We start from the raw sequence: 56637 nt of genomic DNA, 5'->3' as shown, positions 1-56637 counted from the left end.
GTCCAGAAGTTCCTTCTCAATAGCCATGCGATGATTCTCTCCTTTCCATCATCATGGCCTCGCGCACAGAATTCCCGACAGTCCCTACCCGCGCAAGTTCCAGCTCATCACACGTTGAAACGAAGGCCGGCGTTCTTTCGCGCCCCCCTCTGCCCTGCCGGGCATCTCCCCCTCAAGGGGGGAGATTGGCTCATCACGCCTTCCCCGCCGCATACTCCAGCGCCACCACGCCGTTGCTGAATTGCCTGGCAAACACCAGCTCGAGCGGCAATTGCGCGCCGGGCGGGAACAGCAGCTTGCCCTGGCCGACAGCACCGGGGTAGCTGAGCAGCCGGATGCGGTCGACAAGGCCGTGGCGCAGCAGTTCCTGCGCGACGCTGAGGCTGCCATGCACATAGATGTTGCCGCCGCTGCCTTGCTTCAGCCCTCTGACCGCGTCCGGCAACGCGCCAGTCAGCAGCTCGGCCGGCTGCCAGTCCAGCGCCGTCAAACTGGTCGACGCGACATATTTCGGCAGCGCATTGAACCGGTCGGCGAAATCTCCGGTCTCCTTGGGCCACGAGCCGGCAAAGATCTGATAAGTCGTGCGCCCCAAAAGCATGGCGCCGCTGTCGGCAAGCTCGTCGTCCTTGAATTTTTGCATTTCATCGTTCCAGGCCACGCTCGGCAGCTTTTCAACCTCGGCAATGCCATCGACGCTGATGAATTCGGTGATGATGAGTTTTCTCATGGCGGGTTCCCTTCTGTTGGGGCGGCCGTGCGGGCCTTATGCGAACTGCGCCGTCAACTAGCGCCGCGCGTTGTCAGGGGGAGGGGCTTTCCCCATTCGCTTCCAAAGACCGACACCGTGGGAAAAGCGTCTCCGACCTGCCCGTCGTTCGGTCATGCCACAAGGTCCGCGTCGGGCCCCTATCGGGTCTGGTTAGTAGTTACGGGCTGCCTACAAGTTGGCAATACCGGCTTTCAGCAGTCCTTCGCGGACGTGCTGCACGTCAGACTCCTGGGCAAAGTGCAGGGTGGCGATAAATGGATCGAGGTCGAATTGGGGATCGAGCGTTCTGATCTTGCCCAGATGCGCCGCAGCCGCGATTTCGTCACCGAGCCAGCCGTAGCAGGCAGCGGCGAAAGCGTGCTGAACCGAGTCCATGGTTGACAGATGCATGAAAGCTTCGATCGCCTCGCCATACTGGCGCGCGGCGAAATGCGCCTTTCCCAGATGGCTCCAGAATCTCTCCGGGTGGTGCGGGTTCAACTGCATTGCCTTGCGGATCCATTCGATTCCCTCTTCCGGCCTCCCCAGCCATGTCAATAACTCGCCTTGCTGCACCACCACGAGGTCGTAATTGGGATTGAGGGCCAGCGCCCGCTCTTGATGGTAGCGCGCTGTGGTCAGCTCATTGTTGTTCACGTTCACTGCCGCGAGGATGCGGTGGACATCGGCATCGTTGTTGTCCAGCGCCAGCGCCCTGTCCAGCGCTGCCATAACGTTGTTCCAGACGGCATCCCTGTCTTCGCACCAGTTATGGACCCAGGCCTGGCCAAGAATGCAGGCCCGCCAGGCATGGGCATGGGCATAATCGGGGTCGAGGGTGACGGCCCTTTCTATCAAGGTTTGCGCGCGTTCATTATCCGCAATCGTGCTTCGGTGATGCAGCACCTTGGCAGCAAGCACACATTCATACGCGGCCATGTTTGCAGGTTTCGCGCGCGCGAGCTGGTCCCGCTGAGCCGCCTCGACACGACCGGGCAGCGTGGCTGCGATCGCCGCGGTCACCTCATCCTGAATCGCGAATATGTCGACCAGCTTCCGGTCATATTTGTCTGCCCAAATATGTGCGTCATTCGCCGTGTCGATGAGCTGAACCGTCACGCGCACCCTGTCGCCGATCTTGCGGACGCTTCCCTCCACCAAATATTGGACGTCGAGTTTTTCGGCCACCTCGCGCACATTCACGGCGCGGTTCTTGTAGACGAAGGCGGAATTGCGTGAGATGACGAACAACTCATGGTGGCGGGACAGTTCGGTGATGATGTCCTCGGTCAGTCCGTCCGCGAAAAATTCCTGCTCGGGGTCGCCGCTCATGTTGGTGAATGGCAGCACCACTATCGAAGGTTTCGAGATGGATCGCTTCGCCTCGACTTCCGGCAGGACAGAACTATCAAACCCAACGCGATAAAGGCGAACCGGGCGGCTGATGTTCTTTAACGTCTTCTCGCCCAGGTCCTCCATGGCAATTTCGAGACGGTCGGCAATTTGGGTCGCCACCGCTGCGGTCACGCAGATACCGCCGACGTCGGCGAGTTGCTCGATGCGCGAGGCAATATTGACGCCGTCGCCGAAAATGTCCTCATCGTCGAAAATGATGTCGCCGAGATTTATGCCGATCCTGAATTCGATACGCCGTTCTTGCGGCACATCCGAATTGCGCCGTTTCATGCGCTGTTGGATTTCCACGGCGCATTTCACGGCATCGGTCACGCTCTGGAACTCAACGAGCATGCCGTCTCCGGTGGTCTTGATGATCCGGCCCTTGTTCTTCGCGATGGCGGGATCGACCAGTTCTATGCGATGGGTCCGAAGGCGTGCGAGCGTGCCGGATTCGTCGGCCTCCATTAGCCGGCTGTAGCCCGCCATATCGGCAGCCAGAATTGCGGCTAGTCTCTGTTCCATCGCTTGAACCAAAAACCAAGCCTATCCTTCCTGGGCTGCCAAATCCAGCAATTTGGGCTTGTGGCTGAATCAAGACGTCTTCTACACAGCAGCAAGAAAGGGCGGATCAGAACCCCCCGCCTTCCGCCAGGGGGCTGCGAACTCGATCGCGTCAATCGCGGGAGGGATCCGCGCGGCGTCAAGCTCGTCGAGGCGATATATTTCAGCAGCGCGTTGAACCGGTCGGCGAAGTGTCCGGTTTCCTTGGGCCACGAGCCGGCAAATTCTCATCGGTCGTGCGCCCTAAAAGCATGGCGCCGCTGTCGGCAAGCTCGTCGTCCTTGAATTTTTTGCATCTCATCGTTCCAGGCCACGCCCGGCAGCTTCTCGACCTCGGCGGTGCCATCGACGCTGATGAATTCGGTGACGATGAGTTTTCTCATGGCGGCTCCTTTCTGTTGGACCGCGCGGCGAACTGCGAGCCGCTCCGTGAAAGCTAGCGCGGCGCTTTGTTGTTTTTTTGGTCAATGTCAGACATGTCGACCTTCGCCCACTCCGATGCCCGGCGCCAATTGCAGTCGATCATCGCCGATGCCGGTCCGACACCCGCTCGGCGTTCGAAAATACTCGATGCTCGATTTTATGGAAGTCGGGGCGAGTGAGCCGGCGGAGATCAAGGACGAGATAACGCGGGAAGTGGGGAGCGTAGCGGAGGCGAGGCAAGGTGCGAAGGAGTAGAGGGCGGGTGAGGGACGTTGTCACAGAGATTGCTTAGTTTTGGGATGACGCAGTGAGTTTCTCAATCGCTGTGTCCAAATCCGAACACCCTGATTTTTTGAGAACCGATCGAAGATAGTCGTCTGACAGGCGCGTCTTAATTCCGGCAGAAAGGGCGTCGCGCAGGTAAGTGATGCCGTCTCGACCTGCTACGAGTCCGCCATTCGATACGGCCTGTGCGCTTTCAATCGCGAGATCGGCCAAATGCTCTGCGGTCAAGGTTTCGATATTGGCCGCGATGGACGTGTAAAGTACCTGGCCGATCCCGTGGAATAGATCGAGCTCTTTCACGAGGACGGAATTGTTCGTCGGATTGGCTGGCGGCCTATAAGTACCGGTCGCATTGCGTGTTTCCCGCCGCCAGAGCATGTCGCGCGCCTCTGAAACCGTAACCTTATCCGCCAAAACGAATATTATCGCTTTAACAAACTCTCCATTGTCGACAGGGACTAGGGTTGGGGCATTCTTTCGTGAGCTACTCGACCGCGCAAACTCGACGGGGAATGGTGTCGCGACGTCCGTGGATAGTTTTTTAGTTGTAGCCGCGCTGATCTCCGCTCCTGGATCGTTGATAAGTGATCCATATGCCAGAATACCAAGCGAGCCCTTAGCTTCGACATCAGGTGACATCCGAGCAACCTCAAGTGCGGCGCGCAGCGCTGTATGCGCTTTTCCACAGACACCCCATAAGTCGGCGTCAATATCTAAAAGAGTATCGAGATGGCCAGCCAATACACGCGCTTCCTGTTCGACCATGTCCGAAAAAGAAAGCTCGGTCATCCAGTCACCCACGAAATTGCGCCAAGCTGCTATGTCAGCGAACGCTGCTGCCGCAAACATACCGATGCGAAAATATCCAGCCGGCGTTATCGCTGCCTTGGATCGCCTGCGGACTACCCGCGCGAGAGTGCGCAGTTCGTTAGCCAGTTCGGTACTGCGAGTGACGCCTGCAACCACAGCCAAACCGGCTAGTAGAGCGAACGCCTGATCATCATCGTCGCTTGCTCTGACAAGATATTTGGCTTGTCGAATGGCTTCAGCAGCCAAGGAAGCCATCCCAGGAGCGACTTTGAACACCAGTGACGTGTTTACGAGCGCAGTAAAGGCGTGCGGATCGTCCGACGCACTCTTTAACTGGCTTCTTACCGTTTCCACCAAATCAGTCGGGGGCTCAGTCTGCGCTTCAGTCGCTCCTTCGAGAGGCCCGGGCAAGAAAGCAAACGGGAACCTTACATCGGCTTTCAGGCCGCTCTCGTTCTCCTCAATCAAGAGTTCGCGGAGTTTGGAGCTTTTGATTTTGTTCGCATTCGCGGCGGCCGCACCGACCAACCGTCCGGAAAACTCTGCCTTCAGTTGCTCGGGCTCTAGAAAATCAGGAAGCCATCGAGGCTCCGTCCGTAAATCCACCAAGGTTTGAATGTAGAAGTACTGACCTCGACCGCTACCTTTCCATTCTCGAGTGGCATTCGTTTCAAGACCCGAGGCGATGAACGCGCGCTCGATGAGTGATGCTTGCGCAATTACACCCATCCTTCTCCAGAATGGCGGAGCATCCCGCGATGTTCCGGCGTGAGCGAGGCCTCCATCTATAAAGGAGACGAGCGTTGCGAGCTGCTTCAGCCTTCCGTTAGGAGATCGCGGATCATCAGCCTTTATCTGCTCGGCGATGGATATCAGGGGCCTTTCCAACTCGGGCAGATGTTCCAGCATCCGCACACCCCATTCAAACCCGCCGACCTGAGAGAAACGATCACCGCTTTCAGCGAGCCACTTAAACAGAGCCCGCACATCTTCATTGGATGGCTGTAGCGAGTGTAAGACGTCAGCCATTTTCGGATGAGACGAAAGAAGAAGGGCGTTTTTCAGGCCCTCTAGGCCTTTCTGCTTGTACTGTTGCGCAGCATGGGCTGATGCGCCTCCCTGAAGGTAGTCTATAGTTGCCGCTTCAGTTGTTCGCTTGCCAACAAGGCGCTCATAATATCGAAACTCCGTTGGCGCTAGCGTCGAGGTCGGCGTTTCGCCTCTTGAAACACCAGCTTGAATATTCTCGAAGACAATTTCTGGAAGCAGCATCAACTCTTTTTCGAACAACGACACGTCTTCATCGTTCAGGCGAGATGACGAGATCTTAGCCCGCCAGTTTTGGATATGTTCGTCGCCATCTATGTGCCCCAATGTTCCGTCCAGACCCGAAAGTCGGTCCGAATCTACAGGCGAGAGATACCAATAATCAGGGAGAAGGCTTTTCTTGCCACCTTGCTGGTACAGAAAAACTCGCTTTTGATCTCCAATGATTGTCATGCCGATTTGCCATTTTGAACCGTCTTCCGCATCTATCGTCTGCTCTTCACTCGAATCTAACGCCCCAGAAATGGTATCGTGGAGACGCTTTCGGTCGAAGGTTATGCTTGGGTTGCCGAGAGAGACAGTCGTTCGCCTGACGTGAGACAAAGCTTCTCCGAATTCCGGGGTACCGAACACGGCGTCTGCGATTGATGTCGGGAACGTCCTATACGCCTCCAGGATGATAGATATTTGCATGTCGATGTCAGGATTCATGTTCATCCCCCTCCATCGCCGCTAATTTTTTCTTGAGGTCATCGACCACGCTCTTCGCGTGGGCCACGAGCCATTGAAATGTGGCTTGATCCTTTGATTGGACGTCGGCAAGGATCTGATCGTCTAGCCACGCGCAGTAGCGGCGGCGTCGATCAGTCGGAAGGCGATTTGGAACGACACCGATCAATGCCAACAGTTGGAGACGGTATCGTTTTTTGTTCAAATCCGCGTTTTGCGGATCGGGGAGCCGGTGCATCCACGGGCGTATGTCGTAGAGTTCCACGAGCCAATTGCTTCTTGCGATGATGGTCTCTTCTGCTATGTCCTCGAGCCAGACATTTCTCATGCATTGGGCGATCGCTTCGAACGTGCCGCTTAGCCACTGCTGCTCTTTGGGGGCCTGCAAGACGTCGCTCATCTGTAAGCGTCGGATGCTCTCTGACATGGCGCGAAGTTCGGCATTCTCGATGACACGACCTGCGCGAAATTCTGATGCCTTCAATGCATCAAGGAGTTCATCACCGGCGATGGGTATCAAGCACAAGGAGGCCTGGCGAAGGCGAGTGCGAAGCTCTGTTCGCTCATCGTTAGTGATCACCTTGCTGTCGCAAAGAAAATCGATCAGGTCGACCGTGGTAGCGATAGGCACGCGCTTTCCGTCGTGATCGAGATTTGCGTGTTGATTTACGAACCGATCGTCGATGAGAACGGCGTCAACTTCGGAGGTCAGGCGCAAGACATTGGCAGTAGGGTGGTTCTTCAGATCGTCGCTCGCGTCAACGCTCTCAGCCAATTGGACTTTGCCAGTTTTGATCGCGGCCGCCATTTGCTGTCGCAGCCGATCGAGCACGTCTAGCACATCTGCAGCAAGCGATTGATGGGAGAGGAGCGCAGATATTTCATCCGCCTCGCTGGCATCCACGAATGCCACAAACCCAGCATTCTTGAGATGACCCAGCATTCCAACTTGGTCAAGGTACGTCACAGCTAGCTCATCCAGATACAGAACTGCCTTGTCTTTGATTTCGATCGTAGTCGGCCAGGTTCCTTCGTGAAGTGACAGATGCTGCAGCGCGCGGCGCTCGTCGGCAGCCGTTATCCGGCCTCTTTGCCGCAGAGCCGATACGACCGATGCGCAGTTGCAAAGTATGGAGGAGTAGGCAGGCAGATCAGTGATTTCTTTCATCAATGAGCCAACCTTGTGAACGGGATATGGACGAATCACTAAATGCTGACGCTCGCTTCCTTCCTGTTGAGCCGATGCTGCAGTAAGCAACGCTGCCAAATGTTCCCCGACCTCCTGTGCGGCTGAGAAATTGACTTTAAGAGCCGAAGCAAAGCGCTTGAGCTGACCGTTCTCGATCAGCTCTCGAATTTTCTTCGCACGCGTGACACGGCTTGGCTGATGAAATTCAACGTGCTGCACTTCGTTGAATAACCACGCCATAGTGCTGTGCGGGATCACCACGTGCTCAAATTGGTCCAGGGCTTTGGGCAAGAGGTCAACAAAGCTCAAAGTGAGCAGCGCGTTAGGTTCGATACCAATTCTCTTTGCCTCCCACTTCGCCTTTCCGCGTTTGCCACTGAACGCAAAAAGCACCGAGCGCCGGCGCAAATCGGGCTCTTGTCTATTGGCCAGCATAGGCACGAGCGTAAGGTCGACGGTCGTTCTATTCATAGCCTCTGCCACGACGAACGTCGGAACATCCCCCGCCGTATACAATCCCCAGGTCTTGCTTTGCTTGATCTCCCATTGAGGTTGCTGGTCGAGTATATCTCCCAGACTTACCCTTCGGATCGGCCCGTCATCGCCGGACTTTTCTATCGCCGTTTGCAACCATTCGCCGACAACTGCATCGTCTTCCCAATCGCCCTTTACCGCTGCGTTATAACAGCCGATTAGAATTGCTGGATCGGATGCCGCCTTGTGAGCGGCGGCTTTCACAAGGTCTCGTGAGCGCGGCGACTTGAGTTGCGAAGCCAGTTGCCCGGCTCGTAGCAGTTCACCAGGCGATCGTTGTTCGCGCTTGTTCCACTCATCTTCAATGAAAGGCAGAAGAGTTTCCCATTCGCCCGATATGATTGCAGTCTGAATAAGCAGCAATCGGTCATTGGGGTCATCTCGTAGAGAGCGAAGAGTAGCCAGGTTAGTCTGGGCCGCTGGCAGGTTGCCAAGCCGAAAATGCGCCCACGCCAGAGCATAGAGGGCGTTTATGGAATTACCAAAAATACCTTGGTTGCTCTCAACAAAAGCTACGAGTTCTTTGTCGGCATAGGTTTCAGCGAGTGAGCGCAGGTAAACCTGGGCCGCTTCAGCTGCTTTTGTTTTTTCAAACAGTTGCTGCGCATAGGGCTTGAGGCGAGTCCAATTGCCGCTTTGTTCCAAGGCCCCCACCAAGCTAGTAAGGTTCTCTAGGGTTGGGTTCGATTGGAGCAGCTCTTCTCGGCTTGTTATGCGATCCGCGCCTTTTCCTTCATCGATGATGCTTTGCAATTCCTCCCGCAGCTGAGCGGATATCCCATCGGCAACCAGCGTCTCCAAAATGCGTTCGGCGCGGCCAACCTGGTCCGAGTGGGCCAGAGCCTTTATGTGAAGTTGGTCAAGCGCTGCCGGTACTATGACTTTAATCAAGTCGTCGCGATTTGCATCAATATGGGCTGCAATCTGCTCTGGATCTTCCGTCAGTTGAGCGAGGGCTAGGCCTGCCAGTATGGCATCAGAAGAGTCTTGGCCTGATAGCGCTTTCTCTCTTTCGATCTGGCGTTGAACCGCTGCTCGATTGAGCTCAATTCCCAACCGTCCTGCGATCGCGACATAGTGGAGCGAGTCCGCAGGGGACGCGAGCTTTGCTTTCACTCGCTCCCGGGCTTGATCTCGATGGTCGGGATCGTTGAGTTCTAGCCACAAGGCAGTGTCGCCGGCATCCAGCTGAATAGCAGGGCACTCGAAGAGTTCAGCCTCGGTCGCCATCCGCTCTAAGAGATTCTGCGCCGCTCGGCGGCGTTCGAGGGACGCTGGCTCGCCAGCCATGAAATAGCTATTTGAAAAGAGGGGGGAGTAGTGGAGGAATGGTGCTTTCGACTCTTCGGGCAGGGTATGAATAACATTTGTCATCGCTGCTGGGCGGAGCAAGGCGGGCGATGCTTCGAAGTCATGGGCATCTAGCGAGTCGCTTAATTGCAGAGCAGGTTGCCAACGCCCGGTTTCAAGCAGTCGAAGCAGAACTAGTAGTTTCCCGTCGGCGTCCAACTCATTTGTGGAAAGGCCAGAGGCGTCAAACCGGGAAAGCGCGGTTTCAGCATCCTGGTCCCGTGTAGCGATAACAAAGGATGCGGAGCGGCTCATCGGTGAATTCAGATCTTTGATATGAGCCAAAGCCTCACTTCGGTTACCCTTAGCGAGTAATAAAAAAGCTTCTGCAATGACTACCTCAGGCCGATTTCCTAGGCGCCGCGATTTGTTCAAGAGTTCTTCGGTCTCTTCGACCGAACCAAGGGTTGAAAGAATGCGGGCGCACCAGGCGAGTGCAGCGCATTTGGCGTCAGGCGATGCCTGGCTCAACTCGCCGCTTAAGAGATCTTCTGTAAGGCGGCGAGTTTCTGCCTCGAGTTTAAATTCGGCAAGGTGCCGACCGCGCCGAAGTCGCCAGAGACGATCCTTCAGCGGCTCGTCGAGAAGCGAGAGGCCACCAGCGACCCGAGACGGCACAATCGAAGCGGAAACCGTCGATTCAAGGCTGGCCAGACGGTCGGCGAGGAGGGTGTCAGCGTGGGGGCCGGTCGGGCCGGTGCGAATGAAGTGTGCGAGTTCCTTGTACAAGTCATCTTCACGGCTGCGTAGTTTGATGATGGAAACGTGATCCTCGTCCAGCGGAACGATGCTCGTGGAAGGACCGAGACCGGGATCGGCGCTGTCAGGCTTAACAATTACGCGCAGCCAGCCAAATGGCTGACGCTCCTGAAAGACAAGATTGGCAAGATTGTTCTTGCTGCTGTATGCGCGATACCACTCGTTCAAGCCTCGCAGCTCCGGATTGTTGCGGCTAAGCCCGGCCAACGTTTCGCGAGGGCGTGAGAGGAGCCTTAAGGCATTTGCCAGCGTAGCTTGATCTGATCCTTGATGAGGCGTCGCTATGAACACCACCTGCCGAACGCGTCTGACAAACGAAGCGACATTTGCCTTGAAAGGCATCTCGGCTTCTGCCTTTCGTAGCAGCGCCTTGATGACCAGGCCCCCTAGGCTGTGGCCCACCAGCACTATGTTGCCACTCTGGAGCTTGCGTTCGTTGGCGAGGCGAGGCAGCAGATTGGAAGCTCGATCCATGAGTGCCATGGCGTCTCCGCGTTGCCACCTGCTTGCTGCCGCAGGATAACCAATGCTCCAGACACCTACATCTCCAGTGTCAGCCTCAAGCCACGTTGGCACGTGGGTGGTGACGCGATCGATAGACGTATTTGGGTATCTGATATCTGACAGCGTCTTCCCCCACCGATCAAGCCCTTCGGCAGACTTTGCCAAGTGTGGGCCTACCATCACGGTAACTGTTAATGCACTAGGTACTATGAGAGAACTCGATTGTTGTGAGCCTAGGAGTTTTTCGACATCTAAATTCGGCTTCTGGTCCCAAAGGGATCGCAGGGGGCAACCTCTGAGATGAAAGCTTGGTGCTCTCGAATAACACCTCCATCCCCTCTTGCCATCCCCACCTGGCGCAGAGCCTGTTGCGGCGGCTCCTTTACCGTCGGGCCTGCTGACCAACCACTTATCGCCGCGCCTTCGGCGCGCATTTGTGACGGTCACCGCCCTCATGAAGCAACTCTGATCCCAAATATCATCGTGCGATGCCAAGCCGTTGCGGGAGGGGATCGGCAACGTCAGCAAAGTGGAACAATCCGGCAGCCGGCGGGTTTGTAGGATGAAGGGCGATCTGTTTCGGAGGAAGATTGCGATGAAACGCGTCCTTGCCCACCATGCGGTACGACTGATGCTCGGCGGCGCCTGTCTGCTGACGGTCGTCGAGATTCCCAACCCGATTGCGCCATTGTCGCTCGTGTCCGAGGCAAGGGCTGCCACCACCGTTTCGATCAGCACATTCTACGAAGACCTGTCTTCCTATGGTGATTGGGTCTCGTATCACGGAGCGACCGTTTTCGTGCCGGTTGATGTGCCTGACGATTGACGTCCCTATACCGTTGGACACTGGGCCTATACCGAGCAGTATGGCTGGCTGTGGGTATCCGACGAGCCATTCGGCTGGGCGACGTACCATTACGGCCGGTGGGGCTATGCCGACGATATCGGCTGGTACTGGGTTCCGGGCACCCGTTGGGCGCCGGCATGGGTCAGTTGGCGTCGTGACAGGGAGCACATGATTTGGGCTCCGCTGCCGCCGCGCCGCGATCCGGATCTGATTTCAATCGAGGTGACCTTCGACACGACGCCGGATTATTACTGGGTTGTGGTCCCCACCCGCGAATTCCTTGCTGCGGACATTTCCACCGTCGTTATCCGTGATGAGCCCGAGTTTGTGCGCATCGTCGAGGCGGCCGAGCCGGCCGGCGACGTGACGATCCAGAACAATGTGGTGATCAACAAAGTCATCGATGTCGATGTGATCGAGAAGGAGACGAACCAGGAGGTGACTGCCGTCAAGGTCAGCAAGACCGACGCGCCCGAACAGGCCGGCAAATTGGAAAACGATACGGTCACGGTCTTTGAAGGTGAGGTGAAAGCCGATGCCGATGCCAAACCGGCTAAGCTCAAAGACATCGAGGAGGTGAAGCAGGTTCAGGCTGGCCGCAAATCGAAGCCGACCGAAGGCGCAGCAACGACCGAACAGGCCGAACCGGAAAAGACCGCCAAGCCTGAGAAGCCGACGACCGAGGAGCAGCCCGCCGCCGGGCAGCAGCAGGCCGAACCCGAGCAGGCAGCCAAGCCTGAGAAGTCGAAGGCCAAGGAGCAACCCGCCACGGAACAGCAGCAGGCTGAGCCCGAACAGACGGCCAAGCCTGAGAAGCAGAAGACCAAGAAGCAGCCCGCCGCGGAACAGCAGCAGGCCGAGCCGGAACAGACGGCCAAGCCTGAGAAGCAGAAGACCAAGAAGCAGCCCGCCGCGGAACAGCAGCAGGCCGAGCCGGAGCAGGCGGCCAAGCCTGAGAAGCCGAAGACCAAGAAGCAGCCCGCCGCCGAGCAGCAGGCCGAGCCCGAGCAGGCGGCCAAGCCTGAGAAACCGAAGACCAGGAAGCAGCCAGCCGCCGAGCAGCAGCAGGCCGAGCCCGAGCAGGCGGCCAAGCCTGAAAAGCAGAAGGCCAAGGAGCAGCCCGCCGAGCAGCAGCAAGCCGAGCCGGAACAGGCGGCCAAGCCACAGAAGCAGAAAAACAAGGCGTGCGATCCGCAGACTGAGAGCTGCTAGCCGTACGGGTAGACTGCGGCACCGCGATTATTCGATCGCGGTGCTCGCTGAGCGACCATTCTCCCCTTGCCATCCCGACATCCTTCGTCCTAATCTCCCCCTGAGAAAACCTTTTCCCAATCCGCCTCGCGCCCGCTGACCTCATCAACCAGCAAGCCGCCGGACCATAAGAGAAAAGCTTTTCTCAACCGGGAGGATCGATTCCAAATCATGGCGTCCGACGTCCAGCCAACGCCCGCCAAGCAGCCCGTCACGCTTCGTGAGGTGGCGGCCATTGCCGGCGTCAGCGTTGCCACGGCGTCAAAAGCGCTGAACGGGCAGGGGCGGATGACGGCCGAGACGCGGAGCCGGATTCGTGAGACGGCGCAGCGGCTTGGCTTTCGCCCGAACAGCCTGGCGCAGAGCCTGCTCAGGCGGCGCTCTTTTACCGTCGGGCTGTTGACCAACGACACCTATGGCCGCTTTTCGCTGCCGCTGATGGCCGGCGTTTCCGATGCGCTGGTCGATGCCGGCGTCTCGGTGTTCCTGTGCAATGTCGAGGACGACCCACGCCTTGCCCAGCTGCATGTCGATGCCATGCTCGACAAGCGCGTCGACGGCATCATCGCCACCGGCAAGCGCATCGATCGCCATCTTCCGGTCGACCTCGCCAATCTCGGCATTCCGGCGATCTACGCCTTCACCGAGCCCGATCCCAACGCCATCGCGTTTGTGTCGGACGATGCCGGCGGGGCGCGGCTGGCGGTCGAGCATTTTTGCCGGCTCGGACGACGGCGCATCGCCCATGTCAGCGGTCCCGCGAGCTTTGCCGTGGTGCATGCCCGGGCCGAAGCCTATCGCGAGGTGCTGGCCGAGAACGGCCTGCCGGTCTTGGAGCCGCTGCTCGGCCCATGGTCGGAAGCCTGGGGCCACGAGGCGGTCAGAAGACTGTTCGACGGCGAGGGTTTCGACGGTACGCGCGAAAAGCCCGATGCGGTGTTCTGCGGCAACGACCAGATCGCGCGCGGCGTCATCGACGCTTTGCGCGAGCGCGGTATCGGCGTGCCGGACGAGGTCGGCGTCATCGGTTTCGACAATTGGCAGATCGTCGCCGAGGCAACCCGCCCGCCGCTGACCTCGGTCGACATGAATCTCGCAGCACTTGGCCGCGAGGCCGGCCTTGCCTTGCTTTCGCTCGTCGGCGGCGAACCCGCTCTGCCGGGCATTAGAAAACTGCCGTGCCGGTTGGTGGTGCGTCAGTCATGCGGCCGTCCGCCGGACGGCTGAACGAAACGGGCCGTGTCGATAGTCACCCGCTTGGGGGCGCGGCTAAATTAAGACGCTAAATTAAACCATGTGGAGGAGAAGCATGAGAACCACCATTACCGGGCTCGCCATCGCCGCGAGCATTTTCGGCACGCTTGCGACGGTCGGCTCGGCCGCCGCCGATACCGCCAACATCTGGGTTCGCGCCGACGGCTCGAACTTCATGCCGCGCATCGTCGATGCCTTCAACAAGGGGCATCAGAACCAGATCAAGCTGGACATCATCCCCAACGCCGAAATCATCCCGAAATACGGCGCTGCCGCCGCCGGCGGCACGGCGCCTGATGCGCTGTCGCTCGACCTGATCTACACGCCGTCCTTCGCCGCCGCCGGCCAACTGGAGGACATCACCGACTGGGCGAAATCGCTGCCCTATTTCGCCAGCCTGTCGCCGGCGCATGTCAAGACGGGCACCTATAAGGGCCGCATCTACGGGCTGCCGTTCTCGGCCGATTCCTCGGTGCTGATCTGGAACAAGAAGCTGTTCAAGCAGGCCGGCCTCGATCCGGAAAAGGGCCCGACCAACTGGGCCGAGATCGAAGCCGACGCCGAAAAGGTCAACGCGCTCGGCGGCGACATCAAGGGCTTCTACTTCTCCGGCAATTGCGGCGGCTGCAACATCTTCACCTTCACGCCGCTGATCTGGGCCTCGGGCGGCGACATCCTGACGGAGGACGGCTCCAAGGCGACGCTGGACACGCCGCAGATGCGCGGCGCCATCGACCTCTACCGTTCGATGGTCAAGAAGGACCTGGTGCCTTCAGGCGCGCAGACCGACACCGGCTCCAACTTCTTTGCCGCCTTCGCCACCGGCAATATCGGCATCTCGCCGTCCGGCGCCTTCGCCATCGGCGCGCTCAACACGCAATATCCCGACATCGACTACGGCATCACCTTCCTGCCCGGCAAGGATGGCGCCTGGTCGTCGTTTGCCGGCGGCGATAATTTCGTCGTCACCAAGGGCACCACCAAGGTCGCGGTGGTGAAGGAGTTCCTCGATTTCGCCTATTCGCTCGAAGGCCAGACCATCCTGGCGAAATACGGCAGCCTGCCGGTGCGCGGCGACATCGCCAATGAGGCGCTGAAAGACCTCGACCCGCGCTACAAGGTCGCCGCCGAAGCCATGGCCAAGGGCCGCACGCCCTATTCGGTGGTGTTCAACGATCTGATCAACTCGGCCAACGGTCCGTGGAACCAGATGATGAACGAGGTCTTCTTCGGTGAAGACGTCGACGGCGCCATCGCCAACGCGCAGGAGACCATGCAGTCGATCATCGATTCGGCGCCGCAGAAGTAAAGCGCCGGCGCTCCGGCCGCCCGCCTATCTCCCTGGGCGGGTGGCCGGACATTGCATCGGAAGACCGTCCGTAACTCACCTTGGAAGGACCGATTGTTAATGTCGGCACCGCCCCTCATCCGCCTGCCGGCACCTTCTCCCCGTATAGTGACGGGGAGAAGGGGCTGGCCGCGACCCTGGCACCCTTTCTGCAACGCTGGATGTTGGCGAAATCCTTTGCGAAGGCACCCTTCTCCCCGTCACTATACGGGGAGAAGTGCCCGGCAGGGCGATGAGGGGCAGCGCAAACCAGACGCGATTGACTTGGGGCGGGAGACCGAAGATTTGCAACCATTCAACCGCAAGAACCGCGCATGACCACCATCGCAGCAACCACCGCCGCACCCGCACGCGCATACAAACTGGTCGGCGCCGGCCGCCGGCAGTTGATCGGCCTGCTCTATGTCGCGCCGGCCGTTGCCCTGGTCGTGGTCTTCTTCATCGTGCCGCTTTGCATGACCGCCTGGATGTCGCTGCACAACTGGCCATTGATGGGCGCGCACAGCTTTGTCGGGCTCGACAATTACTGGGCGATCCTGCGCGACACCCGCTTCTGGAACGCGCTGAAGTTCACCGGTTATTACACAGTGGTGGTGACGATCGCGATTTTCGCCGTCGCCTTTCCGCTGGCGCTGTTCATCGAAAGGCCGCGGCAGCTGACCGGCCTTTACCGCACGTCCTTCTTCATGCCGGCGGTCATCGGTTTTGCCTCGGCCAGCCTTTTGTGGTCATGGCTGCTCAACGTCGATTCCGGCCTGTTCAGCCCAGCCGCCTTCGAGCTTGGCCTGACCGAGAAGAAATTCAACCTGCTGGCGACTTTCCAGCCGGCCTTCTGGTCGATCATCGCCATGGTGGTCTGGAAGGTGGCGGGGTTCACCATGATCATCCTGATGACCGGCCTGCAATCGATCCCGCCGGACCTGCAGGAAGCGGCGATGATCGACGGGGCAGGGCCATTCGCGCGGTTCCGCGCCATCACCTTGCCGCTGATGCGCCGCACGCTGGCGCTGGCGCTGATCCTGTCGGTGGCCGGCTCGATCCTCGCCTTCGACCAGTTCTACATCATCCTGCGCGGTGGGCCACGCAACCAGACGCTGACCGCCGTCTATTGGATCTTCAACCAGTCCTTCGTGTCGTTCAAGCTTGGCTATGGCGCCGCCCTATCGATGGTGCTGCTGGTCATCCTGGTCGCGCTCAGCCTCATCCAGCTGCGGCTGCTGCGCCAGCCCGAGGGGGTCGACTGATGGCGCAGGCAAGGAGCCGCAAACGCCGCATCGGCATGCAGATCGCCGAGCACGCGACCGGCATCATCGCATCCATTCTGTTCCTGGCGCCGATCGCCTGGACGGTGCTTTCGGCCTTCAAGCCGGCGCACGAGGCGCGCCAGCCGCCGCTGCCGCCCTGGCCGACGACGGGCTTTTCGCTAGAGAATTACGCCACGCTCAACACCTTCGGCGATGGCCTCTGGCTGCCGGCGCAAAACAGCATCTATGTCTCGGTCATGACGGTGGTGCTGTCGGTGATCGTCAGCGTGCTCGCCGGCTACGGTTTCTCGCGCTTCCGCTTTCCGCTGAAGAACCTGCTCTTCGTCGTCATCCTGTCGACGATCATGATCCCGTTCCAGTCGATCCTGACGCCGATCTTCCTGGTGCTGACAAAAATCGGCCTGCACAACACGCTGACCGGGCTGGTCTGCGTCTACGTCACGCTGCAGCTGCCGTTCTCAATCTTCATGATGCGCAACGCCTTCGACGCGGTGCCGCGCGAGATCGAGGAGGCCGCGCGCATGGACGGCGCCAACAATGTCACCATGCTGCTTAGGGTCATGCTGCCGCTGGTCTGGCCGGGCATCGTCACCATCGCGCTGTTTGCCTTCCTTGGCGCCTGGAACGAGTTTCTGGCGGCCCTCGTGCTGATGACCGACCAGTCCAAATTCACGCTGCCGATCATGATGACCGCACTGCAGTCCGGCCGCTTCGGCGCCATCGACTGGGGCGCCGTGCAGGCCGGCGTCACCGTGATGATGGTGCCGTGCCTGGTGCTCTTCCTGCTGCTGCAGCGCTTCTACATCCGCGGCCTGATGGCAGGGGCCGTCAAGTGACCAATCGAACCGAACCGGAGTAAATTGATGACCGCATCGCCATCCGCCAGTCAGGGCGCCAAGCCAAAACTCGCCTTCCGTCCGCTGCCGGTGCCGCAGGTCGACGTGCGCGGCTTCTGGGGCGACCGCGTCGATGCCGTCGCCAGCAAAACCGCCGGCATCCTCTACGACCGCTGCGTCGAGGCGCGCATGCTCGAGCAGATCGACCCGGACCGGCCGTCGCCCGGCGTCGTCATTCCGTTCCACTCACCCTCGCCGGACGAGGCGGCCACCGCCGGCAACGAGTTCACCGGATCGACGGTGACCACCCAGATGTTCTGGGACAGCGACTGGGGCAAGACCATCGAGACCGCCGCCTATTCGCTCTACCGCCGCCGCAACGACGAGCTGGAGAAGAAGATCGACGCCGTCATCGACATGTACGGCAGGCTGCAGCAGTCCGACGGCTATCTGTCGAGCTGGTACCAGCGCATCCAGCCCGGCCTGCGCTGGACCAATCTGCGCGATTGCCACGAGCTCTATTGCGCTGGCCATTTGATCGAAGGCGCGGTCGCCTATTACCAGGCCACAGGCAAACGCAAGCTGCTCGATATCATGTGCCGCTACGCCGACCATATCGCAGAAACATTCGGTCCCGAGCCCGGCAAGAAGAAGGGCTATTGCGGCCACGAGGAGATCGAGCTGGCGCTGGTCAAGCTGGCGCGGGTGACGGGCGAGCGCAAATACATGGAGCTTGCCAAATACTTCATCGATCAGCGCGGCCAGCAGCCGCATTATTTCGACGAGGAGGCGCGCGCCCGCGGCGCCGACCCGAAGGCCTATCACTTCAAGACCTACGAATACAACCAGTCGCACAAGCCCGTTCGCGAGCAGGACAAGGTCGTCGGCCATGCGGTGCGGGCGATGTACCTCTATTCGGGCATGGCCGACATCGCCACCGAATATGGCGACGACACGCTGCGGGTGGCGCTCGACCGGCTGTGGGACGATCTCATGACCAAGAACCTTTACGTGACTGGCGGTCTCGGGCCATCGTCGCACAACGAGGGTTTTACCGCCGATTACGACCTGCCCAACGACACCGCCTATGCCGAGACCTGTGCTTCGGTCGGCCTGGTGTTCTGGGCAAGCCGCATGCTCGGCATGGGCCCAAATGCGCGCTACGCCGACATCATGGAGCGGGCGCTCTACAACGGCTCGATCTCGGGCCTGTCGCTCGACGGCTCGCTGTTCTTCTACGAAAATCCGCTCGAAAGCCGCGGCGCCCACCACCGCTGGAAATGGCACCGCTGCCCGTGCTGCCCGCCCAATGTCGGGCGCATGGTCGCCTCGATCGGCAGCTATTTCTATGGCCTGTCGGACACAGCACTTGCCGTCCACCTCTATGGAAACGGCACGGCTCGTTTCGATATCGCCGGGGCGCAGATAGAGCTCACCCAGACCAGCAATTATCCCTGGGACGGCGCGGTCTCGATCTCCGTCGAACCGGAAGCGCCGACCGAGTTCACCTTGCACCTGCGGCTGCCGGCCTGGTGCCGCAAGGCAACGCTCAAGGTCAACGGCGCCGATATCGATCTGGATGCTGTCACCAGTGACGGCTATGCCGCGATCCGCCGCGAATGGCGCAAGGGCGACCGCGTCGAGCTCGATCTCGAAATGGCCGTCGACCGCCTCTACGCCAACCCGCAGGTGCGGCAGGATATCGGCCGCGTCGCACTGGCGCGCGGACCGCTGATCTATTGCATCGAAGAGACCGACAATTCCAGCCAGCTGCACCGCATCGCTCTACCGCGAACGGCCGACATCGAGACACACAAGCAGCCGAACCTTCTGGGCGGCGTCGTGACACTTTCGGCTATTGCCAAGAAGGAGGCTTTCGAAAACTGGGAAGAGGGGCTCTACCGCACCGAACCGCCGGCGGTCGAGGAAGCGAAAGTCACCGCCGTGCCGTACTTCGCCTGGGACAACCGCGATCCCGGCGAGATGCTGGTCTGGCTCAGGGACGAATAAAGCCCGACGGCGGCGCCCGGCCGATCTCCTCGGCCACAAGTTCCTGCAGCTGCCAGAGATTGCGGTCGCGGATGCCGCAGGCGTCGAGATGGCGAATGGTCTCGAACAGATATTCGGCGCCCGAACCCCAATGGCCGACGGCCATGGCCAGGGTCGCCGCTATCGCTCGCTTTTCGAGCTTGCCGGCATAGCGCGGATTGGCGGGATCGACAACGAAACCAAGCGCTTGGCCCATGCCGTCGCCCGTCCTGACCTGCAGCCAGCGCGGCACGTTGACGGCCGGCAGGATGGTCATCTCGCGGCGCAGCAGCGCTTCGAGATTAGCCGCCACTGGCTCGGCGATCTCGAACACCATCCCCTGGCATTGGCCGCCGCGGTCGAGCGCCATCATCAGGCCGGGCTGCTCCACCGTGCCCCTGAAGCGCTGCACCGTAAAACAGAACGAACGGTGCCAGCCCGTCGCTACGGCCCGTTCGCCACCCCTGACCTCGCCGGCCGGCTTCCATAGCAGCGAACCATAGGCGAACAGCTTCACCGGCCCGGCCGGCGCGCCGGCCAGCACCTCGTCGCGAATGCGCGCGTAATCGGCATCGGTCATGTAGACCATGCCCGGCGTCGGCCCGGCGTCCTCGACCGCCCGCAAGGTGCGGGCGACCAGCGCCTCGGTCAGCGCCATCGGTGACTTGCGCGGCGCCGACTGACGCCGCGATGCGGCGGAAATGACCTTGCTCATCCTCACACTCTCAGCTTTGCCGCCATGTTGCCGAAGGCTGGAGGATTCTCAAGGGCCGAGTACGCGGGCGCGGCATCAGGGTTCAAACTGTCGTGTACAACAGCTTGACGGAATCGCACAAAATACGCGGCGGACTTTTGCGCGTCGAATTCCAGCCACGGCACCGCATCGCTCTGCCGCGAACGGCTGAGATCGAGGCACACAAGCAGCGAACCGTCTGGGCGGCGGCGTCACGCTTTCGGCGATTGCCAAAAGGAGACTTTCGAAAACTGGAAAGGGGCTCTACCGCACCGAACCGCCGGCGGTCGAGGAAGTGAAAGTCGGCGCCGTGCCGCATTTCGCCTGGCACAACCGCGACCCCGGCGAGATGCTGGTCTGGCTCAGAAGCGCCGGATAGCGGTATCGCCAATTTGAGCCGCGTGAACGCCTTGAATTCGCCGGGGCGCGCGTCATCTAGCTTTGAGTGGCGCCTGCCATTTGAACGGGTGGAGGCAGATTTTGGCGCTCGAAGCTGTCGCGCGTCCGAACGCCGGTGGCCGCTTTGTTGCGGTAGCCGTCGTCGCGGTGCCGTTGGCTTTCGTCGTCAGTGGGCTGGCCATTCGCTATGCCGCATTTGCTTCGGTTTCGGCAGAACCCGGCTTCGCGGCCTATGCCCAGGCGCTCTGCCGCTGGGATTGCGCGTGGTATGTCGGCATTTCCGAACACGGCTATGAGCGCTTTCCCATTCCAGGCCAGAGCAATGTCGGACGCTGGGGCTTTTTCCCGCTCTATCCGATGCTGGTGGCGGCAATCCGGTCTGTTTTCCGCTTTCCGACGATACTCGTCGCGTCGATCACATCGATTGCGTGCAGCTATGCCGCCTGTCTGGTGGCGTGGCCACTGCTCGAGAAGAACATGCGCGCTTATGTTCTGTATTGCGCCTTCCTGCTCAGCGGCCCGTTCTCCTATCACTTCACGACTTTCCTGACCGAACCTCTTTTCGTACTCCTGACTTCGTGCGTTTTTCTGGCGCTCAAACGCTCCAGCTATCTGGCTGCGGGACTGTCATCGGCTCTCCTGTCGGCAACCAGGCTCGTCGGGGTGCTCGTTGTATTCGCGACCGTCATTCAGATGTTCACGGATTACCGCGCAAAGGGCGGATCGACGCTGTCGTTCCCGCGTTGGCTGCTTGGCCGACCGGATCTGCTCGTCGCCATCTTCATCTCGCCAGCCGGCCTATTCGCCTACATCCTGTTTCTCTATCTGACCATCGGCGACGGCTTTGCCTTCCTGCACGTGCAGCGCGCGTTTGGACGGGTGCCGGGCAATCCGCTCGCCTTTATATGGGACGGGTTTTCGGCCGTTCCGACAACTGGATGGCTGCCCACGGCGCCGCAATGGAGCGCGCTCGCCGCACTCATCGGACTGGCGCTATCGGCGGTTCTGGCGGTTCGCAGGCAATATGGCGCCGCGTTGTTCTGCGCCTGCTGCATCATCCTGCCGCTGATCACGAACCTGGCCTCGATGGTCAGATACGTCGTTGGGCTTGCACCTCTGACAATATTGCTGGCCATGCTGTCGTCGGCGTCGAAGCTGACTTTTCTTGCGGCTCTGGCTCTCTTCCTGGGCGCCTGTTATTTCATGACCGTGGCATGGATCGGAGGCTATCTTGCCCTGGTCTGACATTTCGGGCCGGTATCTGCGCGGGGCCAGGCTTGCCAGCTACGCGCTGGCGGCGGTTCTGGCGGGAACGGAAATCGTCATTCTTGCGCTTGCTCTCAATCCGAATGTCAACGCCAATTATCGCGCCTATTACATTGACCGGACGACGACCTGCCTCAATCGCGATGCGGTCGGCAGCTATACCCTAGGCGAGACGGTGTCGTTCCGGTCCGACGGAGCCAAAAAGGCAGCCGGCATGAGGGTCTGCGGCTGGTCGGGACCCGTTGCCGACGGCACCCATTCCCTAGGCGAGACCTCGCGGCTTCGGCTGAAGATACCGCCGCTCCACGACAGTGTGACGGCCACGCTGCAAATGGCCGCCGCCATTCGCCCGCCGCAGGTCACGCAGCGGATTATTATTTCGGTGAATGGCGTTCGGGTGCATGCGGTGACGCTGTCCGGCAAAGAGCCGCGAACGGTCTCGTTCGTCATTCCAACGGCGGCCCTCGCCGAGGCCAGGATACTCGATGTCGCCTTCGACTACCTCGACGGCATTCCGCCAAGTTCGGCCGCCAGCAACATCTACAAGCGCGCCATCAAATTGTTGTCGTTCCGGCTCGATCCTGTTGAGCCGGGTTAGGGCGGGCGATCACGTTGCTGGCCGGGTCTTCGCTGCGCAAAAACCCACCGGTCGAGCATGAGAAGATTGACCGCTGGAACAAGCAAGCATGTAACCAGAATGGCGATGATCGGCGGCAGGCCGAGTTTGGCCGTCAAAACCGCCGGCGCCGCGCAGGCAACGGCGAAGCCTGTCGCCGTCAGCAAGAAAAAACGCGGAGCTTCCGATCGATGCGATCCGCTCGACGCGAAAGTCACGAACTTATGCGCGAGATAAGAAAACAGGGCGGCTGCGGTGTAAGCCGCGAGCGAGGCACCGACCGGCGAGAGGCCGAACCGTTGCCATTTTACCAAAGCGGTGGCCATCACTGCATAAAGGATCGTTGCGGCGATGCCGACCGACCCGAAGCGCGCCAGCACCCTCAGCCCGGCGTCGCCGGTTGAACGGCGCTCAGACACGCGCACTACACGCATACTGCGCTCCAAGCGGCAAAGGCGCGAATACCCGCTCGACCCTTCTGGCCAAGGGCCTTGCCGATGGCAGCAGCAGGAAATGCTCGGAGCGGATGTCCCGGAAGCCTGTTTCCTGAAAAACGGACCTCGCTTTGGCGGCGTTGAGCAGAACCGCGTCGTGATCGAACGGACACCGGAACACAGCAAGGCGCGTCAGTGGATTGTAGGGATTGTGCTCGATAATGCAGGCGACGCCGCCCGGCCGTACGACGCGCCGCATTTCCAGGAAGAAATCGAGCCAGGAGGAGGGCGGAACGTGATGGACGACGCAACTAGCGAAAGCCAGATCGAACGTGCCGTCCTCGTAAGGCAGCCCCTGAGTGCTGCAGGTCCTGTAGGCCACACGCGGATTGTGTTGGCTGGCGTGCAAAATCGATTCTTGCGAGACATCGCAACCATCGACGCTGTCGAAAGCACCGTCGAGGTAGGGGTGGAGCGAACCGACGCCGCAGCCGACATCCAGCGCCCTTACAGCCGACCCACCCTGCCGAAGCTTTCGCTCGAAGACCAGACGCCGCAGCAGATCCGCCTTGGCGACAAGGAAGAAGTCGTGGCTGAGTCCGGAAAACCGGATGGACCCTTCGACCGCCTCGCCATAGTTGGATTTATAGCTGTCGAAGAGTTCGGCCATTGGCGGGGACTCCACTCCTGGGTTTGTGAAACGATCGGCGGCGCTCACCGGAGGCGGCACGCATCGACTCGTCGAAGCCGGTGAGCCGATCGATGACATAAAGCGGGCGGCGTTTCACCTCGGCGTGGATGCTGCCGACGTAGAGTCCGACCACGCCGGTCATGAAAAGGTTGATCCCGCACAGGAGCGACACGATCACCACCGTGGATGTCCACCCGGCAATGATCCCGGTTTCAAAAAACCAGGCAAAGATGGCGTAGGCGCCAAAGACCCCCGCAAGCGCGGAAATGACCAACCCGCCCCAGAGCGCCAGGCGCAACGGCTTCTCGGAGAAACTGACGATGCCGTGAACCGCAAGGTGCATCATCTTCCAGAACGGGTATTTGGTCTGGCCCAGGGTTCGTGCGTGGCGCTCAAATGGCACGGCCGTCTGCTTGAACCCCATCCAGCCGAACATGCCCCTGACGAAGCGGTCATGTTCGGGCATACGCTTGAAGGTTTCCAGCGCCTTGCGGCCGACTAGGCGGAAGTCGCCGACGTCGCGCGGAATATCGACCGACGTCATTTTCTCCAGCAGGCGATAGAAAAGACTTGCCGTAAAGCGCTTGAACCAGGATTCGCCCTCGCGCTTGACCCGGCGGGCGTAGACGATCTCGAAACCTTCCTTCCACTTAGCCACCAGATCGAGAACGACTTCCGGCGGATCCTGCAGGTCCGCATCCATGACGATGACGGCATCGCCCGCAGCGGCGTCCATGCCGGCGGTAATCGCCACCTGGTGGCCGAAATTGCGGGAAAATTCGATCAGCCGAAAGCGCGGCTCGGCGGCGACCACTTTTTGAAGGTATTCGACGCTTCCATCGCGGCTTCCGTCATCGACGAAGATGGCCTCCGTTTCGCCGTCCAGCCGGCCGATAAGCGAACTGATCCGCTCGATCAGCCGAGGCAGCACCTGTTCTTCATTGTATACGGGCAGGACCAGCGAGTAGCGCGGCGGTGACCTGTTCACCGTTATTCCCGGGCCTTGGACCACAGACTCTCGCATGCGGTTGAAAATGGAACGCAAGCTACAAAGTTCCAAAGGCAATTAAGAAACTGCTAATTTAGTTAGTTCTGAAGGGGATACCGATCCTCGAGGAGGACTGAAGGGTGTCGTGGTGACGTCGGACGTCCGCATCGAAGCGTGAAATTATCGGTAGGCTGCCGGCGCGATCGGCCTGGCGAGAAGCAGTCGCTGAGGCATAACCCGTTGACCGCATTGCCTGCTCCCGGACTTGCCTGTTGAAGCAGCACTACGGGTGACCTGAGCGTGCGGGCCGACCGCTTCGACGCATGTCAGACATGGCTCATGGAACATGGTCGCCGAGCCCGGCCGAGTATCGCGCTTGTAGGCCGCCGAGCGTCCTGGCCGGAACCTATCGTACCGGCCGGGCCTTAGCTGGTCCGGCCGGTACGATACAACACTTGCTGGCCAGACGAGGGCGGCCGTCAAGCGGCCGGCCGGATGTTTTGGTTCACCCGGAAGAGGTTGTTCGGGTCGTATTTCTTCTTTAGCGAGGCCAGGCGCTCGTAGTTATCGCCATAAGCCGCCTTGAGCCTTCCCTCGCCCTCGTCATCCATCATGAAGTTCAGATAGGCGCCACCCAGATCGAACGGATGCACGGCCTCCCAGTAGGCCTTGGTCCAGCGCGTCACCGGCCCCGCTTTCTGTGGGTCCGGATCGATCCCGGCGATGACCATCGACCAGGTCGCATCACGGTAATTCCAGGGTGTCTCGTCTTTGCCGACGCGATGGACCGCGCCGTCGATCGGATAGAGATGCATGAGCGATAGCTCGCTCGGTGTTTTCGCCGCCTGCTCGAGATGAGCGTCGATCGCCTCGTCGGACAGCGTCTTGACAAAATCGCCCCGCCAATACCACTGCATCCCCTTCGGGTAGAGCCCATCGAACATGCTCTGCACCGCGGGATAGGGCATCATTCCCATCCAATTGAACCAGGGCGCGGGGAGCGCATCGAGTAGCGGAGCCAGCGCCTCTCTGCCCTTTTCCTCCGGGCCGTTGTAGCAACACATCAGCAGACACATCCGCTCTCCCCAAAACTCTTCCGGGAACGGTGCGCTCGACAGGATCGTCTTGAGCCCGAGGAAGATCCCGAGTTCCTCGGGCGCGCGCGGCAGGAACTCGCGATAATGCTGCATGATGGTGCGGGCCTGGCGCTGATCCCATGCGATCGGCCCCGCAAAGACCATGCTGACCTGGTGGAGCTTGAACACAAAGCTGGTGACGACGCCGAAATTGCCGCCGCCGCCGCGAAGCGCCCAGAACAGGCTAGGGTTCCGCTCCTTGCTGGCGGTGACGAAGCTGCCGTCGGCAAGCACGACATCGGCCTCGACCAGATTGTCGATGGTCAGGCCATATTTGCGCGTCAGATAGCCATGGCCGCCGCTCAGCGTCAGTCCGGCGACCCCGGTGGTCGAGATGATGCCCGCCGGTACGGCCAGGCCAAAGGCATGGGTTGCGTGGTCGAGGTCGCCCTGAGTGCAGCCCGGACCCACCCGCGCCGTACGGGCATCCGGATCGACACGCACGCCGTTCATCGCCGACAGGTCGATCACCAGACCGTCGTCGCAACTCCCCAATCCTGGTCCGTTATGGCCGCCGCCACGTACCGCAACCAGCAAATTGTTGTCGCGGCCGAAATTCACCGCTGTGATCACGTCGGCCACGTCCACACAGCGGGCGATGATCAGCGGCCGCTTGTCGATCATGCCGTTGTAGAGCTTGCGGGCCTCATCATAGCGGGCGTCGCCGGTCCGGATGACTTCGCCCCGCAGGCTTGCTGCGAATTTGGTGATGTCTTCATCGTGCATGACATTCCTCCCTGTTATTGGACCTGTCGGCCGGTCGATGAAACGCTAATCCCGTCCGCTGTTCCCGCAAATGTCACATCGTCCATTTCTGTTGCCCGATCGTTCAGAGTAGGATTAGACCGGATGGGTAGTTGCTCGGGCGGCTGTATTGCCGGATAGTTCGAGATGCCTGGCCGAAAAACTCGTTGTCAAAGGGAGTAGCCGATCGTTTCCGGAGGTGTAGTGCATGGATGTCCTTTCCGATGTGCTCCGAGCCGTTCGCCTCACCGGTGCGATCTATTTCGACGTCGACGCCAGCTCTCCCTGGGTCGGCGAGTCGCCGGGCACGGCCGACATTGCCGCCGCCATCATGCCGGAGGCAGAGCACATCATTTCTTTTCATGCCGTGATGTCGGGCTCGTGCTGGGCCGCGCTGGCAGACGATTCGGTGCCCCCGGTGCTCGTGAACGCCGGTGATGTCGTTGTCTTCCCCGGTGGAGTTCCGAACGTCTTGAGCTCTTCGCCCGGAGCGCGGGGCGAACCCAATATGGCGATGTATTATCGGCCGATTGACGAGAGCCTGCCGTTCGCGGTGATCCATGGTGGCGGGGGAGACGAGCGGACCCGGTTCATTTGCGGGTATCTTGGCTGCGATGCACGTCCCTTCAATCCTCTCCTCGCTGCATTGCCGGCCATCCTGTGTGCCCGCAAGCCCGCCGATGGAAGCAGCTGGGTTATCGACCTGTTTCGGCTGGCGCTGGCCGAAGGTGGCAGTGGGCGGGCGGGCGGTGAAACGATCCTCGCCAAGCTGAGCGAGCTGATGTTTGTCGAGATCATCCGCCGCCATCTTGAGACCCTCCCCGGCGATTCGCGCGGCTGGCTGTCAGGCCTACGGGATCCACATGTCGGCGAGGCGCTCCGGCTCATCCACGCTCGCCCCAGGGAGGAATGGACATTGGACCGGCTCGCCCGCGAAGTAGGGCTCTCGCGCACGGCGTTTGCGAGCCGCTTTACCCACTATGTCGAGGTCTCGCCGATGCACTATCTTGCTCGCTGGCGTCTGCAACTGGCGGGACGTTTGCTCGAACGGCCCGAAATGAGCATCGCGCAAGCGGGTGCCGACGTCGGCTACGAGTCGGAAGCCGCCTTCAATCGCGCCTTCAAAAAGTTCGTCGGCATTCCACCTGGCACCTGGCGAAAGGGACGGTCGGCGTTGCTCGAGGCTCAAAGATTGCCCGCTGGCGTCGTGCAATAGGAAAGAACTGGCCGGGCGTTGACGCTGCGGTCTGCGTGCCGCGTCCCAATGCTCGAAAGCCCCCTGGCACAAAGCGGTCGACGATGACCGGCCGCCTCGGCGCGCTAGGGCGAGGCGTTTCAGGCTTCGCGCCTCAATCCTTCGCGCGCTCGACATACGCGCCATCCGCCGTCATCACCACCACGCGGGTGCCGGCGCTGATGTGTGGTGGCACCAGGGTACGCACGCCGTTGGACAGCGTTGCCGGCTTGTAGGACGAGGACGCCGTCTGGCCCTTGGTCACCGGCTCGGTCTCGACCACCTCGAAAGTGGCGCGCTGCGGCAGTACCAGCGAGATGGCGATGCTGTTGTATTGCGAGATCTGCACCGGCATGCCTTCCACCAGGTAGGGCGCCATGTCGCCGACCACGCTCTCCGGCACCGCCACCTGGTCGTAGCTCTCCGGGTTCATGAAATGAAAGCCTTCGCCGTCCTGGTAGAGGAAAGTGTGCTCGCGCTCCTCGACATAGGCGCGCTCGACCTGCTCGGTGGTGCGGTAACGCTCGGAAACTTTAACCCCGTCGGAGATACGCCGCATGTCGAGCTGGGTGACCGGCGTACCCTTGCCAGGATGAATGTTTTCGGCAAAGAGGATCACATAAAGCTTGCCGTCCTTTTCGACGACGTTGCCTTTGCGTAAGGAGCTGGCGATGACCTTCACGGGTTTCCATCCTGATAAAATTTGTTGGCGCAAATCGGCTGGAGAGGCCGTTGGGTGCGGCCTAGCGCATCTTGGCCGCAATCGCCAGCCCTCTGTGCAATTCGCCTGAAGCCGATGACCGCCGCTTCGCCATGGTGGACGCCGCATGTCCATGCCGACCGCCGGCCGCGGCTGATCCTGCGCAACGCCATTGCCGCCGGCATGCGCGACTGGTTCGCCCGCCGTGACTTCGTGGAGGTGGAGACATCGGCCCTGCAGATCTCGCCCGGCAATGAAGCGCATCTGTCGGCCTTTGCCACCGAGGCGATCGGGCCGGACGGGCAGCGCCAGCCGCTCTACCTCCACACTTCGCCGGAATTCGCCTGCAAGAAGCTGCTTGCCGCCGGCGAGGAGCGCATCTTCAGCCTCGCTGCTGTGTGGCGCAACCGTGAGCGCGGCCCCTTGCACCATCCGGAGTTCACCATGCTCGAATGGTACCGCGTCGGCGAGGCCTATGAGAGCCTGATGCGCGATTGCGCCGAGCTCGTCGCGCTGGCGGCCGAACGGGCGGGCGCAAAGCGTTTTAGCTTCCGCGGCCGCGAGGCCGACCCGTTCGCCGAGCCGGAACGGTTGAGCGTCGCCGAAGCCTTCATGCGCCATGCCGGCATCGATCTGCTGGCGACTGTGGCAGCCGATGGCAGCACCGACCGCGCGGGGTTGCATGCCGCCCTGGTCCAGGCCGGATTGCGGACCGCGCCCGACGACAATTGGGCCGACCTGTTCAGCCGGGTGATGGTCGAAAAAATCGAACCGGCGCTGGGGCAGGGGCGCGCCACCATTCTTTTCGGATATCCGATCTCGGAGGCGGCATTGGCCAGGCCGAGCGCCGACGATCCACGCACCGCCGAGCGTTTTGAGCTTTATTGCTGCGGCGTCGAGCTTGCCAACGCCTTTGGCGAGTTGATCGATCCGGCCGAGCAGCGCCGGCGCTTTGCCGCCGAAATGGACGAAAAGCAGCGTGTCTATGGCGAACGCTATCCGATCGACGAGGATTTCCTCGCCGCCCTCGCCATCACGCCGCAAGCGAGCGGCGCGGCGCTCGGCTTCGACCGGCTGGTGATGCTCGCCACCGGCGCGCTCAGGATCGACGACGTGATCTGGACGCCGGTGGCCGCTTCCTGAGGGATTGTCGATCTCGCCATTGCCGCTCACCTGCCTGACACTGGCAGCCCTGTTCAGGCGCTTGATGCCCCCGCTTTGCGCCTTCTCCCATTGCAGAAGCTGCATCGGGACAATAGATGGTGCAGCAGCGGCTGCCCTTCAGCCGGCCGGAAATAACAGGATTATGCGCATGACCGATACGCTCGACGCAGCGAAACTGACCGACCGCGTCGCGGCCCTGGTCGAGGCTGCCAAACGGGCCGGCGCCGATGCCGCCGATGCGGTTGCAGTACGCGGCCGCTCAACCGGTGTGTCGGTGCGGCTTGGCAAGGTCGAAGGCACAGAGGCGTCCGAGAGCGAGGACGTCTCGTTGCGCGTCTTCGTCGGCAGACGGGTGGCGAGCGTTTCGGCAACGGCGGCATCCGACCCCAATATGCTGGCTGAGCGCGCCGTCGCCATGGCCAAAGTGTCGCCCGAAGATCCCTATCAGGGTCTCGCCGATCCGGCCTTGCTGGTCAAAAAGCCGCGCGATCTCGATCTGTTCGACGCCACCGAGGTATCGGCGGACCAGTTGAAGGAAGCAGCCCTTGCCGCCGAGGCGGCGGCGCTTGCCGTCAAGGGCGTCACCAATTCGGCCGGCAGCGGCGCCAGCGCCGGGCTCGGCGGCCTTGTGCTCGCCACTTCGCATGGGTTTGTCGGCCATTATGTCACGTCGCGCTTTTCGCGCTCGACCAGCGTGATCGCCGGCGAGGGCACCGGCATGGAGCGCGATTACGAATTCTCCTCGCGCCAGCATTTTTCCGATCTCGACGCGCCGGAAGACATCGGCCGCAAGGCCGGTGAGCGCGCCGTACGCCGCATTGGCGCGCGCAAGGCGGCGACCGGGCCGGTCGACGTGGTGTTCGATCCGCGCGTCGCGCGCGGCATTGCCGGCCATCTCGCCGGTGCCATCAATGGCGCCGCGGTGGCGCGCAAGACCAGCTTTCTGCGCGACATGATGGGCAAGAAGGTGGCTTCGGCCGCAATCACCGTCACCGACGAGCCGCTCCGGCGCCGCGGCCAGGCCTCGCGCCCCTTCGACGGCGAAGGCGTCGAGGGCGAGAAATTGTTCATGGTCGACAAGGGCGTGCTCAACCACTGGTTCCTGTCGACCTCGGCGGCGCGGGAACTCGGCCTCGTCACCAATGGGCGCGGCTCGCGCAGCGGCTCGTCGGTCTCGCCATCGTCGACCAATCTCGCCATCGAGCCCGGGGAAAACACGCCGGAAGAGCTGATCAAGTCGCTCGAGACCGGCTTCTACGTCACCGAAGTGTTCGGCCAGGGGGTCGACATGGTGACGGGCGAATATAGCCGCGGCGCTTCCGGCTTCTGGATCGAGAATGGCGAGCTGGCCTATCCCGTTGCCGAGGTGACCATCGCCTCCAATTTGAAGACGATGTTCCTCAACATGGTTCCGGCGAGCGATCTCGACCGCAATTTCGGCACTGCCGCGCCCACGCTTTTGATCGAAGGGATGACCCTTGCCGGAGCTTGATCCGGCCGTCTCGGCCGGCGCTACTGAAGACCTGCAGCTGCTGCGCGACGCTGCCCGCGAGGCGGGGCTCATCGCCATGCAGTACTTCAACAACAATCCGCAAGTGTGGATGAAGGGCGGCACCTCGCCGGTCAGCGAAGCTGATCACGCCGCCGACAAATATCTGCGCGAGACCTTGCTGGCGGCCCGGCCGGACTATGGCTGGTTGTCGGAGGAAACCGTCGACGACCCGGTAAGGCTTGTCGCGCGCCGCACCTTCGTCGTCGATCCGATCGACGGCACGCGCGGCTTCCTCGAAGGCCTGCCCACATGGTGCGTCAGCGTCGCGGTGGTCGAGAACGGCCGCACGCTTGCCGGCGTGCTCGACTGCCCGGCGAAGGGCGAAATCTATTGGGCGCTGCCGGGCGAGGGCGCATTCCTGAATGGCAAGCGCATCGGCGTGCGTCCGCCGTCGGAAACGGCCGAAATCGCCGGACCGAAGGCGATGATCGACCTGATGCCGGCGAAATGGCACAAACGGCTGAAGCGCGTGCCCTATATTCCTTCGCTCGCCTACAGGTTGGCGATGATCGCCGGCGGCCAGCTCGATGCCACCTTCGTCAAGGCCAACGCGCATGACTGGGACATCGCCGCGGCCGACCTCATCCTGCGCGAGGCAGGCGGCGCCGTGCTCGATCGGCACGGCCGCGCGCCGCTCTATGCCGGCGAAGTGATCCGCCACGGCGCGCTTGCCGCCGGCAGCGGCGAACTCCTCGCTGTGCTCGCCGGCGTCATCGCCGGGCTGGACAATTGACCATCATCAATAGTTCCAAAGTCGGCGGCTTTGGTCTAGACCTGTCCCAAACTCACGATATGTGAAGGATCGACATGGCCGCTGAAGACGGAAAGAAACAGCTTTTGCACCTGGTGTTCGGCGGCGAACTCAAGAAGCTGGGCGGCACCGAATTCCGCGACCTCGACGCGCTCGACGTAGTCGGCATCTATCCCGACTATCAATCGGCGCACGCCGTCTGGAAGGCCAAGGCGCAAGCCAGCGTCGACAATGCCCATATGCGTTATTTCGTCGTTCACCTGCACCGCCTGCTCGACCCCGAAAACAAGGCTGCCGGTTGACATCGATGAACCATGAAGCGGTCAAGCGATCAGCCCCGCGGTCGGCGGTCAGACGTCGCAAGCCGAAGACGTTCTGGCGCAAGATCCGCGAACCGCTGGCGCAGTCGCGATTCGTCAAGAATGCGCTTGCCGCGCTGTTTGCGTATTTCGTCCGCCTTGTCCGCCTGACCAACCGCATGGTCGACGGATCGGCGAAGTTTTCTGGCGGCGCCTATGCGCAGCTCGAGCCTGGCATCATCGCGCTCTGGCACGGCCAGCATCTGCTGACGCCGGCCTATTATCCCAAGGGACGGCCACTGGTTGCCATGGTGTCGCGCAGCGCCGATGCCGAGCTCAACGCGCTGATGGTCGAGAAATTCGGCATCGAGGCGGTGCGCGGCTCTGGCGGGCGCGAAAGCGCAAGGCATCTCGACAAGGGCGGCGCCAAGGCGCTCATCGCCCTCAAAAAGTCGCTCGCCACCGGCAAGAATGTCGCCATGATTGCTGATATTCCCCACGGCACGCCGCGCGATGCGGGGCTCGGCGTCGTCCTCCTGGCGCGGCTGTCCGGCCGGCCGATCCTGCCTGCCGCGATTGCCACCAGCCGCCGCAAGGTGATCGAGGGCAGCTGGGACAAGACGACGATCAACTTGCCCTTCGGCCGCTCCTCGATTGTCGTCGGCACGCCTGTCTTCGTGCCGGCCAACGCAGACGCCGCGGAAATGGAACGCAAGCGCCAGGAGGTCACGGCCTCGCTCAATGCCGCGACCGCCGAGGCCTATCGCCTTGTGGACGGTTCGAAATGAGTATGCGCTGGGCGCGCGCCTTCCTGACGGCATACCGCTTCGCCGGGGCCGCCGCCTACCCGCTGGTCGGACCTTATGTCGCCTGGCGCACATCCAGAGGCAAGGAGGATCGCATTCGCCGGCGCGAGCGCTACGGCGTCGCCGGACGCGAGCGCCCCGAAGGCCCGGTGATCTGGATCCATGCAGCCAGCGTCGGCGAGACCATCGCCGTCGTGCCGCTGGTCGAGAGCATTCTCGACTACGGCGTCAACATCGTGCTGACGACGGGCACCGTCACCTCGGCGCAGGTCGCCGAAGAACGGCTGGGCGGCCGCATCATCCACCAATATGTGCCGCTCGACCTCAAGCCGGCGGTCAGCCGCTTCCTCGATCATTGGCAACCGGACCTGGCGATCATCGCCGAATCGGAGATCTGGCCGATGACCATCCTGGAACTCGGCGCCCGCCGCGTGCCGCAGGTTCTGGTCAATGGCAGGCTGTCCGACCGCTCCTTCAAATCCTGGAAGAAGCGCGCCAACATCGCCGAAGCATTGTTCGAAAATCTCGCCCATGTCGTCGCCCAGTCGGATCTCGATGGCGAGCGCTTCCTTTCGCTCGGCGCCCGGCCGGTCACCGTGTCCGGCAATCTCAAGGTCGACACCGCGCCGCCGCCGGCCGACGAACGGGCATTGGCGGCGCTGAAACGCCAGATCGGCGCTCGCCCGACCTGGGCGGCGATCTCGACCCATGACGGCGAAGAGGCGGTCGCGGCCGAAGTTCACGCCATGCTGCACAAGCGGCACCACGGGCTTTTGACGATCATCGTGCCGCGCCATCCCGAACGCGCCGGGCAGCTGGCCGCCCAGATTTCCGGCATGGGCCTGAAGCTGGCGCAGCGCAGCAAGGGCGACAGGATCACCGCCGATACCGATATTCTGCTCGGCGACACGATCGGCGAGATGGGGCTTTATCTGAGGCTGACGGAAATTGCCTTTGTCGGCCGTTCGCTGACTTCCGAGGGCGGCCAGAACCCGCTGGAACCGGCCATGCTGGAGACAGCGGTGCTTGCCGGCCGCAACGTCCAGAATTTTCGCGAGGCCTATCAGCGCCTGCTCGACAGTGGCGGCGCCAAGCTGGTGCGCGACCGCGATATGCTGGCCGGCGCCGTGAATTTCCTTTTGACCAACGAGGTGGCTCGTCACGAAATGATGGCGGCGGGTGCGGCGACGGTCGACGAGATGCGCGGTGCGCTGGCGCACACGCTCAGGTCGCTCGAGCCCTATATCCAGCCGCTGGTCGTCAAGTCGCGCCTGAAGGGCGCGAACGGGCGCTGACGTGACCTCGGAAGCGCCGCCTTTTTGGTGGGAAGAGCCGGACTGGCGGGTCATGGCGCTGTCACCGCTTTCCGCCATCTATGCGCTTATCGCCGGTCGCCGCATGCGGCACGCGCCGCGCGAAAAAGTCGAGGCGCCGGTGCTCTGCATCGGCAACTTCACGGTCGGCGGCACCGGCAAGACGCCAGTGGCGATCGCATTGGCCGAGCAGGCCCGGCGCATGCAGCTCAATCCGGGTTTCCTGTCGCGCGGCCATGGCGGCTCCTTCGCGCAGCCACATATCGTCGATCCGCACCATGACGCCGCCAAGCATGTCGGCGACGAGCCGCTGCTTCTGGCCGAACATGCGCCGGTCGCGGTGACGCCGAACCGGGCCGCCGGCGCCAGGCTTCTGCTGGAGAAGCTCGGCTGCGATTTCCTGATCATGGATGACGGTTTTCAGAGCGCGCGCATCCACATCGATTATGCGCTGGTCGTCGTCGACGCGCGCCATGGCATCGGCAATGGCCGCGTCATCCCCGGCGGACCGCTGCGGGCGAACATCGTCGACCAGTTGGTCTTCACCAGCGCCTTGCTGAAGATGGGCGAGGGCACCGCGGCCGACACGGTCGTGCGTCAGGCAGCGCGCGCCGGCAGGCCGATCTTCGAGGCGCACACCGCCCCGAGCAGCACGGTGATGCTGGCCGGGAGGCGGTTCCTGGCGTTCGCCGGCATCGGCCATCCCGACAAGTTTTTCGACACCGTAGCCGAGGCCGGCGGCGAGCTTGCGCTGACCCGACCGTTTCCTGACCATCATTTCTACAGCGCGGACGAGCTTGCCGAATTGGCGGCGACGGCACGTAAAGCCGGGCTTGGCCTCATTACCACTGCCAAGGATGCTGCCCGCCTGCGTCACGGCGCAGCGCCGCCGGAATTCCTCGACCGGCTCGATGTGCTGGAGATCGACACCGTCTTCGAGCTCGACCATGTGCCGCAACGCATCATCGACGAGACGCTGGATGCCTGGCGGCAGCGCAGGCTTAGAGGCTGACCAGCAGCTTGGGCACCGAGGCAATGCGGGGACCGGAATTTTTCCGCCGGTCGAGCGTATTTTGTTCTTGCTTTGTGCCGGCAGCTATGCTACTAATTTGTATATGGTGATGATTCGCCGACGACCCGCCCTCGAGCCCCGAGGCGGGTTTTTTATTTCAAGATAACTTCTAAGGTTTCGGTGTCGCTGGCTTGACGTCGCGGCAGGAGACGGCGCGCGAAGGATCGCAACGGGGCGACTTGCATTTGCGTCAGACTACCGTCGGCGGCGCAGTTCCGGATGCGCTTCGATCTCGCGGCGCAATGATGCAGCGGCATTCAGATAGGGTTCCTGCCTGGCGACACTCCAATATTTGAGCTCGTCGAGCGGGATGCTCTCGCCGGTCACCGCACAGCGAACGAAGGCGCCGGGGCTAGTCACCTGGAAGTCGCCGTCGAGATAGCGGATGCGGGCTTCCTTGCCGCCGGGGCCTTCGAAACGGTTCATCATGGGGTGGAGCCGAAATTCATGACGATGTCATCGCCACAAATTGCGGCGAGGTCAAGCTTGGTTGGCTTTGCCTGCCTCTGTTTCTGGTGACACTTGCTCGAACAAGCCGGCAAAGCGGATGCCAATGCATGTCGCGCAAAAGTGTGCAGCGGTTTTGCGATAACGACATGCATAAACACAAGAACCTGAAGCGCGTCGCATGAGGCCGGTCGAACGCGACGCGCTTCAGGCATCTCATTCTTCGGCGATGATAAACTCTTCGATCCTCTCCGCTGGCAGCCCGGCCTGGACTGCGATGCGACGAGCAAGTTCGGCTGCCGCGGCGCGCGGCCGCCCCAGCGGCCGGTCGAGCCAGTAGGATATCGGGCTGAGGGCACCGCGCTCGTCTACGGCGACGATGCGGCCCGATTTCAATTGGTCCACCGTCAATGGCGGACGCGCCAGCGCAATGCCGAGCCCGTGCGCGGCGGCGTCGAGCACGAGGTTGTAATCCTCGAAACGGCGGTCGTGCGGCCGCGGCCGATAGTCCATCTCCTGCGCCGCAAACCAGGCCCGCCACGCCGAAGCGTCGGAATCGTTGATCACCGGAAATTCGAGCAGCCGGGCCGGATCGCCGCGGCCGATCTCCCTGGCTAATTCCGGCGAGGCGACCGGGAACACATATTCCTCGAAAAGCTGCACCGAGATCCGGCCCGGAATGCGGCCGCGCCCGCAGCGGATCGACAGGTCGATGCCCTCGTCGGCAAGATCGCCCTGGCGGATGTCGACGTCGAGCACGATGCGCAGCTTGGACGGTTGGTTCTCCAGCGCCGCCATGCGCGGCATCAACCACAGCCCGCTGACCGAGGGGATCGAGGTCAGCCGCACCACCGCCGTGCCGCGCGGCTCTACCCAGCGATCCGAATTGCTGGCGATCAGGGCGAAGGCTTCAGTGGTGCGCAGATGCAGGCGATTGCCCTCGACGGTCAGCGAGACGCCGCGCGCGCCGCGATCGAAGACTTTCAGCCCGAGCCAGTTCTCGAGCTTGGCGATCTGCCGGCTGACGGCGCCATGGGTGATGTTGAGCTTCTCGGCCGCCGCCGAAAAGCTGCCTGCCCGCGCCGCGGCATCGAAGGCGCGCAGGGTTTCAAGCGGCAGCATCGAGTCTGAGCTGTGATCCATAGTCACAGGTGATACTCGATTTGTTCGTTTGTCAATCGACGCGCAATAGCGTTTCTCTACTTCATGGCATTGGATCGCGAGGACACCGAGATGAGCGTCTATTCCGGAACGTTGAATCCGACACAGCGGATGGACACCACCGCTGCCATCGCGGTGGCGCTGACGGTGGTCGGCTGGGCTTCGGCCTTTCCGGCGATCCGCGCCGGCCTTGCCGCCTTCGGGCCGCTGGAACTTGGCGCGTTGCGCTTTGCCATCGCCGCCGTTCCGGCGGCGATCTTTCTCGCGGTCAAGCGGCCGGCTCTGCCCAGGCTCGACGAACTCTGGCGCTTTGTCTTCGGTGGTGCCGTCTTCGTCGCGCTCTACACGGTGATGCTCAATTTCGGCGAGCTGACCGTTTCGGCAGGTGCGGCGGGCTTCATCATCAATGTCAGCCCGATCTTCACCGCCATCATGGCCATGGCGCTGCTCGGCGAACGCTTCTCAGGCTTGGCCTGGGCCGGCACATTCCTGTCCTTCGCCGGTATCGGCATCATCGCCATGGGCGAGGGGCAAGGCTTGCATTTCAACGATGGTGCGCTGCTTGTCCTCGGCTCGGCATTGTGCTCGGCCGTCAACACCATCGTCCAGAAGCCGCTGTTTGGTCGCCACCACCCGCTGACCATCTCGGCCTCGAACATGGTGCTCGGCGCGCTCTGCCTGTCGCCGTTCCTGCCGAGCGGCCTGGCGCAAGCGGCTACCGCCAACACCGCCGGGCTCGGCGCCGTCATCTTTCTCGGCATCGTGCCCAGTCTCATCGCCTACGCTGCCTGGGCAACAGCACTTTCCCGGCTGCCGGCGGCGCGCGCATCGAACTTCCTCTATCTGGTGTCCCCGGTGGCGACGCTGATCGGCTTCTTCTGGCTGGGCGAGGTGCCGACGCTGCTCGGCATAATCGGCGGGGCGCTGGCGCTGGGCGGCGTCATCGTGGTGAATTTGAGGAGGTGATTCAGATAATTGAAGCTTTTTCCCGACTCAAACCATGAGCCGTTACTGACGACCATTGCGATGCAGACATGAGCCAGGCCGGCGTCTATGTTGATTGCGTTTGCGAAGCGTGGCGAGGGGTCGACATGGGAATGCAGTTTATCTCCGCAATTTTTTTCTTGTTGCTGTTCAGCCAAAATGCCGTCGCGGGTTGGTATCAGATCGAAAACTTCGAAGGTTTCATTGGGCCTACCCAGTCCATCTGTCGCTGCAGAGGAATGACAGTTTCGGCAGCGGGATTACGGTCGAGGGGAGCTATTTCTACGACGCGAAGCAAAGCCCGATAGCAGTGTACGGCAAGATCAACGGCACCAGCGTATCCCTTTGCGAGATTGCGGACGACAAGGAATTCGACCAGGTGCTGGTCATGGGTTCGAAAACGCCCGTCGACACCAGTGGATGCCCATTTTCTCTCGACATTGGTGAAAGCGGCGCAACAGGAACCTGGAGCAAGGGTGCGGACAAACATCCCGTCACGCTCAAGAAAGTTGCTAGCCTGGACGATACCGGCGACGGGAAGATTGACGGAACCGTTGAGATCCCGTTCTGGGCGCAGACCGCTACCGACAGGTTTTCAGGCATCTACGCGAAAACCGAAGCCGGAATTTGCATGCGAAAATTGCAAGTCATCGGCAAGCGAAGCAAGAAAGTCTATCAAGAGATCGAGTTCGATGACGACAATTGCGACGCGGGAATGCTGATGACGCCAATCTACATGAATGTTCAAAAACAGACGAAAAAAATCGCCGAGATCATTTCAGTAAACTTTCGTGGCGGCGGCGCTGGCTATACAATGGACTATGTTTTCTCTCTTAAAACTAAGAAGTATCATCAATTGGCGAATTGAGCGGGTGCCTCGCTTGGGGTTGCCCAGGTAATGCTTACCGTCGCCCGAACAGCCTCTCGATATCCGCCAGCTTGAGTTCGATGTAGGTCGGGCGGCCGTGGTTGCAGGTGCCGGAGCCGGGCGTCGCCTCCATCTGCCGCAGCAGCGCGTTCATCTCTTCCGGTTTGAGCAGCCGGCCGGAACGTACCGAGCCATGGCAGGCCATGGTCGCGGCTATCCTGTCCAGCCGCTCCTTCAGCGTGTCGACCGTGTCATTGTCGGCGATTTCGTCGGCGAGGTCGCGCACCAGCTGCTGGACGTTGGTCTCGCCGAGCATCGACGGCGTCTCGCGCACCGCAACGGCGCCTGGGCCGAAGCGCTCGATACCGAGGCCGAAGCGGGCGAGCGTCTCGGAATGCATGGCAAGCCGTTCGGCGTCTTCCTCCGGCAGATCGACAATCTCGGGCAGCAGCAACATCTGCGACGGCACCGCGCGTGAGTGGAGGGCGTTCTTCAAGGCCTCGTAGACCAGCCGCTCATGCGCCGCATGCTGGTCGACGATGACAAGCGAATCCCTGGTCTGGGCAACGATATAGTTCTCGTGCACTTGCGCGCGCGCCGCGCCCAGCGCCGTGCCGAGCAGCGTCTCCGCTGCTTCGTTTTGCCCGGCGCGCGCATCGGCGCTGTGCAGCGGGCCGGCGTCGAAGGCCGCCTGCTCGTCCTCGCCGAAGCCGCCATTTGCAGAGACCATATCGAGCGGCCGCTGCGGCGAACGGGCAGGGTCGAACCCGGCAAAGCCCGATGCCCGATAGGCGGCCTCGTAGCTGCGGTGACCGTTGGCCGGCCCGCCATGCGCATAGGATGCCGCGCCCGGCCGGAACGCTGCCATCATGCCGGCGGCACCGGTGGTGGCGGCGCGGATCCCGGCATTGGACAGTGCTTCGCGAATGGCGCCGACGATCAGGCCGCGCACCAGCCCCGGATCGCGGAAGCGCACGTCGGCCTTGGCCGGATGGACGTTGACGTCGACGATCGCCGGATCGAGCGTCAGGAACAGCACGGTGACGGCATGGCGGTCGCGCGGCAGCACGTCGGCGAAGGCGCCGCGAATGGCGCCGGCGTTCAATTTGTCACGCACCGGGCGGCCGTTGACATAGGCATATTGCTGCAGGGCGTTGGCGCGGGTGAAGGAGGGCACCGAGACATGGCCAGCGAGGTGCACGCCGTCCCGCACCGCGTCGATGGCGATCGCATTGTCGGGAAAGTCGGCGCCCATCACCTGTGCCACCCGGCGCAGCCGGCCTTCCGGGCTGTCCTCGGTCGCCGGCAGCTCCAGCGTCGAGCGGTCCGGGCCGGCGAGCGTGAAGCGCACGGCGGGGAAGGCGATGGCGATGCGCTTGACCACGTCGCCGATGGCCGAGCTTTCTGCGCGCTCACCCTTCATGAATTTGAGCCGCGCCGGCGTGGCGAAGAACAAGTCGCGCACCTCGACCGTCGTGCCTCGATTGGCGGCGGCCGGCCTGACGGCGGAGACGCGGCCGCCGTCGATGCCGATCTCGGCGGCGTTTTCGCTGGACGCTGTGCGCGAGCGGATCGACAGCCGCGCCACCGAGCCGATCGACGGCAAGGCCTCGCCGCGGAAGCCGAGCGAGCGGATGTCGTGAATGTTGTCGGCGAGCTTCGAGGTGCAATGGCGCGCGATCGCCAGCGCCAGTTCCTTTTCCGGAATGCCCGAGCCGTCGTCGCTGACACGGATCAGGTTCAGCCCGCCGCCGGCGGTGACGATCTCGACGCGCGTCGCGCCGGCATCGAGTGCATTCTCGACCAGTTCCTTGACCACGCTTGCCGGACGCTCGATGACTTCGCCGGCGGCGATCTGGTTGATCATCGTTTCGGAAAGCTGGCGAATGGGCATGGCAGCACTATAGGCGGATTCGTGGCCGATGCGGGAGGGGGAGAATAGCGTTGATTGTTGCAAGGCAGGGAGACTGCTCCGTTGCGCTCCGTCCCACCCCCCTCTGGCCTGCCGGCCATCTCCCCCGCAAGGGGGGAGATCGGATGTCGCCTCGGCCTCCGCCAGTCTCCAATGTCTCAAAGGTTGGCGGGACGCATGAACCGCCAATCTCCCCCCTTGCGGGGGAGATGGCCGGCAGGCCAGAGGGGGTGCTGTCCCGCCACGATGCAGAGATAGGAATATTGTTGAAGTGAATGGGCTTGGCCCCCAATTGACTTAGTGGATTTAGTCGGGCGAAGGCCAAAATCTGAAGCGAATGGCCGTTGGAGGCGACATTTGGACGTCATCCTAGATTACTTAATGGTAAACTTCGCTCGATGGATACAGCGTCGAAAGAGTCGTATTGCAAGAGTAATTTTGTTCACTATTTGGACGATTATTTCGATATCGCTAACAGTTGTTCTGGTTTACCTCCTGTATATTCGAAATCTTACCATATAGATTATTGTTCAATCGTCGGGTCGTTCTCGAGGAAATCCACGCAGCTGACCGCGACCGTGCACTTCAAGTCATGAGTTTGGGCAGCGCTGCCGCCAGTGCATCGACGGCAAGGCGGACTTTCATCGGCAGATGTGGCGTCTGCAGCCACAGCGCATGGGCGTCATAGAGAAACCTCGGCTGTTCCGGCAATAGCGGGACAAGTACGCCCGCCTGAATGCGCTGGCGAACCAGCCAGTATGGCAGCCAGACGAGCCCCATGCCGGCGGCCGCGGCATCGGCGATGGCATCGAGATCGTCGAGCCGCAATCTGCCGGCGAGCCTGACCTCCGTCGCAGGCTGGCCATTGCGTGGAAACAGCCACGGCTGAACGGCACGCCCGGAACGGCGGTAGATGATCGCGTGATGGCTGCCGAGGTCATCTATCGCCTGCGGCTGGCCGTGCCTGTCGAGATAGGATGGCGACGCGCAGACGACCATGTGCTGGCGCGCGACGCGCCGCGCCATCACCCCGGCCTGGTCCTCCAGATCGCCCGTTCGGATGGCAAGGTCGCAGCCGTCCTCGGCGAGGTCGGCGAGGGCGTCGCTGAACGACAGGTCAAGTTCCAGCGCCGGATATTGCTGCGCAAGCCCGAACAGGATCGGGGCAACGCAGCGCCGGCCGAAATGCACCGGCATGAGGACGCGCAGCTTTCCGCGCGGTTCGGCAAGCTGGTCGGCGGCGAGTGCATCCGCGGCCTCCGCTTCGGCAAGCACCAGCCGGCAGCGTTCATAATAGGCGCGCCCGAAATCCGTCAGGCTTTGGCGGCGCGTGGTCCGGTTGATGAGGCGCACGCCCAGGCGCTCCTCGAGAAACCGGACATGCTTGCCGACCATCGGCCCGGACAGATCAGCCGCCGCCGCCGCGGCCGCGAACGAGCCCAGGTCGACGGCTTTGACGAACACGGCCATGCTGGTAAGGCGATCCATATTCAAAACCCACAGTTTCCACTGATCTACTCAAGCGGCTATTTATCCGCCTGATTGCCGCTGGCATAGCACATTCAGTGCAAATATTTTGGAGTTGTGACCGATGGCGCGTGTCGTTCGTTTTGAGCTGGGTGGTCCCGAGGTTCTGCGCATCGAGAATGTCGACATGCCTGCGCCGGGACGAGGCGAGATCCAGATCCGTGTCAAGGCGTTGGGTCTGAACCGGGCCGAGGCGTTGCTGCGTTCAGGCAGATATATCCAAACCGCGCCGTTGCCTTCCGGTCTTGGGCTTGAGGCCGCTGGCCTCGTCGAAACGGTCGGCGAAGGCGTGGATGGGTTTGCGCCGGGCGATGCCGTCAGCATCGTGCCGCCAGTGTCGATGGCCCGCTGGCCTGCCTATGGTGAGATTGCCACATATCCCGCCGAGCTCGTCGTCAAGCATCCACCATCGCTGAGCTGGGAAGAGGCCGCCGCTGCGTGGATGCAATATCTCACCGCCTACGGTGCGCTGATCGACATTGCCAAACTCGGCAGGAAGGACTTTGTCGTCATCACTGCGGCATCGAGCAGCGTCGGACTGGCGGCGATCCAGATTGCCAACCTGGTTGGCGCGACCCCGATCGCCGTCACACGGACGTCCGCCAAGAAGCGGACTCTGCTTGAGTTCGGCGCGGCCCACGTCATCGCCTCGGCAGAGGTGGATCTGGAAGCTAGGTTGAAGGAAATCGCCGGCCCGGACGGCGTGCGCGTGGTGTTCGACGCGGTCGGCGGGCCGATCTTCGAGCCTCTGACGGCAGCGATGGCACTGGGTGGCATTCTCATCGAATATGGCGGCTTGAGCCCCGACCCGACACCTTTTCCGTTACCTGCAGTGCTAGGCAAGACGCTGACGCTGCGCGGCTATCTCGTCCACGAGATCGTGCGCGATCCGGCCCGGCTACAGGCCGCCAAGACATTCATCCTTGATGGACTGAAATCGGGTTCGCTGAAGCCCGCAATCGCTAGAACCTTTCCGTTTGATCAGATCGTCGAGGCGCATCGTTATCTCGAGTCGAACGAACAATTCGGCAAGATCGTCGTGACGGTTTGACCGGGCATTGTGGGATAGCCTCACGCTTGCGCCGCCAGCCAGTCCCGCACCTTGCGGGCGTTGTCGCTGAGCTCGCGGTTCCTCGACCAGATGACATGAAAGCCCTTGCCGGTCGTCATTGTGTGGCCGGTCACGCGCACCAGCAGCCCTGATGCCAGCAGCCGCTCGGCGAGATGACCCCAGCCGAGCGCGATGCCTTGCCCTTCCATGACTGCCTGGATCACCAGCGCATAGTCGTTGATGCGCAAGCCACGCCCGGCATCGGCGATGTCGACACCGGCCGAGGCGAACCATTCGTCCCAGCTGGCGGCCTCGCGAAACGGCTCTTCGAGATGAATGAGACGATGCGATGGAAGGTCCTTCACGTTCGCCGGCAGCCCGAACCGGGCCACATAACTAACGCCGGCGACGGGGAATATCACTTCATCGGCCAGCGGCAGCGAATGATAATCCGGCCATTCCTTGGGCTCGCCGCCGCGGACGCCGAGCGGAATGTCTTCGGCGATGATGTCGAGATCGCGGTCCGCGGTCTGGATGCGCAGGTCGATGCCCGGCAGTTCGTCGCGAAACTGCTGCAGGCGCGGCATCATCCAGAACGAGGCGAATGCGGTCGAGGCGGCGAGCGTCACGTGAGCGCCGACGGCGATCTGGCGCAGATCTTCCGCCGACTTGCGGATGTGCGACAGGCCGAGCGAGACGTCGGCGTGAAAGCGATCGCCGGCCTCGGTAAGGCTGACTTGCCGGTGGCGGCGCTGGAAGAGTTTGGCGCCGAGCTGCTCCTCGAGCCCACGGATCGCATAGGAGACGGCAGCCTGCGTCATGCCGAGCTCCCGCCCGGCGGCGGTAAAGCTCGACAGCCGGCCGGCGGCCTCGAAAACGATCAGGCTGCCGGCCGAGGGCAGCAGATGGCGCAAGCTTCGCATAAGCTGAGCTTATACAAGAGATCAGGATTTTCCAGCGTCACAGCTGCATTTTGTCTGGCTAGATTGATCGAGACAGGAAGATGGAGCCTCCATGAACGCACCGGCCGTTGAAGTGAGCGAACATACCAATCGTCGCGCGGGTGGCCGCCTGGGGCGCAAGGCGCTGCGGGGAGCTCCCGTAGCGTCATTTCCGACCCTGGTTCGCAAGATTCCGGTGTATCAGATGGTCCCGGACGAGGCGGTGGAGCTCATCCACCAGGAGTCGCTCAGCATCCTCGAAGAGGTGGGATGCGAGTTCCGCGACGACGAGGCTATCGCAATGTGGAAGGCGGCGGGCGCCGATGTCTCCGAGACAAGGGTCCGGATCGACCGCGCCCTGCTGATGGACCTCGTCTCGAAGGTCCCGTCGGAGTTCACGCTCAATGCGAGGAATCCCCAGCGTTCCGTACGTGTGGGTGGCAACAACTCCATCTTCGTGCCGATGTACGGGGCGCCTTATGTGCGCGACCTCGACAACAACAGGCGCTACGGCACACTCGCCGACCTCAACAATTTCCACAAGCTCGCCTACATGGCGCCGGCGCTGCATTCGTCGAGCTCGATCATCTGCGAGCCGATGGAAATCGCGGTGCCGAAGCGTCACCTCCACATCATCCATTCAGCGCTGAAGCACTCCGACAAGCCGTTCATGGGCATCGTGACCTCCAAAGATCGAGCCGAAGACACGATGGCGATGGCAGGCATCGTGTTCGGCGAGGACTATGTCCGCGACAACCCGGTCCTGGTGGCGATCACCAACTGCAATTCGCCGCTGGTCTGGGATGCCACCATGCTGGACGCGATGAAAGTCTATGCGCGCCACAACCAGCCGCTGATCCTCGCGCCCTTCGCCCTTTGCGGCGCCTCGACTTCGGCCTCTGCAGTCGGTGCGGTCGCGCAGGTCAATGCCGAAGCGCTGGCGGGCGTCGCGTTCACACAGCTCTTGCGTCCGGGTTCGCCGCAGATCTACGGACAGTTCATGGTGACGGTCGACATGAAGACCGGCGCTCCCATGGGCGGCACGCCGGAGGCGGCCCAGATGATGTATCTCATGGGCGCGCTGGCGCGGAAGTATCGGCTGCCGTGGCGCACGTCCGGTTTCCATGTCGGTTCGAAGCTGAACGACGCCCAGGCGGGCTACGAGGCGAACATGCTGATGCATGCCGCCATCCTTGCCGGCGCCAACTACATCTGGCACTCCGCCGGTTGGCTCGAGGCCGGCCTGACCTGCGGCTATTCGAAATTTGCCACCGACTGCGAGCAGCTTGTCGGCTGGTACAAATATGCTGGCGGGCTGCCATTCGACGATTTCAAGGAGGCTATGGCGGCTATCCGCGAGGTCGGACCGCAGGGCCATTTCCTCGGCACCCAACACACGCTCCAGCATTTCGAGTCCGCCTTCTTCATACCGAGCATCATGGACTTCAATTCGTTCGAACAGTGGAAGGCGGAAGGAGCAAAGGACCACGACACCCGCGGCCGCGAGAAAGCGCGCAACATGCTCGCCGATTATGAGGAGCCGAAGCTCGATGAGGGCATCGCCGATGGTCTCAAAGATTTGATTGCGCGGCGCGAGGAGAAACTACCGGACAGCGTTAGTTGATAACGGGCGAAGACCCGATGGGAACCATAACGGAGGAAAAAATGACACTCTTCAGAAGCAATGGTGATCGCGTGCCGAGCGCCATCGAAGCGATGGCCAGCGAAGCGCGTGCAGGTCATGTGGATCGGCGCGAGTTTCTGGCTCTGGCAAGCGCTTTCGGCGCATCGACAGCTCTTGCTTACGGCATGATCGGTCTTGCTGTGCCGGAACAGGCTTTGGCTGAAGAGCCGAAGAAAGGCGGAACGCTGCATGTTTCGATGTCGGTGAAGGCACAAAAGGACCCGCGCACCTACGACTGGGTGGAACTTGCGAACATTTCACGCTGCTGGCTGGAGCCGCTTGTCCGCTACACCCGCCAGTTCACATTCGAGCCGGTTTTGCTCGAAAGCTGGGAGGTCAATGACGACGCCACCGAATATGTGCTGCATGTGCGCAAGGGCATCACCTGGACCAATGGTGATGCTTTCGGCGCCGATGATGTGGCCTACAATCTGACGCGCTGGTGCGAAAAGGCTGCCGCCGGCAATTCCATGGCCGCGCGCGTCGGTGCGCTGATCGACGCAAAAACCGGCAAGGCCAGGGATGGCGCGATCACCAAGGTCGACGACAACACGGTCAAGCTGAAGCTGAACGAACCGGACATCTCGCTGATCCCGAACTTCACCGATTATCCAGCGCTCGTGGTCCATCGCAACTTCGACGCCGACGGCGCCAATCCGATCGAGAAGCCGATCGGCACCGGGCCGTTCGAACTGGTGTCCTATTCGGTCGGCCAGAAAGCGGTCGTCAAGCGTCGGGAGACTGGCAAATGGTGGGGCGGTGAAGCGCTTCTCGACGGCGTCGAATTCATCGACTACGGAACCGATTTCAACGCGTCGATAAATGCATTCGACTCCGGCGAAATCGATCTCAACTTCGAGACGCCCGCCGACTTCATAGACATCCTCGACAAGATGGGGCTGGTAAAATCGGAGGTCGCGACAGCGACCACGCTCGTTGCCCGGACCAACGTCACGCACAAGCCCTACGACGACAAGCGCGTCCGCAACGCCCTGCAAATGGCCGTCGACAACCAGGCGGTGCTCGAACTTGGCTATGCCGGGCGAGGGACTGTTGGTGAAAACCATCACGTCAGCCCGATTCATCCGGAATACTTCGCGCTGCCCAAGAAGACACGTGACGCCGCGGGCGCCAAGAAGCTGATGGCCGAGGCCAAGCAGGCCGACTTCGAGCATGAACTGATCACCGTCGAGGACGATTGGCAAAAGAATACCGGCGACGCTATTGCCGGCCAGTTGCGCGACGCCGGGATCAAGGTGAAGCGCACCGTGCTGCCGGGTTCGACTTTCTGGAACGACTGGACCAAATATCCTTATTCCATGACCATTTGGTACATGCGCCCGCTTGGCGTCCAGGTGTTGGCGCTGGGCTATCGCACCGGCGAGGCCTGGAATGAAACCGGCTACTCGAATCCTGATTTCGACGCCAAGCTCAAGCAGGCTCTCTCGCTCATCGACGTGGAAAAGCGCCGCGAGGTCATGAAGGACATCGAGCAGATCCTCCAGGATTCGGGCGTCATCATTCAGCCGTTTTGGCAGAAGCTGTTCAGCCACATGAACGAGAAGGTGAAGAACTACGCTGTCCACCAAACCTTCGAGATGGATCTCCAGAACGTCTGGCTGAACGCCTGAGTTGCCAGCAGAGGACGCGTTGCAGGATTTCATGGACCGCAAGAAAGCCGACAGGCAAGATGCGTGGTACTGATAGCTTCCGTCAGTGAACAATCGGGGACACGCATGAAACTGCCACTTTTTGTTGCCGCGCTTTCGATGGCCTTGCCGGCGGCCGCGTTTGCCGGCCCTGCTGCCAACGCCGTGAAGTTCTTCTATGTCCCGTCGGTCAAATTCGAGGCCGATGCGCAATATCGCGACCGCTTCACCGCGCCGGTGACGAAACTGTTCGAACTGAACGACAACGCGGCAAAGAACCATCCGGATGAAGTTCCCTGCATCGACTTCGCCCCTGGTCTCGATGCGCAGGACTATGACGAGAAGACCGTGGCCAAGACGCTGACGCTGGCCGAAACGCTGGATGGCGACAGCGCCGAGGTGACGGCGACGTTCAGCCTTTTCCCGGAAGGCGATGATTCCAAACGCGAAATGGTCTGGTCACTCAGGAAGATCGATGGCCAGTGGAAGGTCGCCGACATCACCTCGAAGACCAGCGGCTGGACGCTGAGTGCGCTCGAATGTCTGGCCGGGCAGACCCCGGAGTGATGCCGTGCTCCGCTGCCGTCCCTGGGTTCTGGCGACTGCGTGCCTGCTGGCCGGATTGAGCAGCGCCGCCGCTCAGGGCCTGTTGGGCGCGCCGCCCGCAGACGCGCCGGCCGACAACGCGGCACCTCCGCCGGCAGAGTCGCCGGCAGAAAACGCACCGGCCGCACCCGTGCAGCCGGGCTCGCCGACGGCGGTGGTGAAGCCGTTCTACGAGCATGCCAGGCTCGAGGTCGATCCGGCTCAGCGGGGCCATTTCACCGATCCGGCAAAGTCGGTGCTGGACAAGAGCGACGCGCTGCGGAAGTCGGGGCAGGGCGAGTGCCTCGATCCCAACATGGCGCTCGACAATGCCGAATACGACGAGGCGGAGATCGACAAGAGCCTGAAGACCATCGAAGCGGTCAAGGGCGACCAGGCCAAGGTCGTTGTCGCTTTCGTCGCCTCCGGCAATCCGCACCGGCTGGAATGGAAGCTCAAAAAGGTCGACGGCGACTGGAAGATATCGGACCTGCTCTCGGTGACAGGCGAATGGGCGCTCAGCCAATACCAGTGTGAGTGAGAACGGAACCGATGAAGATCAGCAACATCCGCGTCACCCACGTCAACGTCCCGCTCGATGCTCCGTTCTGGTGGACGGCTGGTCTCTACGGCGGCGCCTCGAAATCGATCATCGAGGTCGAGACGGACGAAGGCGTGGTCGGACTGGGCGAGGCGCCATGGTGGCATTTCGGCGAGGTGATCAAGGCCGAGATCGCGCCGGCGCTGATTGGCGCCGATCCGCTCGACATCGCCGACTGCGAGGCGCGCTGTGTGCCGCCCTGGCAGATCACCGCCAACACCGGCGAGAACGCAGCCACGGTGGCGTTCGGCGCCATCGAACTGGCGCTCTGGGATATAAGAGGCAAGGTCTTCGGCATGCCGCTCTATAAGCTGCTCGGCGGCGCGGTGCGCAAGGACATTCCGTTTTCGGAATATTTCGCCTTTCGCCCCGCTCAAGGCGGAGCCGGCGGCGAGATGACCGCCGAAGCGATCGTCGACTATTGTCTCGGCATGCGAGAACAGCACGGCTCGACGATCTTCGAGGGCAAGCTGATCATGGGCGATCCCGAGCTCGAGATCAGGACAGTGCGCATGCTGCGCGAGGCGCTTGGCGATAAGGCGCAGATCAAACTCGATTCCAACATGCAGTGGTCGCTGACCACAGCGCGCTGGGTACTGCGCGAGATCGAGCCGTTCAACATCCGCAATTACGAGGATCCGGTCGCGACCTTCGAGGAGATGGCAGCGCTGCGCCAGCATTCGCGCATTCCGTTCTCCACGCACATCCCGGATCTCAGACGGGCAGTCGCGCTCGGTGCGCCGGATTACTTCGTCTGCAATTTCGCAGCACTCGGCGGATTGTCGAAAACTCTGAAATTCATCGCCGCCTGTGAGGCGATGGGCAAGGGGTTCTGGTGCTATTCGAACGATCTCGGCATCATGACATCGGCTTATCTGCACGTCGTGGCGGCGACACCGTGGATCACCGAAGCATCGCAGTCGCTGTTTCGCTGGCAGATCGGCGATGTCATCAAGGACGGTCCTTTCCGCCAGACGGGCAATACGGTGCGCGTGCCGGAGGGTGACGGGCTGGGCGTCGAACTCGATCCGGCTGCGATGAAACGCTGGGCGGGCCACTTCGCCGAACACGGGCCGATGGGCCATTTCAGCGACCCGAACAATCCCGGCCGCTACCGGCGGCTCCCGCTCAACTGATGCAACGTATTTTCCTCAGAAACTCAGGCTCACCCGCGCCCGCGATAGGGGGCGACGCCGGTGTCGGGCAGCCACACACCTTCCGGCGGGGCGCCCGTCTGCCAGAACACGTCGATCGGAATGCCGCCGCGCGGATACCAGTAGCCGCCGATGCGCAACCACAATGGCTTGGTCGCGGCGATGATGCGGCGGCCGATCATGACGGTGCATTCTTCGTGGAACGCGCCATGGTTGCGAAACGAGGTCATGAACAGCTTGAGCGACTTCGATTCCACCAGCAGCGCATCGGGTGCGTAGTCGACGACGATATGGGCGAAGTCCGGCTGGCCGGTGACCGGGCAGAGCGAAGTGAATTCCGGGCAGGTGAAGCGAACGATGGCCGGCGGGCCGTCGCCGCGCGAAAATGGCACGGTTTCCAGGACTGCCGCTTCAGGGCTCTGTGGCGCCTCGACGTTGGTGCCGAGCTGGGTGAGGTTTTTCGTATCGGTCATGAGCAGGTTCCTTGCTGCATGTCGCCCAAAACTGCGCAGCGATTTTGGGATAGCGACATGCGTAAAAACAAAAATTTGCCGCTCATTAGCACAATTTGAAACAGCAGGAAGACGATGACTAACAACGACCCGCTCCTCCAGCCCTATCAGCTCAAGCATCTGACGCTGAAGAACCGGGTGATGTCGACCAGCCATGAGCCGGCCTATTCTGAGGACGGCATGCCAAAGGAGCGGTACCGGCTCTACCATGCCGAAAAGGCCAAGGGCGGCATGGCGCTGACCATGACCGCCGGCTCGGCGATCGTCTCGCGCGACAGCCCGGCCGCCTTCGGCAATCTGCATGTCTATGACGACCGCATCGTGCCGTGGCTCGCCGAGCTTACCGATGCCTGCCACGAGCATGACTGCAAGGTGATGATCCAGATCACCCATCTCGGCCGCCGCACCGGCTGGAACAAGGCCGACTGGCTGCCGGTGCTGTCGGCTTCGCCGGTGCGCGAACCGGCGCATCGCGCCTTTCCCAAGATTATCGAGGACTGGGATATCGAGCGCATCGTCGCCGACTACGCGGCGGCCGCCCAGCGCTGCCAGGCTGCCGGCCTCGACGGCATCGAATTCGAGGCCTACGGCCACCTGATGGACGGCTTCTGGTCGCCGGCCACCAACCAGCGCGACGACGATTTCGGCGGCTCGCTCGACAACCGGCTGCGCTTCACCGGAATGGTGCTCGATGCGGTGCGTGCCGCGGTCGGCGAAAAGTTCGTCGTCGGCATCCGCATGGTCGCCGACGAGGATTTCGAGAAAGGCCTGTCGAAACAGGAAGGCGTCGAAATCGCCAGGCGGCTGGCCGGCTCCGGCAAGGTCGATTTCCTCAACATCATCCGTGGCTCGATCGAGACTGATGCCGCGCTGACAAAAGTCATTCCGGTGACCGGCATGCGGTCGTCGCCGCATCTCGACTTCGCCGGCGAGGTGAGGGCGGCGACGAAATTCCCGACCTTCCATGCTGCGCGGATTTCCGACGTCGCCACCGCGCGTTACGCCATCGCCACCGGCAAGCTCGACATGGTCGGCATGACGCGCGCCCATATCGCCGACCCGCACATCGTCAAAAAAGTGATGGAGGGCCGCGAGCACGAGATACGTCCTTGCGTCGGTGCAACCTACTGCCTCGACCGCATCTATGAGGGCGGTGAGGCGCTGTGCATCCACAATGCGGCAACGGGCCGCGAGGCTGATATCCCGCATATCATCCCGAAAACCGAGGGACCGAAGCGAAAGGTGGTCGTGGTCGGCGCCGGCGCCGGCGGGCTGGAGGCAGCGCGGGTCGCCGCCGAGCGCGGGCACCAGGTAACGGTGCTGGAAGCATCGAGCCAGGCCGGCGGCCAAGTGCGGCTGGCAACGCAGAACCCGCGCCGCAAGGAATTGATCGGCATCATCGACTGGCGGTTGGCCGAGCTGGACCGGCTCGGCGTCGAGATCCGCTACGACACCTGGGCGGAGAAGGACGACGTGCTGGCGCTGTCGCCGGACGTGGTGGTGATCGCCACCGGCGGCCTGCCGCAGAACCCGCCTCTGACTGCGGGCGACGATCTCGTCACCTCGAGCTGGGACATCATGGCCGGCAGCGTCAAGCCGGCCGAGAACGTGCTGCTCTATGACGACAATGGCGGCCATCAGGGCATGGGTGCTGCCGAACTGATCGCCAACAGCGGCGCCAGGCTGGAGCTGGTTTCACCAGAGCGCTTCTTCGCGCCGGAAATGGGCGGCATGAACCATGTGCCTTACATGCGCGCCTTCCAGGAAAAGGGTGTCACGGTGACCATCAACACACGGCTGCGTTCGGTGCGGCGCGAGGGCAACCAGCTGATCGCCGAGCTCGCCTCCGACTTCGCTGATGGCTGGCGCGGAGAGCGCCGCGTCGACCAGGTGGTGGTCGAGCACGGCACGCTGCCGCTCGACGATCTCTATCTGGCGCTGAAGCCGCTGTCGAAGAACGCCGGCGCGATCGACTACGAAAAGCTGGTCAATGGCGGCGACATCTTTCCCGTGCGCAATCCTCACGCCGGTTTCGTGCTCTTCCGCATCGGCGATGCAGTAGCCTCGCGCAACATCCACGCCGCCATCTATGACGGCATCAGGTTCGGCTTGCGAATCTGAGGAATATTTTGGATTGATTGGTGGCGCGCAGCCGAACCTCCGTACGGAGAGCCACCACGGTACTTCGGCTCGTTCTGCGCGCCGCGCACGCCGCCGGCTTGCGGCCGGACACCGTACGATCTTGCGATTGCGGCAGGCCGCTCAAAACATCCTGGCGGTAGCCATGCAGAACACGGTGATGACCAGCAGCCCGCCGGCGATGCGTTCGCCTTTTGTCATCTTCGCGCGCAACTGGGTTTGCGTCGCCGCATCAGCGCCGGCCAACTGCCTGCTGGCGGAACCCACCAGTGCGCCCTGGACCCCGGCGGCAATCAAGGCAGTCAAGATGCCCAGCGCCAGGACCTTCTCCATCGAGCCGAAGGAGCCGTTGTGGAAGAAATACCAGAGCAGCAAACCCGTGAGGAAAACCACGCCGGCCGCGCCCATTTGCGGCCGGAAGAAACGTTCCGCCCGGATCTCCGGTTCGCGGGCAACCGCGATGGTGGTGCCGGCCCAGAACACACCCGCCATGACGTGAAGGCCGAGGACGATGATGTAGACATATTGCATGACCGCATTTCCTCTCTTGCCCACCGCTAACCATATGGATAGATATCAAATGATTAGATGTCAACGCATAAGCTCGAGCCGGTTCCATAGGCTTTGCCCTTGTTCTAGTGTCGGATCATGACGCCCTTTGACCGCCCGCCGATCGGGATGAATCTCGCCCGCACCGCCAAGCTGGTCGCGCAGGCTTTCGACGCTGCCCTGGTCGAGGCGGGGGGCACGCTGCCGGTCTGGGTGACTTTGCTGTCGGTCAAGTCGCGGGAGCTGGCCAACCAACGCGAGCTCGCCGGCATGATCGGTATTCGGGGCGCAACACTGACCCATCATCTCAACGCCATGGAGACGCAAGGCCTGCTGATACGGCGCCGCGATCCCGAAAATCGCCGGGTTCACCAGGTGGAGCTGACCCAAGCCGGAGAAGCGCTGTTCCTGAAATTGCGCACCGCCGCGTTAGCCTTCGACAAGCGGCTGCGGAAGGGATTATCCGACGACAGGCTGGCGGAGTTTGCACAGGTGCTGGCTGCGCTGCGGGCCAATGTCGAGAGCTAAGAAATTTAGGCTAGGAAACGCCATGCGCGAAATTTCGCTGAAGGATGCCAGGACTATACTCTCGGCGCTGCTCGATCAGGTCGTCGCGGGAGAACCGGCGGTCATCACGCGCCGCGGCAGCAAGCAGGCGGTCATTTTGTCATTTCAGAACTACGAAAAACTGGCGCGTGTGCCCAGCTTTGGACAATTGCCTGGCAGCATTTCCCGGTGATGAGGATGACCTACCGCCTCGGCTCATCAGGTCGGTTTGCAAGGCCGAACCATGACGGATCTACGCCCGGCTGCCCTGCAGCACCGTCAGCCTGGCCTTCTTGGGCGCTCGGGCCACCAGCCATTCGCGCACGCTGTCCGGTGGCATCGGGAACGCGATGGAATAGCCTTGCACCTGGTCGCAGCCGATCGCCATCAGCGAATCGAGCTCGGCTTCGGTTTCGGCGCCCTCGGCGACGATCGAGATGCCGAGACCGCGGGCGAGCTCGGTGAGGGCACGCACGATCTTGGTGTTGCCGCTGTTCTCGTTGATGTTCTGGACGAAACGGCGATCGATCTTCAGCCGGTCGATCTCGTTTGGATTGACATGGCTGAGCGATGCGTAGCCGGTACCGAAATCATCGAGCTCAAGATGGATGCCGGCGGCACGGATGTGCCGCAGCTTTGCCGCGATACCGGTCTTCTCGTCGTCGAGAATGACGGATTCGACGATCTCCAGCGATAGTTTGTGCGCGGGCAGGCCAGCCCTCTCCAGCGTCCCGAACAGGAAGACCTCGAAATCTGTCTCGCGCAGCTCCGAACCGGATACATTAACGGCGATCCGTCCGAAGGCGATGCCTGCGCGGTTCCATTCGGCTGCTTCGTCGATCGCCTTGGCAATAACGATGCGGCCGATCTCGGGCATCAAGCCACATTTTTCTGCGATCGGAATGAACTCGCCCGGCGCGATCATGCCGCGCTCGGCATGCCTCCAGCGAACCAAAGCCTCGATGCCACTGATAGCGCCATCCGACAGCGATACCTGCGGCTGGAAATAGACTTCGAACGCCTTCTCAGAGATGGCGGTCCTGATGTCGAGCTCGAGCTGCTTGCGATTATCGAGTTCGCGCCTCAGCTCATCGGAGAAGAACGACAAACTGCCGCCGCCCTGCTTCTTGGCTGAATACAGCGCCAGATCGGCATGGACGAGCAGGTCCTGCGCATTGTCGGCATCAATCGGGTAGACCGCAATCCCGGCACTTACGCCCGGATGGATCGTCGTGCCTCGGAATATGACCGGCTCATTGAGTTTGGCCAGCATGCGCCTGGCGACGATATCGATATCCGCGGTGCTGCCGGCGTCGTTGAGGACCACAACGAATTCATCGCCTCCGAGACGCACGTTGAGATCCGACGTCCGGCAGGAATCGCGCATACGCTGCGCGGCCACAACCAGCACATAATCGCCAGCGGTGTGGCCGAGCGTGTCGTTGATCTGCTTGAACCGGTCGAGGTCGAACTGCACCACGGCGACCCGCTCACGCCTTCGCTGCGCACCACTGATGAACGTATCGAAATGGTCGGTCAGGAAGGTACGGTTGTGCAGGCCGGTCAGCCCGTCATGCACGGCAATAAAGGCCATGGAATTGCGCGCATCGATCAACTCGCGCGTCCGGCGCAAGATGGCATTCGACATCGGCCGGAAAATGACAAGTGCCACCAGCAGGATGACGCCGATGGTCGAGTAGAACAATGTGCGGTGAAGATCGAGGAGCCTTTCGGAGCGCTGGTCCGCGTAGGCGCTGATGCGCTGGCCGAGTGCTGCGTAGCCCGACAATGTTGCGTTGGCTACGGAAGCGTCCAGGTTGACGCGCTCCTCTCCGCCCTTGTAACCGCCGCTGCCGATCGTGCTGAGCCGCGATTCGAACGAAGAGATCAGGCGCTCGCCATTGGCGATAAGCCCGACCGAGAAATAGTCGAGATGGTACGGCTTGGCGAAAAGCACGCTCTCGATCGATTTCGGATCGAACCTTGCCGGCGACACCGGATCCGCGGCGGTTCGTTCGAGCAGCAGATCGTAATTCTTCTCGAACTCCACCGTCGCTTGTTTGAGCGCGGTAACCAGGGCGCGCTCTTGATCGCGCGGGGCGCTGCCTGTGGCGCCGGCAAGGAAGACGATGCGCTGCGACAGGGCTTTTTGTGTGCTGACGATATCGAGCAGCGCCTGATTGTGCCGTTGGGTCGCCATCACCTGCTGCAGCAGGATGAAGGAGGCCACGACCATGGCGGCTATGATCAGCAGAGCCAGCCAGTAGCCGGATTTGATCAGGAGTATGAGCCTGCCCGAAACGGCGTGCACCGGCTGGTGTGACATTTTCTGAGGCGGCCTCTCGCCAACGAATTCTTGTGCGACAACCTTTGGCTTCAAAGTGTTAACAGCTTTGGGATGGCAACAGGCCGGCGGCGACGACCGTGGCGGGAAACCCGCAAAGTGGCTATTGCAATCTTTCGCGGCGCCTCTGCATTTGAACATCGTGGCCTCTGCCGTGCCATTGCCGCCACCGAAGCGGTCGCTTTTGCGATGGATTTTTCGTCCGCGCGGCGCGACAGTCCTCATCGATCTCAACAGGGCCTGATCATGACCGAAGCATTCCTTTCCCACATCGACAGCGAGCTTGAAGGACTGAAATCGGCAGGTCTCTACAAATCCGAGCGGGTGATAACCTCGACCCAATCGGCCGAGATCGAGGTGGGCGGCGAGAAGGTGCTGAATTTCTGCGCCAATAATTATCTCGGCCTCGCCGACAGCGCCGAACTGCGGGAAGCAGCCAAGCAGGCGCTCGACCGTTACGGCTACGGCATGGCGTCGGTGCGCTTCATCTGCGGCACGCAGGAAGAACACAAGCAGCTCGAGGCGACCATTTCTGATTTCCTCGGCATGGAGGACACTATCCTCTACGGCTCCTGCTTCGACGCTAATGGCGGCCTGTTCGAGACGCTGCTCGGCGAGGAGGATGCGGTCATCTCCGATGCGCTGAACCACGCCTCGATCATCGACGGCGTGCGGCTGTCGAAGGCAAAGCGCTTCCGCTACGCCAACAACGACATGGCCGATCTGGAGGCGCGGTTGAAAGACGCGAGCGACTGCCGGTTCCGGCTGATCGCCACCGACGGCGTGTTCTCGATGGATGGCACCAACGCCAATCTGAAGGGCGTCTGCGACCTCGCCGACAAATACGATGCGATGGTGATGGTCGACGACAGCCATGCAGTTGGTTTCGTCGGCAGGAATGGCCGTGGCTCGGCCG

The 56637-nt window shown here is 61.7% G+C and carries 48 protein-coding genes and 1 pseudogene; 30 read left to right on the top strand and 19 right to left on the bottom strand.

The window, feature by feature from the left end; all coding sequences use genetic code 11:
• Positions 1-193: 193 nt before the first annotated feature.
• The 5 genes from NKI50_RS27990 to NKI50_RS27970 all read right to left on the bottom strand — a co-directional run bounded on the left by NKI50_RS27990 (position 194) and on the right by NKI50_RS27970 (position 10319).
• Positions 194-730: a dihydrofolate reductase family protein gene (locus tag NKI50_RS27990; protein WP_352481306.1), complete on the bottom strand. Its 537-nt coding sequence runs from the start codon at positions 728-730 to the stop codon at positions 194-196.
• Between the two features lie 210 nt (positions 731-940).
• A complete protein-coding gene (locus tag NKI50_RS27985; protein ID WP_023717140.1) occupies positions 941-2671 on the bottom strand; it encodes an adenylate/guanylate cyclase domain-containing protein in 1731 nt (576 codons plus the stop codon).
• A gap of 266 nt (positions 2672-2937) precedes the next feature.
• Positions 2938-3093, bottom strand: coding sequence for a hypothetical protein (locus NKI50_RS27980; RefSeq protein ID WP_245278513.1), 156 nt, complete (start codon positions 3091-3093; stop codon positions 2938-2940).
• A 328-nt stretch (positions 3094-3421) separates the two neighbouring features.
• Positions 3422-5986 (bottom strand): hypothetical protein, encoded by a 2565-nt coding sequence (locus NKI50_RS27975; RefSeq protein WP_352718278.1) that lies wholly within the window; start codon positions 5984-5986, stop codon positions 3422-3424.
• Positions 5976-10319: an esterase/lipase family protein gene (locus tag NKI50_RS27970; protein WP_352718276.1), complete on the bottom strand. Its 4344-nt coding sequence runs from the start codon at positions 10317-10319 to the stop codon at positions 5976-5978. The genes NKI50_RS27975 and NKI50_RS27970 overlap by 11 nt, the downstream gene beginning before the upstream one ends.
• 616 nt (positions 10320-10935) lie before the next feature.
• Here NKI50_RS27970 and NKI50_RS27965 point away from each other — a divergent pair.
• The 7 genes and pseudogenes from NKI50_RS27965 to NKI50_RS27935 all read left to right on the top strand — a co-directional run bounded on the left by NKI50_RS27965 (position 10936) and on the right by NKI50_RS27935 (position 19151).
• Positions 10936-11166 (top strand): hypothetical protein, encoded by a 231-nt coding sequence (locus tag NKI50_RS27965; RefSeq protein WP_352639997.1) that lies wholly within the window; start codon positions 10936-10938, stop codon positions 11164-11166.
• A gap of 12 nt (positions 11167-11178) precedes the next feature.
• Positions 11179-12399, top strand: a pseudogene (locus NKI50_RS27960) (DUF6600 domain-containing protein); the annotation flags it as partial.
• Between the two features lie 210 nt (positions 12400-12609).
• The gene (locus NKI50_RS27955) at positions 12610-13665 is read left to right on the top strand and encodes a LacI family DNA-binding transcriptional regulator (RefSeq protein ID WP_023717149.1); all 1056 of its coding nucleotides are present in this window, start codon (positions 12610-12612) and stop codon (positions 13663-13665) included.
• 82 nt (positions 13666-13747) lie between these two features.
• Positions 13748-15001: an ABC transporter substrate-binding protein gene (locus tag NKI50_RS27950; RefSeq protein WP_023717150.1), complete on the top strand. Its 1254-nt coding sequence runs from the start codon at positions 13748-13750 to the stop codon at positions 14999-15001.
• 353 nt (positions 15002-15354) lie between these two features.
• Complete coding sequence (locus NKI50_RS27945; protein WP_352548962.1) at positions 15355-16284, top strand: carbohydrate ABC transporter permease; 930 nt, start codon at positions 15355-15357, stop codon at positions 16282-16284.
• Positions 16284-17141, top strand: a complete 858-nt coding sequence (locus tag NKI50_RS27940; protein ID WP_023717151.1) for a carbohydrate ABC transporter permease — start codon at positions 16284-16286, stop codon at positions 17139-17141. The genes NKI50_RS27945 and NKI50_RS27940 overlap by 1 nt, the downstream gene beginning before the upstream one ends.
• A 27-nt stretch (positions 17142-17168) precedes the next feature.
• Complete coding sequence (locus NKI50_RS27935) at positions 17169-19151, top strand: glycoside hydrolase family 127 protein (RefSeq protein ID WP_023717152.1); 1983 nt, start codon at positions 17169-17171, stop codon at positions 19149-19151.
• Here NKI50_RS27935 and NKI50_RS27930 read toward each other — a convergent pair.
• Positions 19138-19884, bottom strand: coding sequence for a gamma-glutamylcyclotransferase (locus NKI50_RS27930; RefSeq protein WP_023717153.1), 747 nt, complete (start codon positions 19882-19884; stop codon positions 19138-19140). The two genes, NKI50_RS27935 and NKI50_RS27930, sit on opposite strands and share 14 nt — an antisense overlap.
• A 313-nt stretch (positions 19885-20197) precedes the next feature.
• Here NKI50_RS27930 and NKI50_RS27925 point away from each other — a divergent pair, with 313 nt between their 5' ends.
• The 3 genes from NKI50_RS27925 (at position 20198) to NKI50_RS27915 (ending at position 22165) form a co-directional block, all read left to right on the top strand.
• Positions 20198-20281 carry a hypothetical protein gene (locus NKI50_RS27925; RefSeq protein WP_352481318.1) on the top strand — a complete coding sequence of 28 codons (84 nt, stop codon included), beginning with the start codon at positions 20198-20200 and terminating at the stop codon, positions 20279-20281.
• Between the two features lie 101 nt (positions 20282-20382).
• A complete protein-coding gene (locus NKI50_RS27920; protein WP_023717154.1) occupies positions 20383-21546 on the top strand; it encodes a putative hexosyltransferase in 1164 nt (387 codons plus the stop codon).
• Complete coding sequence (locus NKI50_RS27915; RefSeq protein ID WP_352718272.1) at positions 21533-22165, top strand: hypothetical protein; 633 nt, start codon at positions 21533-21535, stop codon at positions 22163-22165. Before NKI50_RS27920 ends, NKI50_RS27915 begins: the two co-directional genes overlap by 14 nt.
• Here the strand turns inward: NKI50_RS27915 and NKI50_RS27910 are convergent.
• The 4 genes from NKI50_RS27910 to NKI50_RS27895 form a co-directional block, all read right to left on the bottom strand.
• A complete protein-coding gene (locus NKI50_RS27910) occupies positions 22162-22617 on the bottom strand; it encodes a GtrA family protein (protein WP_023717156.1) in 456 nt (151 codons plus the stop codon). The genes NKI50_RS27915 and NKI50_RS27910 overlap by 4 nt on opposite strands.
• Positions 22595-23287, bottom strand: coding sequence for a class I SAM-dependent methyltransferase (locus tag NKI50_RS27905; RefSeq protein WP_023717157.1), 693 nt, complete (start codon positions 23285-23287; stop codon positions 22595-22597). The genes NKI50_RS27910 and NKI50_RS27905 overlap by 23 nt, the downstream gene beginning before the upstream one ends.
• Positions 23262-24332 (bottom strand): glycosyltransferase family 2 protein, encoded by a 1071-nt coding sequence (locus NKI50_RS27900; RefSeq protein ID WP_156948034.1) that lies wholly within the window; start codon positions 24330-24332, stop codon positions 23262-23264. Before NKI50_RS27900 ends, NKI50_RS27905 begins: the two co-directional genes overlap by 26 nt.
• A gap of 443 nt (positions 24333-24775) precedes the next feature.
• A complete protein-coding gene (locus tag NKI50_RS27895) occupies positions 24776-26158 on the bottom strand; it encodes an FAD-binding oxidoreductase (protein ID WP_023717159.1) in 1383 nt (460 codons plus the stop codon).
• 226 nt (positions 26159-26384) lie between these two features.
• On the opposite strand from NKI50_RS27895, the gene NKI50_RS27890 reads away from it, so the two are divergent.
• Positions 26385-27392: an AraC family transcriptional regulator gene (locus tag NKI50_RS27890; RefSeq protein WP_023717160.1), complete on the top strand. Its 1008-nt coding sequence runs from the start codon at positions 26385-26387 to the stop codon at positions 27390-27392.
• 133 nt (positions 27393-27525) lie between these two features.
• Here the strand turns inward: NKI50_RS27890 and efp are convergent, their stop codons facing one another.
• Positions 27526-28092: an elongation factor P gene (gene efp, locus NKI50_RS27885; RefSeq protein WP_023717161.1), complete on the bottom strand. Its 567-nt coding sequence runs from the start codon at positions 28090-28092 to the stop codon at positions 27526-27528.
• 114 nt (positions 28093-28206) lie between these two features.
• Here efp and epmA point away from each other — a divergent pair, with 114 nt between their 5' ends.
• The 7 genes from epmA to lpxK all read left to right on the top strand — a co-directional run bounded on the left by epmA (position 28207) and on the right by lpxK (position 35007).
• Positions 28207-29253, top strand: a complete 1047-nt coding sequence (gene epmA / locus NKI50_RS27880; protein ID WP_023717162.1) for an EF-P lysine aminoacylase EpmA — start codon at positions 28207-28209, stop codon at positions 29251-29253.
• 169 nt (positions 29254-29422) lie between these two features.
• Positions 29423-30766: a TldD/PmbA family protein gene (locus NKI50_RS27875; protein ID WP_352496160.1), complete on the top strand. Its 1344-nt coding sequence runs from the start codon at positions 29423-29425 to the stop codon at positions 30764-30766.
• Positions 30753-31559 carry a 3'(2'),5'-bisphosphate nucleotidase CysQ gene (locus NKI50_RS27870; RefSeq protein WP_352496159.1) on the top strand — a complete coding sequence of 269 codons (807 nt, stop codon included), beginning with the start codon at positions 30753-30755 and terminating at the stop codon, positions 31557-31559. The genes NKI50_RS27875 and NKI50_RS27870 overlap by 14 nt, the downstream gene beginning before the upstream one ends.
• A gap of 74 nt (positions 31560-31633) precedes the next feature.
• Entirely contained in the window at positions 31634-31879 is a 246-nt protein-coding gene (locus NKI50_RS27865) for a DUF4170 domain-containing protein (RefSeq protein ID WP_023717165.1), read from the top strand.
• Positions 31880-31884: 5 nt separating this feature from the next.
• Entirely contained in the window at positions 31885-32664 is a 780-nt protein-coding gene (locus tag NKI50_RS27860) for a lysophospholipid acyltransferase family protein (protein ID WP_023717166.1), read from the top strand.
• Positions 32661-33977 carry a lipid IV(A) 3-deoxy-D-manno-octulosonic acid transferase gene (gene waaA / locus NKI50_RS27855; protein ID WP_023717167.1) on the top strand — a complete coding sequence of 439 codons (1317 nt, stop codon included), beginning with the start codon at positions 32661-32663 and terminating at the stop codon, positions 33975-33977. The genes NKI50_RS27860 and waaA overlap by 4 nt, the downstream gene beginning before the upstream one ends.
• Position 33978: 1 nt before the next feature.
• Positions 33979-35007, top strand: a complete 1029-nt coding sequence (lpxK, locus tag NKI50_RS27850) for a tetraacyldisaccharide 4'-kinase (RefSeq protein ID WP_352496158.1) — start codon at positions 33979-33981, stop codon at positions 35005-35007.
• Positions 35008-35262: 255 nt separating this feature from the next.
• Here lpxK and NKI50_RS27845 read toward each other — a convergent pair whose 3' ends face one another.
• A complete protein-coding gene (locus NKI50_RS27845; protein ID WP_031193470.1) occupies positions 35263-35496 on the bottom strand; it encodes a DUF2093 domain-containing protein in 234 nt (77 codons plus the stop codon).
• Positions 35497-35730: 234 nt separating this feature from the next.
• On the bottom strand, positions 35731-36636 hold the full coding sequence (locus NKI50_RS27840; RefSeq protein WP_352496157.1) for a LysR substrate-binding domain-containing protein: 906 nt from the start codon (positions 36634-36636) through the stop codon (positions 35731-35733).
• Positions 36637-36747: 111 nt separating this feature from the next.
• Here NKI50_RS27840 and NKI50_RS27835 point away from each other — a divergent pair, with 111 nt between their 5' ends.
• Both NKI50_RS27835 and NKI50_RS27830 read left to right on the top strand, forming a co-directional pair.
• Complete coding sequence (locus tag NKI50_RS27835; RefSeq protein ID WP_352496156.1) at positions 36748-37641, top strand: DMT family transporter; 894 nt, start codon at positions 36748-36750, stop codon at positions 37639-37641.
• A 328-nt stretch (positions 37642-37969) separates the two neighbouring features.
• Positions 37970-38527 carry a hypothetical protein gene (locus tag NKI50_RS27830; protein ID WP_352496155.1) on the top strand — a complete coding sequence of 186 codons (558 nt, stop codon included), beginning with the start codon at positions 37970-37972 and terminating at the stop codon, positions 38525-38527.
• 34 nt (positions 38528-38561) lie between these two features.
• On the opposite strand, the gene mutL is transcribed toward NKI50_RS27830, so the two are convergent.
• Positions 38562-40421, bottom strand: a complete 1860-nt coding sequence (gene mutL, locus NKI50_RS27825; RefSeq protein ID WP_352718270.1) for a DNA mismatch repair endonuclease MutL — start codon at positions 40419-40421, stop codon at positions 38562-38564.
• Positions 40422-41024: 603 nt separating this feature from the next.
• On the bottom strand, positions 41025-41927 hold the full coding sequence (locus NKI50_RS27820; protein WP_352640003.1) for a LysR family transcriptional regulator: 903 nt from the start codon (positions 41925-41927) through the stop codon (positions 41025-41027).
• A 103-nt stretch (positions 41928-42030) separates the two neighbouring features.
• Here NKI50_RS27820 and NKI50_RS27815 point away from each other — a divergent pair, with 103 nt between their 5' ends.
• Positions 42031-43017 (top strand): zinc-dependent alcohol dehydrogenase family protein, encoded by a 987-nt coding sequence (locus NKI50_RS27815; protein ID WP_352640004.1) that lies wholly within the window; start codon positions 42031-42033, stop codon positions 43015-43017.
• Between the two features lie 20 nt (positions 43018-43037).
• Here NKI50_RS27815 and NKI50_RS27810 read toward each other — a convergent pair whose 3' ends face one another.
• A complete protein-coding gene (locus NKI50_RS27810) occupies positions 43038-43940 on the bottom strand; it encodes a LysR substrate-binding domain-containing protein (protein ID WP_023717175.1) in 903 nt (300 codons plus the stop codon).
• A 91-nt stretch (positions 43941-44031) separates the two neighbouring features.
• On the opposite strand from NKI50_RS27810, the gene NKI50_RS27805 reads away from it, so the two are divergent.
• The 5 genes from NKI50_RS27805 (at position 44032) to NKI50_RS27785 (ending at position 49613) form a co-directional block, all read left to right on the top strand.
• The gene (locus tag NKI50_RS27805) at positions 44032-45582 is read left to right on the top strand and encodes a trimethylamine methyltransferase family protein (protein ID WP_023717176.1); all 1551 of its coding nucleotides are present in this window, start codon (positions 44032-44034) and stop codon (positions 45580-45582) included.
• Between the two features lie 41 nt (positions 45583-45623).
• Positions 45624-47273, top strand: coding sequence for an ABC transporter substrate-binding protein (locus tag NKI50_RS27800; protein ID WP_023717177.1), 1650 nt, complete (start codon positions 45624-45626; stop codon positions 47271-47273).
• 105 nt (positions 47274-47378) lie between these two features.
• On the top strand, positions 47379-47858 hold the full coding sequence (locus NKI50_RS27795; protein ID WP_023717178.1) for a DUF3828 domain-containing protein: 480 nt from the start codon (positions 47379-47381) through the stop codon (positions 47856-47858).
• Between the two features lie 4 nt (positions 47859-47862).
• Positions 47863-48417, top strand: a complete 555-nt coding sequence (locus NKI50_RS27790; protein ID WP_051409602.1) for a hypothetical protein — start codon at positions 47863-47865, stop codon at positions 48415-48417.
• 11 nt (positions 48418-48428) lie between these two features.
• The gene (locus NKI50_RS27785) at positions 48429-49613 is read left to right on the top strand and encodes a mandelate racemase/muconate lactonizing enzyme family protein (protein ID WP_023717180.1); all 1185 of its coding nucleotides are present in this window, start codon (positions 48429-48431) and stop codon (positions 49611-49613) included.
• A 29-nt stretch (positions 49614-49642) separates the two neighbouring features.
• On the opposite strand, the gene queF is transcribed toward NKI50_RS27785, so the two are convergent.
• On the bottom strand, positions 49643-50104 hold the full coding sequence (gene queF / locus NKI50_RS27780) for a preQ(1) synthase (protein WP_023717181.1): 462 nt from the start codon (positions 50102-50104) through the stop codon (positions 49643-49645).
• A 114-nt stretch (positions 50105-50218) separates the two neighbouring features.
• Between queF and NKI50_RS27775 the strand changes: the two genes are divergently transcribed.
• Positions 50219-52264, top strand: a complete 2046-nt coding sequence (locus NKI50_RS27775; protein WP_352640007.1) for an oxidoreductase — start codon at positions 50219-50221, stop codon at positions 52262-52264.
• Between the two features lie 141 nt (positions 52265-52405).
• Here NKI50_RS27775 and NKI50_RS27770 read toward each other — a convergent pair whose 3' ends face one another.
• Positions 52406-52813 carry a hypothetical protein gene (locus NKI50_RS27770; RefSeq protein ID WP_023717183.1) on the bottom strand — a complete coding sequence of 136 codons (408 nt, stop codon included), beginning with the start codon at positions 52811-52813 and terminating at the stop codon, positions 52406-52408.
• Between the two features lie 117 nt (positions 52814-52930).
• Here NKI50_RS27770 and NKI50_RS27765 point away from each other — a divergent pair, with 117 nt between their 5' ends.
• Both NKI50_RS27765 and NKI50_RS27760 read left to right on the top strand, forming a co-directional pair.
• Positions 52931-53359, top strand: a complete 429-nt coding sequence (locus tag NKI50_RS27765; RefSeq protein WP_352640009.1) for a MarR family winged helix-turn-helix transcriptional regulator — start codon at positions 52931-52933, stop codon at positions 53357-53359.
• A 22-nt stretch (positions 53360-53381) separates the two neighbouring features.
• On the top strand, positions 53382-53570 hold the full coding sequence (locus NKI50_RS27760; protein WP_352640010.1) for a type II toxin-antitoxin system Phd/YefM family antitoxin: 189 nt from the start codon (positions 53382-53384) through the stop codon (positions 53568-53570).
• Positions 53571-53630: 60 nt separating this feature from the next.
• Here NKI50_RS27760 and NKI50_RS27755 read toward each other — a convergent pair whose 3' ends face one another.
• Positions 53631-55703, bottom strand: a complete 2073-nt coding sequence (locus NKI50_RS27755) for a putative bifunctional diguanylate cyclase/phosphodiesterase (protein WP_352640011.1) — start codon at positions 55701-55703, stop codon at positions 53631-53633.
• A gap of 264 nt (positions 55704-55967) precedes the next feature.
• Between NKI50_RS27755 and NKI50_RS27750 the strand changes: the two genes are divergently transcribed.
• Positions 55968-56637, top strand: a 670-nt coding sequence (locus tag NKI50_RS27750) for an aminotransferase class I/II-fold pyridoxal phosphate-dependent enzyme (protein ID WP_352718266.1), incomplete at its 3' end; no start/stop codon positions are given.

The organism is Mesorhizobium sp. M0563 (assembly GCF_040321065.1).
In the GTDB taxonomy this organism is placed as follows: Bacteria; Pseudomonadota; Alphaproteobacteria; order Rhizobiales; family Rhizobiaceae; genus Mesorhizobium.
Note: the sequence above shows the minus strand (reverse complement) of the source record. Positions and strands in the feature narration are given on the sequence as shown.

Excerpts from the sequence above, each read along its gene's own strand:
- NKI50_RS27990 (WP_352481306.1), bottom strand. The coding sequence starts at position 730 with ATGAGAAAACTCATCATCACCGAATTCATCAGCGTCGATGGCATTGCC.
- NKI50_RS27985 (WP_023717140.1), bottom strand. The coding sequence starts at position 2,671 with ATGGAACAGAGACTAGCCGCAATTCTGGCTGCCGATATGGCGGGCTAC.
- NKI50_RS27980 (WP_245278513.1), bottom strand. The coding sequence starts at position 3,093 with ATGAGAAAACTCATCGTCACCGAATTCATCAGCGTCGATGGCACCGCC.
- NKI50_RS27975 (WP_352718278.1), bottom strand. The coding sequence starts at position 5,986 with ATGAATCCTGACATCGACATGCAAATATCTATCATCCTGGAGGCGTAT.
- NKI50_RS27970 (WP_352718276.1), bottom strand. The coding sequence starts at position 10,319 with ATGGCACTCATGGATCGAGCTTCCAATCTGCTGCCTCGCCTCGCCAAC.
- NKI50_RS27965 (WP_352639997.1), top strand. The coding sequence starts at position 10,936 with ATGAAACGCGTCCTTGCCCACCATGCGGTACGACTGATGCTCGGCGGC.
- NKI50_RS27955 (WP_023717149.1), top strand. The coding sequence starts at position 12,610 with ATGGCGTCCGACGTCCAGCCAACGCCCGCCAAGCAGCCCGTCACGCTT.
- NKI50_RS27950 (WP_023717150.1), top strand. The coding sequence starts at position 13,748 with ATGAGAACCACCATTACCGGGCTCGCCATCGCCGCGAGCATTTTCGGC.
- NKI50_RS27945 (WP_352548962.1), top strand. The coding sequence starts at position 15,355 with ATGACCACCATCGCAGCAACCACCGCCGCACCCGCACGCGCATACAAA.
- NKI50_RS27940 (WP_023717151.1), top strand. The coding sequence starts at position 16,284 with ATGGCGCAGGCAAGGAGCCGCAAACGCCGCATCGGCATGCAGATCGCC.
- NKI50_RS27935 (WP_023717152.1), top strand. The coding sequence starts at position 17,169 with ATGACCGCATCGCCATCCGCCAGTCAGGGCGCCAAGCCAAAACTCGCC.
- NKI50_RS27930 (WP_023717153.1), bottom strand. The coding sequence starts at position 19,884 with ATGAGCAAGGTCATTTCCGCCGCATCGCGGCGTCAGTCGGCGCCGCGC.
- NKI50_RS27910 (WP_023717156.1), bottom strand. The coding sequence starts at position 22,617 with ATGCGTGTAGTGCGCGTGTCTGAGCGCCGTTCAACCGGCGACGCCGGG.
- NKI50_RS27905 (WP_023717157.1), bottom strand. The coding sequence starts at position 23,287 with ATGGCCGAACTCTTCGACAGCTATAAATCCAACTATGGCGAGGCGGTC.
- NKI50_RS27900 (WP_156948034.1), bottom strand. The coding sequence starts at position 24,332 with ATGCGAGAGTCTGTGGTCCAAGGCCCGGGAATAACGGTGAACAGGTCA.
- NKI50_RS27895 (WP_023717159.1), bottom strand. The coding sequence starts at position 26,158 with ATGCACGATGAAGACATCACCAAATTCGCAGCAAGCCTGCGGGGCGAA.
- NKI50_RS27890 (WP_023717160.1), top strand. The coding sequence starts at position 26,385 with ATGGATGTCCTTTCCGATGTGCTCCGAGCCGTTCGCCTCACCGGTGCG.
- epmA (WP_023717162.1), top strand. The coding sequence starts at position 28,207 with ATGACCGCCGCTTCGCCATGGTGGACGCCGCATGTCCATGCCGACCGC.
- NKI50_RS27875 (WP_352496160.1), top strand. The coding sequence starts at position 29,423 with ATGACCGATACGCTCGACGCAGCGAAACTGACCGACCGCGTCGCGGCC.
- NKI50_RS27865 (WP_023717165.1), top strand. The coding sequence starts at position 31,634 with ATGGCCGCTGAAGACGGAAAGAAACAGCTTTTGCACCTGGTGTTCGGC.
- NKI50_RS27860 (WP_023717166.1), top strand. The coding sequence starts at position 31,885 with ATGAACCATGAAGCGGTCAAGCGATCAGCCCCGCGGTCGGCGGTCAGA.
- waaA (WP_023717167.1), top strand. The coding sequence starts at position 32,661 with ATGAGTATGCGCTGGGCGCGCGCCTTCCTGACGGCATACCGCTTCGCC.
- NKI50_RS27845 (WP_031193470.1), bottom strand. The coding sequence starts at position 35,496 with ATGATGAACCGTTTCGAAGGCCCCGGCGGCAAGGAAGCCCGCATCCGC.
- NKI50_RS27840 (WP_352496157.1), bottom strand. The coding sequence starts at position 36,636 with ATGCTGCCGCTTGAAACCCTGCGCGCCTTCGATGCCGCGGCGCGGGCA.
- NKI50_RS27835 (WP_352496156.1), top strand. The coding sequence starts at position 36,748 with ATGAGCGTCTATTCCGGAACGTTGAATCCGACACAGCGGATGGACACC.
- mutL (WP_352718270.1), bottom strand. The coding sequence starts at position 40,421 with ATGCCCATTCGCCAGCTTTCCGAAACGATGATCAACCAGATCGCCGCC.
- NKI50_RS27820 (WP_352640003.1), bottom strand. The coding sequence starts at position 41,927 with ATGGATCGCCTTACCAGCATGGCCGTGTTCGTCAAAGCCGTCGACCTG.
- NKI50_RS27815 (WP_352640004.1), top strand. The coding sequence starts at position 42,031 with ATGGCGCGTGTCGTTCGTTTTGAGCTGGGTGGTCCCGAGGTTCTGCGC.
- NKI50_RS27810 (WP_023717175.1), bottom strand. The coding sequence starts at position 43,940 with ATGCGAAGCTTGCGCCATCTGCTGCCCTCGGCCGGCAGCCTGATCGTT.
- NKI50_RS27805 (WP_023717176.1), top strand. The coding sequence starts at position 44,032 with ATGAACGCACCGGCCGTTGAAGTGAGCGAACATACCAATCGTCGCGCG.
- NKI50_RS27800 (WP_023717177.1), top strand. The coding sequence starts at position 45,624 with ATGACACTCTTCAGAAGCAATGGTGATCGCGTGCCGAGCGCCATCGAA.
- NKI50_RS27795 (WP_023717178.1), top strand. The coding sequence starts at position 47,379 with ATGAAACTGCCACTTTTTGTTGCCGCGCTTTCGATGGCCTTGCCGGCG.
- NKI50_RS27785 (WP_023717180.1), top strand. The coding sequence starts at position 48,429 with ATGAAGATCAGCAACATCCGCGTCACCCACGTCAACGTCCCGCTCGAT.
- queF (WP_023717181.1), bottom strand. The coding sequence starts at position 50,104 with ATGACCGATACGAAAAACCTCACCCAGCTCGGCACCAACGTCGAGGCG.
- NKI50_RS27775 (WP_352640007.1), top strand. The coding sequence starts at position 50,219 with ATGACTAACAACGACCCGCTCCTCCAGCCCTATCAGCTCAAGCATCTG.
- NKI50_RS27770 (WP_023717183.1), bottom strand. The coding sequence starts at position 52,813 with ATGCAATATGTCTACATCATCGTCCTCGGCCTTCACGTCATGGCGGGT.
- NKI50_RS27765 (WP_352640009.1), top strand. The coding sequence starts at position 52,931 with ATGACGCCCTTTGACCGCCCGCCGATCGGGATGAATCTCGCCCGCACC.
- NKI50_RS27760 (WP_352640010.1), top strand. The coding sequence starts at position 53,382 with ATGCGCGAAATTTCGCTGAAGGATGCCAGGACTATACTCTCGGCGCTG.
- NKI50_RS27755 (WP_352640011.1), bottom strand. The coding sequence starts at position 55,703 with ATGTCACACCAGCCGGTGCACGCCGTTTCGGGCAGGCTCATACTCCTG.